The sequence below is a fragment of the Lysobacter sp. A286 genome (genome assembly GCF_054052105.1).
This window is the reverse complement of sequence record NZ_JBSVRJ010000001.1, coordinates 2106143-2163683: the sequence shown is the minus strand read 5'-3', so window position 1 is coordinate 2163683 and position 57541 is coordinate 2106143. Positions and strand designations below refer to the sequence as shown.

General features: G+C 65.9%; 49 protein-coding genes, 1 pseudogene and 1 riboswitch (2 of these 51 cut by a window edge). Of the genes and pseudogenes, 26 read left to right on the top strand and 24 right to left on the bottom strand.

Annotation, left to right across the window (positions count from 1 at the left end; genetic code table 11):
• The 14 genes from ACW7G0_RS10030 to ACW7G0_RS09965 all read left to right on the top strand — a co-directional run.
• Positions 1-504: the 3' portion of a DUF58 domain-containing protein gene (locus ACW7G0_RS10030; RefSeq protein ID WP_456989373.1), read on the top strand. The gene continues 393 nt to the left of window position 1, outside the view; 504 of the gene's 897 nt are visible here — the last part of the coding sequence; its start codon lies beyond the left edge, outside the window; the stop codon is at positions 502-504.
• Positions 504-992: a DUF4381 family protein gene (locus tag ACW7G0_RS10025; protein WP_456989372.1), complete on the top strand. Its 489-nt coding sequence runs from the start codon at positions 504-506 to the stop codon at positions 990-992. The genes ACW7G0_RS10030 and ACW7G0_RS10025 overlap by 1 nt, the downstream gene beginning before the upstream one ends.
• Positions 989-2023 carry a vWA domain-containing protein gene (locus tag ACW7G0_RS10020; protein ID WP_456989513.1) on the top strand — a complete coding sequence of 345 codons (1035 nt, stop codon included), beginning with the start codon at positions 989-991 and terminating at the stop codon, positions 2021-2023. The genes ACW7G0_RS10025 and ACW7G0_RS10020 overlap by 4 nt, the downstream gene beginning before the upstream one ends.
• Positions 2020-3867 (top strand): VWA domain-containing protein, encoded by a 1848-nt coding sequence (locus tag ACW7G0_RS10015; RefSeq protein ID WP_456989371.1) that lies wholly within the window; start codon positions 2020-2022, stop codon positions 3865-3867. Before ACW7G0_RS10020 ends, ACW7G0_RS10015 begins: the two co-directional genes overlap by 4 nt.
• Positions 3864-5546 (top strand): BatD family protein, encoded by a 1683-nt coding sequence (locus ACW7G0_RS10010; RefSeq protein ID WP_456989370.1) that lies wholly within the window; start codon positions 3864-3866, stop codon positions 5544-5546. The genes ACW7G0_RS10015 and ACW7G0_RS10010 overlap by 4 nt, the downstream gene beginning before the upstream one ends.
• A 79-nt stretch (positions 5547-5625) precedes the next feature.
• Complete coding sequence (locus ACW7G0_RS10005; protein WP_456989369.1) at positions 5626-6948, top strand: dicarboxylate/amino acid:cation symporter; 1323 nt, start codon at positions 5626-5628, stop codon at positions 6946-6948.
• Positions 6949-7143: 195 nt separating this feature from the next.
• Positions 7144-9132, top strand: a complete 1989-nt coding sequence (tkt, locus tag ACW7G0_RS10000; RefSeq protein WP_456989368.1) for a transketolase — start codon at positions 7144-7146, stop codon at positions 9130-9132.
• Positions 9133-9418: 286 nt separating this feature from the next.
• Positions 9419-10093: an ABC transporter ATP-binding protein gene (locus tag ACW7G0_RS09995; protein WP_456989367.1), complete on the top strand. Its 675-nt coding sequence runs from the start codon at positions 9419-9421 to the stop codon at positions 10091-10093.
• Positions 10080-11060, top strand: coding sequence for an HlyD family secretion protein (locus tag ACW7G0_RS09990; RefSeq protein WP_456989366.1), 981 nt, complete (start codon positions 10080-10082; stop codon positions 11058-11060). Before ACW7G0_RS09995 ends, ACW7G0_RS09990 begins: the two co-directional genes overlap by 14 nt.
• Complete coding sequence (locus ACW7G0_RS09985; protein ID WP_456989365.1) at positions 11057-12037, top strand: HlyD family secretion protein; 981 nt, start codon at positions 11057-11059, stop codon at positions 12035-12037. Before ACW7G0_RS09990 ends, ACW7G0_RS09985 begins: the two co-directional genes overlap by 4 nt.
• Complete coding sequence (locus ACW7G0_RS09980) at positions 12034-13371, top strand: efflux RND transporter periplasmic adaptor subunit (protein WP_456989364.1); 1338 nt, start codon at positions 12034-12036, stop codon at positions 13369-13371. The genes ACW7G0_RS09985 and ACW7G0_RS09980 overlap by 4 nt, the downstream gene beginning before the upstream one ends.
• Positions 13368-14618: an ABC transporter permease gene (locus tag ACW7G0_RS09975; protein WP_456989363.1), complete on the top strand. Its 1251-nt coding sequence runs from the start codon at positions 13368-13370 to the stop codon at positions 14616-14618. Before ACW7G0_RS09980 ends, ACW7G0_RS09975 begins: the two co-directional genes overlap by 4 nt.
• 129 nt (positions 14619-14747) lie before the next feature.
• Positions 14748-15119 carry a BlaI/MecI/CopY family transcriptional regulator gene (locus tag ACW7G0_RS09970; RefSeq protein ID WP_456989362.1) on the top strand — a complete coding sequence of 124 codons (372 nt, stop codon included), beginning with the start codon at positions 14748-14750 and terminating at the stop codon, positions 15117-15119.
• Positions 15106-16389: a TonB family protein gene (locus tag ACW7G0_RS09965; RefSeq protein ID WP_456989361.1), complete on the top strand. Its 1284-nt coding sequence runs from the start codon at positions 15106-15108 to the stop codon at positions 16387-16389. The genes ACW7G0_RS09970 and ACW7G0_RS09965 overlap by 14 nt, the downstream gene beginning before the upstream one ends.
• Here the strand turns inward: ACW7G0_RS09965 and ACW7G0_RS09960 are convergent.
• Positions 16384-17262 carry an MBL fold metallo-hydrolase gene (locus tag ACW7G0_RS09960; RefSeq protein WP_456989360.1) on the bottom strand — a complete coding sequence of 293 codons (879 nt, stop codon included), beginning with the start codon at positions 17260-17262 and terminating at the stop codon, positions 16384-16386. The two genes, ACW7G0_RS09965 and ACW7G0_RS09960, sit on opposite strands and share 6 nt — an antisense overlap.
• Positions 17263-17481: 219 nt before the next feature.
• Entirely contained in the window at positions 17482-18315 is an 834-nt protein-coding gene (locus ACW7G0_RS09955) for a S1/P1 nuclease (protein ID WP_456989359.1), read from the bottom strand.
• A 189-nt stretch (positions 18316-18504) separates the two neighbouring features.
• Between ACW7G0_RS09955 and gap the strand changes: the two genes are divergently transcribed.
• Complete coding sequence (gene gap / locus ACW7G0_RS09950) at positions 18505-19506, top strand: type I glyceraldehyde-3-phosphate dehydrogenase (RefSeq protein WP_456989358.1); 1002 nt, start codon at positions 18505-18507, stop codon at positions 19504-19506.
• Between the two features lie 156 nt (positions 19507-19662).
• On the opposite strand, the gene fdxA is transcribed toward gap, so the two are convergent.
• Positions 19663-19986, bottom strand: coding sequence for a ferredoxin FdxA (gene fdxA, locus ACW7G0_RS09945; protein WP_456960763.1), 324 nt, complete (start codon positions 19984-19986; stop codon positions 19663-19665).
• A 137-nt stretch (positions 19987-20123) separates the two neighbouring features.
• Between fdxA and azu the strand changes: the two genes are divergently transcribed.
• The gene (gene azu / locus ACW7G0_RS09940) at positions 20124-20582 is read left to right on the top strand and encodes an azurin (RefSeq protein WP_456989357.1); all 459 of its coding nucleotides are present in this window, start codon (positions 20124-20126) and stop codon (positions 20580-20582) included.
• 84 nt (positions 20583-20666) lie between these two features.
• Positions 20667-21071: a group III truncated hemoglobin gene (locus ACW7G0_RS09935; RefSeq protein WP_456960765.1), complete on the top strand. Its 405-nt coding sequence runs from the start codon at positions 20667-20669 to the stop codon at positions 21069-21071.
• Positions 21072-21103: 32 nt separating this feature from the next.
• Here the strand turns inward: ACW7G0_RS09935 and ACW7G0_RS09930 are convergent.
• From ACW7G0_RS09930 to ACW7G0_RS09920, 3 genes and pseudogenes are all read right to left on the bottom strand, one after another.
• Positions 21104-21493: pseudogene (locus tag ACW7G0_RS09930) on the bottom strand (acyl-CoA thioesterase); the annotation flags it as partial.
• Complete coding sequence (locus tag ACW7G0_RS09925) at positions 21480-22490, bottom strand: ribonucleotide-diphosphate reductase subunit beta (protein ID WP_456989356.1); 1011 nt, start codon at positions 22488-22490, stop codon at positions 21480-21482. The gene ACW7G0_RS09925 and the pseudogene ACW7G0_RS09930, both read right to left, overlap by 14 nt.
• Before the next feature lie 38 nt (positions 22491-22528).
• Complete coding sequence (locus tag ACW7G0_RS09920) at positions 22529-24874, bottom strand: ribonucleoside-diphosphate reductase subunit alpha (RefSeq protein ID WP_456989512.1); 2346 nt, start codon at positions 24872-24874, stop codon at positions 22529-22531.
• 380 nt (positions 24875-25254) lie between these two features.
• Positions 25255-25463: riboswitch (cobalamin riboswitch) on the bottom strand.
• Positions 25464-25628: 165 nt separating this feature from the next.
• Between ACW7G0_RS09920 and ACW7G0_RS09915 the strand changes: the two genes are divergently transcribed.
• The 4 genes from ACW7G0_RS09915 to ACW7G0_RS09900 all read left to right on the top strand — a co-directional run bounded on the left by ACW7G0_RS09915 (position 25629) and on the right by ACW7G0_RS09900 (position 30164).
• Positions 25629-26816, top strand: coding sequence for a phosphoglycerate kinase (locus tag ACW7G0_RS09915; protein WP_456989355.1), 1188 nt, complete (start codon positions 25629-25631; stop codon positions 26814-26816).
• Between the two features lie 6 nt (positions 26817-26822).
• On the top strand, positions 26823-27464 hold the full coding sequence (locus ACW7G0_RS09910; RefSeq protein ID WP_456989354.1) for an HAD hydrolase-like protein: 642 nt from the start codon (positions 26823-26825) through the stop codon (positions 27462-27464).
• 137 nt (positions 27465-27601) lie between these two features.
• On the top strand, positions 27602-29068 hold the full coding sequence (pyk, locus tag ACW7G0_RS09905; RefSeq protein ID WP_456989353.1) for a pyruvate kinase: 1467 nt from the start codon (positions 27602-27604) through the stop codon (positions 29066-29068).
• Between the two features lie 88 nt (positions 29069-29156).
• Positions 29157-30164, top strand: a complete 1008-nt coding sequence (locus ACW7G0_RS09900; RefSeq protein ID WP_456960772.1) for a class I fructose-bisphosphate aldolase — start codon at positions 29157-29159, stop codon at positions 30162-30164.
• Positions 30165-30336: 172 nt separating this feature from the next.
• Here the strand turns inward: ACW7G0_RS09900 and cysK are convergent, their stop codons facing one another.
• A complete protein-coding gene (cysK, locus tag ACW7G0_RS09895; RefSeq protein WP_456989352.1) occupies positions 30337-31293 on the bottom strand; it encodes a cysteine synthase A in 957 nt (318 codons plus the stop codon).
• A 218-nt stretch (positions 31294-31511) separates the two neighbouring features.
• Between cysK and ACW7G0_RS09890 the strand changes: the two genes are divergently transcribed.
• The 4 genes from ACW7G0_RS09890 (at position 31512) to ACW7G0_RS09875 (ending at position 38232) form a co-directional block, all read left to right on the top strand.
• Positions 31512-32573, top strand: a complete 1062-nt coding sequence (locus ACW7G0_RS09890; protein ID WP_456989351.1) for an efflux RND transporter periplasmic adaptor subunit — start codon at positions 31512-31514, stop codon at positions 32571-32573.
• Positions 32570-35695: an efflux RND transporter permease subunit gene (locus ACW7G0_RS09885; RefSeq protein ID WP_456989350.1), complete on the top strand. Its 3126-nt coding sequence runs from the start codon at positions 32570-32572 to the stop codon at positions 35693-35695. The genes ACW7G0_RS09890 and ACW7G0_RS09885 overlap by 4 nt, the downstream gene beginning before the upstream one ends.
• 133 nt (positions 35696-35828) lie before the next feature.
• Positions 35829-37340: an alanine/glycine:cation symporter family protein gene (locus ACW7G0_RS09880; RefSeq protein WP_456989349.1), complete on the top strand. Its 1512-nt coding sequence runs from the start codon at positions 35829-35831 to the stop codon at positions 37338-37340.
• On the top strand, positions 37330-38232 hold the full coding sequence (locus tag ACW7G0_RS09875; RefSeq protein ID WP_456989348.1) for a TrmH family RNA methyltransferase: 903 nt from the start codon (positions 37330-37332) through the stop codon (positions 38230-38232). Before ACW7G0_RS09880 ends, ACW7G0_RS09875 begins: the two co-directional genes overlap by 11 nt.
• On the opposite strand, the gene ACW7G0_RS09870 is transcribed toward ACW7G0_RS09875, so the two are convergent.
• The 7 genes from ACW7G0_RS09870 to ACW7G0_RS09840 all read right to left on the bottom strand — a co-directional run bounded on the left by ACW7G0_RS09870 (position 38229) and on the right by ACW7G0_RS09840 (position 48276).
• On the bottom strand, positions 38229-39044 hold the full coding sequence (locus ACW7G0_RS09870; RefSeq protein ID WP_456989347.1) for a sensor histidine kinase: 816 nt from the start codon (positions 39042-39044) through the stop codon (positions 38229-38231). The two genes, ACW7G0_RS09875 and ACW7G0_RS09870, sit on opposite strands and share 4 nt — an antisense overlap.
• Positions 39045-39166: 122 nt before the next feature.
• The gene (locus tag ACW7G0_RS09865) at positions 39167-40327 is read right to left on the bottom strand and encodes a methyl-accepting chemotaxis protein (RefSeq protein WP_456989346.1); all 1161 of its coding nucleotides are present in this window, start codon (positions 40325-40327) and stop codon (positions 39167-39169) included.
• A 120-nt stretch (positions 40328-40447) separates the two neighbouring features.
• A complete protein-coding gene (locus ACW7G0_RS09860; RefSeq protein ID WP_456989345.1) occupies positions 40448-41488 on the bottom strand; it encodes a protein-glutamate methylesterase/protein-glutamine glutaminase in 1041 nt (346 codons plus the stop codon).
• Positions 41488-42027, bottom strand: a complete 540-nt coding sequence (cheD, locus tag ACW7G0_RS09855) for a chemoreceptor glutamine deamidase CheD (protein WP_456989511.1) — start codon at positions 42025-42027, stop codon at positions 41488-41490. Before cheD ends, ACW7G0_RS09860 begins: the two co-directional genes overlap by 1 nt.
• A 101-nt stretch (positions 42028-42128) precedes the next feature.
• Positions 42129-43013, bottom strand: coding sequence for a CheR family methyltransferase (locus ACW7G0_RS09850; RefSeq protein WP_456989344.1), 885 nt, complete (start codon positions 43011-43013; stop codon positions 42129-42131).
• Positions 43006-45354, bottom strand: coding sequence for a methyl-accepting chemotaxis protein (locus ACW7G0_RS09845; protein ID WP_456989343.1), 2349 nt, complete (start codon positions 45352-45354; stop codon positions 43006-43008). The genes ACW7G0_RS09850 and ACW7G0_RS09845 overlap by 8 nt, the downstream gene beginning before the upstream one ends.
• A gap of 237 nt (positions 45355-45591) precedes the next feature.
• Positions 45592-48276 (bottom strand): methyl-accepting chemotaxis protein, encoded by a 2685-nt coding sequence (locus ACW7G0_RS09840; protein ID WP_456989342.1) that lies wholly within the window; start codon positions 48274-48276, stop codon positions 45592-45594.
• Positions 48277-48472: 196 nt separating this feature from the next.
• On the opposite strand from ACW7G0_RS09840, the gene ACW7G0_RS09835 reads away from it, so the two are divergent.
• A complete protein-coding gene (locus ACW7G0_RS09835; RefSeq protein WP_456989341.1) occupies positions 48473-48778 on the top strand; it encodes an energy transducer TonB in 306 nt (101 codons plus the stop codon).
• Between the two features lie 114 nt (positions 48779-48892).
• On the opposite strand, the gene ACW7G0_RS09830 is transcribed toward ACW7G0_RS09835, so the two are convergent.
• From ACW7G0_RS09830 to ACW7G0_RS09785, 10 genes are all read right to left on the bottom strand, one after another.
• Positions 48893-49429: a chemotaxis protein CheW gene (locus tag ACW7G0_RS09830; RefSeq protein ID WP_456960784.1), complete on the bottom strand. Its 537-nt coding sequence runs from the start codon at positions 49427-49429 to the stop codon at positions 48893-48895.
• 54 nt (positions 49430-49483) lie between these two features.
• Positions 49484-51499: a chemotaxis protein CheW gene (locus ACW7G0_RS09825; RefSeq protein ID WP_456989340.1), complete on the bottom strand. Its 2016-nt coding sequence runs from the start codon at positions 51497-51499 to the stop codon at positions 49484-49486.
• 4 nt (positions 51500-51503) lie between these two features.
• Positions 51504-51869 (bottom strand): response regulator, encoded by a 366-nt coding sequence (locus ACW7G0_RS09820; protein WP_456960786.1) that lies wholly within the window; start codon positions 51867-51869, stop codon positions 51504-51506.
• Positions 51866-52183, bottom strand: coding sequence for an STAS domain-containing protein (locus ACW7G0_RS09815; RefSeq protein WP_456989339.1), 318 nt, complete (start codon positions 52181-52183; stop codon positions 51866-51868). Before ACW7G0_RS09815 ends, ACW7G0_RS09820 begins: the two co-directional genes overlap by 4 nt.
• Positions 52184-52256: 73 nt before the next feature.
• The gene (locus tag ACW7G0_RS09810) at positions 52257-52865 is read right to left on the bottom strand and encodes a chemotaxis protein CheW (RefSeq protein WP_456989338.1); all 609 of its coding nucleotides are present in this window, start codon (positions 52863-52865) and stop codon (positions 52257-52259) included.
• Positions 52862-53632 (bottom strand): ParA family protein, encoded by a 771-nt coding sequence (locus tag ACW7G0_RS09805; RefSeq protein ID WP_456989337.1) that lies wholly within the window; start codon positions 53630-53632, stop codon positions 52862-52864. Before ACW7G0_RS09805 ends, ACW7G0_RS09810 begins: the two co-directional genes overlap by 4 nt.
• A 1-nt stretch (position 53633) precedes the next feature.
• Positions 53634-54602, bottom strand: a complete 969-nt coding sequence (motD, locus tag ACW7G0_RS09800; RefSeq protein ID WP_456989336.1) for a flagellar motor protein MotD — start codon at positions 54600-54602, stop codon at positions 53634-53636.
• Position 54603: 1 nt separating this feature from the next.
• Positions 54604-55344 carry a flagellar motor protein gene (locus ACW7G0_RS09795; RefSeq protein WP_456989335.1) on the bottom strand — a complete coding sequence of 247 codons (741 nt, stop codon included), beginning with the start codon at positions 55342-55344 and terminating at the stop codon, positions 54604-54606.
• 27 nt (positions 55345-55371) lie between these two features.
• The gene (locus ACW7G0_RS09790) at positions 55372-57174 is read right to left on the bottom strand and encodes a chemotaxis protein CheA (protein WP_456989334.1); all 1803 of its coding nucleotides are present in this window, start codon (positions 57172-57174) and stop codon (positions 55372-55374) included.
• 4 nt (positions 57175-57178) lie between these two features.
• On the bottom strand, positions 57179-57541 hold the 3' portion of the coding sequence (locus ACW7G0_RS09785; protein WP_456960793.1) for a protein phosphatase CheZ. The gene runs 246 nt beyond the window's last position; 363 of the gene's 609 nt are visible here — the last part of the coding sequence; the start codon falls outside the window, past its right edge; the stop codon is at positions 57179-57181.

The following is a 57541-nucleotide window of genomic DNA, read 5'->3' as shown; positions in this document are numbered from 1 at the left end:
GGCAGCCAGGCCGAACCACCGGTGACGCCGGCCGGCGGCCCTCGCGGCGCCTTGCGGGTATTGGATGCACTGGTGCGGTGGTACGCAGGGCCGCCCGCAGAGGATGCCGGTCTTGGCGTCGCCCTCGACCACGCCCAGCGCTTGCTGCGTCCTGGTTCAAGGCTGCTGGTGCTGGCCGACCCGCACAGCCTGGCCGGTATTGCGGAGCGGCGCTGGTCGGTGTTGTCCCAGCATCATGAGGTCGTGGTGCTGCTGGTGACCGACCCGCTGGAGTTGTCGCCACCGACGGCGACGTTGCCGTTTCGCAGCGGTGATCAACGCATCGAGTTGGACCTGGGTAGCCCCGCCCGGCGGAAGCAATGGCGTGCGGAGTTTGCCGTCCCATTGGAGGCGGCGCTGGCGTCATTGCCGGCGCGCGGGGTCCGTGTGCAGGCCTTGTCCTGTGACGCACCCAGTGAGTCGTGGTTGCCGTTGCTGGGCCAGCCGCGGCCGATGGTGGCGTGATGCAGGACGCGACGCTGGTATTGCGCGACATCCACCAGCCGCCGGCGCCACCCTGGTGGCCACCCGCGCCAGGCTGGTGGTTGCTCGCTGCGCTGGTGCTCGCCCTGGTGGGCGGTTGGGCCTGGTGGGCTCGGCGGCGGCGCAGGCGGCTCGCGGCCATTGCCGCGGTGTTCGACGAGGTAGTGGCTGCAGCCACCACACCAGCCGCGGAAGTGGCAGCGATATCGGAGCTGCTGCGCCGCGCGGCACGCCGGGTGAACCCCGAAGCGGACCGGCTGCAAGGTGACGCATGGCTGGAGCTGCTCGACCGTGATGTAAAAACCAAGGGAAAACGCGGAAAACGGGCGGCTGACAACCGCGGCTTTCACCAAGGTCCAGGTCGTTTGTTGCTGGATGGAGGCTATCGCAAGCAGGTCGACCCGAAAGAAGTAGCAGCGCTGCGCCCACTCGCGCGTGCACGCTTCCTGCAATGGATGGCGAAATCATGATCTCGGCGTGGGACGCGTGGCTGGCGCAGGCATTCGCGGGGTTCGCCTGGCCGTGGTTGTTTCTCGCCGCGCCGTTGCCGCTGCTCGCGCGTTGGCTGCTGCCGGCAAGGCCCAGCCCTTCGCCGGCGCTGAAGGTGCCATTCGGTGACCGGCTTGGCGGTCTGGCCGGTACCGGCGGCGTGCGGGGCAGCTGCGTGCCGTGGTTGTTGTGGCTTGCGTGGCTGCTGTTGTGCGTGGCGGCCGCGCGGCCGCAGCAGTTGGGTGAGGCAATCCTGCCACCGGAGCAGGGCCGGGAGCTGATGTTGGCGCTGGACCTGTCGGGAAGCATGAGTGAGCCGGACATGCAGTTGGGCGGGCGCCAGGTGGATCGGCTGACAGCGGCCAAGGCGGTGCTGTCGGATTTCCTGGACCGTCGCCAGGGTGACCGGGTCGGACTGGTGGTGTTCGGGCGCCGTGCCTACGCGTTGACCCCGTTGACCGGGGACCTGGCCAGCGTGCGTCTGCAACTGGCCGACAGCGTGGTCGGCCTGGCCGGTCAGGAAACCGCGATTGGCGATGCGATCGGCCTGGCGGTGAAACGTTTGCAGGGCCGGCCGGCAGCCGCCACCGCTGATGGCGATGCCGATACTGTCCTGATTGTGTTGACCGATGGCGTCAACACCGCCGGCTTGCTGAAGCCGTTGAAGGCGGCCGAGCTGGCCCGTGACGCCGGCGTGCGGGTACACACCGTTGCGTTTGGCGGTGGCGGCGCGATGTCGCTGTTCGGCTTCCAGTTGCCGATGGCCGGGACCGCCGATGATATTGACGAGGCGACCTTGAAGAAGGTCGCGGAGATTACCGGTGGCCGCTTCTTCCGTGCCCGCGACACTGCTGCGCTGGCCGGAATCTACGCCGAGATCGACCGGCTCGAGCCGGTGGAGCGTCCAGGCCAGGCGGTACGGCCGAAGCTGGAGCGCTACCCATGGCCGCTGGGCGCGGCGTTCGCGCTGGGCTTGCTGGCTTTGCTCTGGCCCGGCAGGAGACGCGCGTGAATATCGACCTCGATGCGCTGCATTTCCTTCGGCCTGACTGGTTATGGCTGCTGTTGGGCCTGCCGCTGCTGGGCTGGTGGTGGCAACGTCGCCGGCAGCGCGCGAGTGTCTGGCGTGAGGCCGTTGACCCGCACCTGCTCCCGCACCTGCTCGCGGATCGGCGCGGCTCGCGCAAACCGCGGGCGCTGCTTGCCGGGTCTGGATACTCGCTGGCCTACCTGCTGTCCGTCCTGGCACTGGCAGGACCGAGTTGGCAGCAGACCGCGCAGCCACTGTGGCAACCGCAGACACCGCTGGTCATCGCACTGGACCTGTCCAGCACCAGCCTGGCCGGCGACCTGCAGCCGTCGCGGCTTGCCCAGGCGCGCGCCAAGCTGGCGGTATTGCTGGACCAGCGCGAGGGCGGACAGGTCGGGCTGGTCGTCTACGCCGGCGATGCTTTCACGGTGGCCCCGTTGACCCGCGACGCGACCAACGTGGGGCTGTTCCTGGGTGCGCTTCAGCCCGATGTGATGCCGGTGGAGGGCCAACGGGGCGACCGCGCGATTGCCTGGTCGGCCCGCCTGCTGGAGCAGGCCGGTTTCCGCAGTGGCCGGATCCTGTTGTTGACCAACCACGCCGACGCCGATGCGTTGGCTGCGGCGCGCGCCGCCAGTTCCCAGGGTTATTCGGTATCGGCCATCGGCTTGGGCACCGCCCAAGGCGCACCCTACAAGACCGCGACAGGCGCCATAACCAGCACACGTCTGGAGGTCGATTCGCTACGGCGGCTCGCGGCAGCGGGCGGGGGACGCTACGTCACCCTCACGCCGGACAACACCGATCTGGAGACGCTCGGAGTGCTGGATCCGACGGATACGGGCATGGATGGCGCTGGCGATCAGTCCGCTGCTGCCGAGCACGGTTTGAGTTGGCAGGATGGGGGCTTCTGGTTGCTGCCGCCGGTGATGCTGCTGGCATTGTTCGCGTTTCGACGTGGCGCCCCGGTTGCCGTGATCGTGCTGTGTTTGTGGCTTCCCGGCCGCACCGCGCAGGCTGCGGAGCTGTGGCAACGCCCCGACCAGGTGTCCCATCAGAAGATGGAACAGGCAGCGCAGGCGTATCGCGAGGGCGATTTCGGCCGCGCCGCAGAACTCTACGCAACCATCGACGGCCCGGAGGCCGATTACAACCGTGGCAACGCATTGGCCAAGGCCGGCGAGTATCCCCAGGCGCTGGAAGCCTACGATGAGGCGATTGCCCGCCAGGCCGCCATGCCGGACGCGGTCGCCAACCGGCAGGCCGTCGAGGCGGCGATGAAGCGTCAACCACCAAAGGGCCCGGGCAAAGGCAAGCAACCTGGGGATCAGGATCAAAAAGGCTCAGGACAGGGTGACTCGGGGCAGGGCGAGCCGAAGAACGCACAGCAGGGTGGTTCGGGACAGGAACCGGAAAACGGGTCCCCATCAGGCTCGCCAGCCGACAATGGCAAGAAGGCCGAGCCGCCCAGCCAACCCGAGGATGGAGAACCGCAAGATCCCTCCAACGATCCCGGTACTCCGCAATCGCCACCGTCGTCCTCCGCGCCGCCAGAGGCCGCCGATGCAAACGCCCAGCAGGCGGCGGACGAGGCCCAACGTGAGCGCATGGAGCAGGCGCTTGGTCAGGCCAGCCAGGAACCGGGCAAGCGTGAGGAATCGGAAGCGTCGACGGCGCCCGCATCGGAGACGGACGTCCAGCGCGAACGCAGGATCGCCAACGAGGCCTGGTTGGGCCGGATCCCTGACGACCCGGGTGGATTGCTGCGTGCGAAATTCCGGATCGAGTACCAGCGTCGCCAACAACAGGGAGGCAGTGAACAATGAAACCGATGTCGCGAGTAATGCTGCAGGCCTTGTTGCTGCTGCTTTCGATGGCCAGCCTGGCGGCCAACGCACAGACCCGGACCTGGCTTGACCGTGACCGCATCGAATTTGGCGAGACAGTCACCCTCAACATTGAGACGGACACTGGCGCCAGCCCTGACTACACGCCGCTGCAGGCCGACTTTCAGATCAGCGGCCGCAGCAGCAGCCGGCAGATGACCTTGACCAATGGTCGCGCCGTGTCCCGGACCTTGTATGCGGTCGCCCTGAAACCCCAACGTGAGGGGGTGCTGACCGTGCCGGCGCTGGATATTGGCGGCCAGCGCACCGACCCGTTGTCATTGGTGGTGATCCCGGCCAGTGCCGTCAGTCCGGCGCGCGCCGGCGATGATGTGTTCCTGGAAAGCGAGCCCGACGACACGACGCCCTACGTGCAGCAAACGGTCGGCTGGGTGGTGCGCTTGTACGCGGCGGTGCCGCTGGTTTCAGGGCAACTGGACCAGGCGGCGCCGGAGGGCGCGACGTTGCAGCAAGTGGGTGATGATGCGCAATACAGCCGCCAGATCGACGGTCGGCGCTACAACGTGATCGAGCGTCGCTACCTTCTGATCCCCGAGCGCAGCGGCAGCCTGAGCGTGCCAAGTGCCAGTTTCGAGGGCCGGGGCGCGGCCGGGTTCTTCGAGGACTTCCTGGGCCGCGGCGGTGGCGCGTTGCACGCACAGGCGCCACCGCGGGTGCTTGAGGTCCAGCCGATTCCCAAGGCCGCGCCACAGCCGTGGTTGCCATTGCACGACATGAAGCTGCGCTACTTGTCGACGCCCCAGCAACTGCATGCCGGCGTGGCGGCGACAGTGACCGTGGAAGCCGTGGTCGACGGTGCCACCACGGCCCAGGTGCCTGAGTTGCAACTGCCCCCGGTAGAGGGTGTGCAGGTATTCGCCGAGCCGGCCCAGACGGACGAACGCTTCGTCGATGGACGCCCACAGGTGACGGTGACACGCCAGTTTTCGCTGGTGCCGTCGAGGGCCGGCGTGGTGACGCTGCCGGGTTTGCAATTGCAGTGGTGGGACGTGGACGAAGGCGCGACCCGCACCGCCAAGTTGCCGCCGCTGGAGTGGACGGTGGCTGCCGCCGCCGGTGGCTTACCGGTGCCGCCGATGGATGCGTCGCTGCCACCGGGGGTGAGCGAGCCCGCGCCAGCCAATGTGATTGCCGGTGCGGATCGCGGCTGGGTGCTGGCTACCGCGCTGTTCGCGCTGCTGTGGTTGGTGACCCTGGTGTGGGGCTTGCACCGGTTGCCTGCGGGCACGACGCCATTGGCGGCGTCGACGCCTGCCCGGACCGATGATTCAAAGCAGGATGGGGCAAAGCAGGATGTCGCAAAGCCGGACGTCGCCGGTTTCAAGCGCGCATTGGCCAGCAGTGATTTTGAAGACATTGCCGACCGCTTGTGTCGACTGGCCCGGTTGCCGGCGGGGAGCATTGACGAGGTGCGGGCACGGCTTGATGAGCCGGCCCAGGTGGATGCGCTGGACGCGATGCAGCGCGCGCGTTGGGGCGGCGGTGACGGGGTTGTCGCACGCCAGATGATGCGTGCGGCATTCGCCCGCGGCCCACGTTGGCGCCCGTCATTGCCGGAGCCCGCCTCGCCATTGCCGCCGTTGTATCCAAAACCGTGAGGGAAGTCCCGCCGGGCCCGGCGTGGAATAGAGGTTCAGGTTTGCTAAGCTCGGCCGCTGTCCAGCAGGAAAACACCCGATGACCGAAGCGAACAGCGGCGCGGACGCCAAGGGCAAAAGCAAGATGCCCTTGCATTGGAAGATGGCAATTGGTTTCGTCGCCGGCCTGTTGCTGGGGATGATCGCGCACTACGTGTCCGGAGCCGACGCCGCCTGGGTGCAGTGGCTGACCAACTACGTGACCCAGCCGGCCGGCCAGTTGTTCCTGCGGTTGATCTTCATGCTGATCATCCCGCTGCTGTTCTCCGCGTTGGTGGTCGGCATCGCCGAGATGGGGGATGTGCGCTCGCTTGGCCGGGTCGGCTGGAAGACGCTGGCCTATACGGTCATCGTGTCCAGCATCGCGGTGGTGATCGGGCTGTTGCTGGTCAACTGGCTGCAACCGGGCGTCGGCGTCGACCGCGTCGCCGCCGAGCAGATGCTCGCCGAAGGCGCCGACCGTGCCCAGGCGATCGTCGCCAGCAGCGCGGGCCAGGCGCAGGGCATGGACATGTTGCTGTCGATCGTGCCCAGCAACGTGATTACCGCGGCGGCTGAAAACTCGATCCTCTCGGTCATGTTCTTCGCGCTGATGGTCGGTATCGGCCTGGTGATGACCAACAGCAAGGCGGCCGATACCCTGCAACGTGGCATCGAGGGGCTGTTCGAGGTGTCGATGACCTTGATCGGCCTGGTCATCAAGCTGGCGCCGTATGCGGTGTTCTGCTTCATGTTCAACCTGGCCGCATTGTTTGGCTGGGACTTGCTGGTGCGCCTTGGCGCGTATGTCGGCGTGGTGGTGCTGGCGCTGTCGATCCACATGTTCGTGGTCTATTCGATCGCGCTGAAGTTCGTCGGCGGCTATTCCCCGGTGAAGTTCTTCAAGAACTCGCAGGAAGCGATTCTGATGGCGTTCTCGACGTCCTCGTCGAACGCCACCTTGCCGACTGCGCTCAAGGTTGCCGAAGTGGATCTGGGGCTGCCGCGCAAGATCTCGCGTTTCGTGCTGACCGTCGGCGCTACCGCCAACCAGAACGGAACCGCGTTGTTCGAAGGTGTGACGGTGCTGTTCCTGGCGCAGTTTTTCGGGGTCGAATTGTCGCTGGCGTCGCAGGTCACGGTGATGTTCGTGTGCATCCTCGGCGGCATCGGTACCGCGGGCGTGCCGGCCGGCTCGTTGCCGGTGATCGCGCTGATCTGCGCCATGGTCGGGGTGCCTCCGGAGGGCATCGGCATCATCCTGGGCGTCGACCGCTTCCTCGACATGTGCCGGACCACGCTCAACGTCACCGGCGACCTGGCCGCCGCCGTGGTGGTGTCGCGTGGTGAGAGCGACCCGGTAGCGCTGACAATGGCGGATTGAGCGGCGCAGGCCGGCGGTAGCGGCGCAAAAGCCGCGCAAGACAGGCGTGGCGCACGGTCGCCGAGTGCGTGAATCCCGGCTTTCCCGCCGCTGCCGATGGCCACGGTTTGGCCGCACGCGCGGACTCGGCGACAATTGGCGCCCGCCTGCCCGGGTATCTCCGCGCCGGCCGAGCCTTCCCTTCTTGGATCCGTCATGCCCACGCCCAGCCGCCGCGACCTTGCCAATGCCATCCGCTTCCTCGCCATCGACGCCGTGCAGGCGGCCAACTCCGGCCACCCCGGCATGCCGATGGGCATGGCCGACATCGCCGAGGTGCTGTGGAACGATTACCTGAGCCACAACCCGGCCAACCCCGGGTGGTTCAACCGCGACCGCTTCATCCTGTCCAACGGCCACGGCTCGATGCTGCAGTACGCGCTGCTGCACCTGTCCGGCTATGACCTGTCGATCGAGGACCTGAAGCAGTTCCGCCAGCTGGACTCGAAGACCCCCGGCCACCCGGAGAACTTCATGACCCCGGGGGTGGAGACCACCACCGGTCCGCTCGGCCAGGGTCTCGCCAACGCGGTGGGCATGGCGCTGGCGGAGAAACTGCTGGCGCAGCGCTTCAACCGTCCCGAGCAAGCGATCGTCGACCACCGCACCTGGGTGTTCATGGGCGATGGCTGCCTGATGGAAGGCATCTCCCACGAGGCGGCGTCGCTGGCCGGTACCTGGGGCTTGAACAAGCTGGTCGCGTTCTGGGATGACAACCACATCAGCATCGACGGCGACACCGCCGGCTGGTTTACCGACGACACCCCGGGACGGTTCGAGGCCTATGGCTGGAACGTGGTCCGCGATGTCGACGGCCACGACGCGGACGCGATCAAGCGCGGCATCGATACGGCGCTGTTGAGCAGCGACAAACCGACCCTGATCTGCTGCCGGACCACGATCGGGCACGGTTCACCGGCCAAGGCCGGCAAGGCGTCCAGCCATGGCGCACCGCTGGGTACCGATGAAATCACCGCCACCCGCGCGGCGCTCGACTGGGAGCACGAAGCGTTCCATATCGCGCCGGAGATCTACGACGGCTGGCGCGTGGGCCAGGTCGGCACGTTCCGCGAGGACCAGTGGAACGAGGCCTTCGACAAATACGCGGTGCGTTTCCCGGCCGAGGCTGACGAGCTGATCCGTCGCTCGCACGCCGAATTGCCGGCTGACTTTGCCGCCGCTGCCGACGCCTATATCGCCAAGCTGCAGGCCGACGGCCCGGTGATCGCCTCGCGCAAGGCCTCGCAGAACGCGATCGAAGCGTTTGCGCCGCACCTGCCGGAGCTGGTTGGCGGTTCGGCCGACCTGGCCGGATCCAACCTGACCCTGTGGAGCGGCAGCAAGTCGGTCACCACCGACGCCCGCGACGCCAACTACATCTATTACGGCGTGCGCGAGTTCGCGATGACCGCGATCAGCAACGGCCTGACCCTGCACGGTGGCTTCATTCCGTATGACGCGACCTTCCTGGTGTTCAGCGACTACGCCCGCAACGCGGTGCGGATGAGCGCACTGATGGGCGCACGCGCGATCCACGTCTACACCCACGACTCGATCGGCCTGGGCGAGGACGGCCCGACCCACCAGCCGATCGAGCACGTCGCCAGCCTGCGATATATCCCCAACAACGACGTCTGGCGTCCCTGCGATGCGGTCGAGTCGGCGGTGTCGTGGAAGGCCGCGATCGAGCGTGCGGACGGTCCGAGCTGCCTGGTGTTCTCGCGCCAGAACCTCGACCACCAGCCGCGCGACGCCACCCAGGTCGCCGCCATCGCGCGCGGCGGTTACGTGCTCAAGGACGGCGGCCCGAACCCGGAGCTGACCCTGATCGCTACCGGCTCGGAAGTCGGCCTGGCGATGAAGGCCGCCGCGCAGCTTGGCGACAACGTGCGCGTGGTGTCGATGCCCTCGACCGACGTGTTTGACCGCCAGGACGCGGCGTATCGCGAATTGGTGCTGCCCAAGGCCTGTCGCAAGCGGGTGGCGATCGAGGCCGGTGTCAGCGACTTCTGGGGCAAGTACGTTGGCCTGGATGGCGCAGTGATCGGCATCGACACCTTCGGCGCCAGTGCGCCGGCGGAAAAGCTGTTCCCGCACTTTGGCTTCACCGTCGAGCATGTGGTCGAGGTGGCGCGCTCGCTTTAAGTCGTAAGCCACCACGGAAATTGCATGCGCGGCCCGCTCGGTAGCGCATGCGTCCGTGCTGCCAACGCGCTCAAGGTGGGGAACTTTCCGGGCGCCGCGGAGCACGAATGCGTCACATAGGTTGTATCGTCGGGCACGGACCGGCGACCGGCAGCGGGTCCAGCAAATGTCGCGAGGTGCCATGACGTGATGCTTGCAATGGGTTGAGCAGGAGTGGGGAGTTGAGCGATTTTCAGGGGGAACGGGGCGGCGCAGTAGCGAGGGATCTGTTGCGGATGCCGCGGGCATGATCGAACTGCAGCAAGTCCGCCGCAGCTACCAGATGAGTCGACAGGTGGTGCATGCGCTCGACGGTGTCGACCTGTGCATTGACGCAGGCGAGTTTGTCGCGGTCACCGGGCCGTCGGGCTCGGGCAAGTCGAGCCTGCTCAATATCCTTGGCTGCCTGGATAAGCCCGACAGTGGCCGCTACATGATCGAGGGTGAGGACGTCGCCAGCTTCGACGACGAGGCCATCAGCGACATCCGCAACCGTCGGGTCGGTTTCGTGTTCCAGAGCTTCCACCTGCTGCCGCGCCTGAGCGTGTTGGAAAACGTGCTGCTGCCGTTGCGCTTCCATCGTGAGCCGCCAGCGTGGGCGCATGAACACGCGCGCGAGTTGCTGGAACGCGTCGGCTTGGGTGAACGCAGCGATCACCGGCCCAACGAGCTATCCGGTGGCCAGATCCAGCGCGCGGCAATCGCGCGGGCCTTGTTGCTCAAACCTGCGCTACTGCTGGCCGATGAACCTACCGGCAACCTCGATTCCAAGAGCGCGGCCGATGTACTCGGCCTGATCGAGGAGGTCCACAAAAGTGGCCAGGCCGTGGTGCTGGTGACTCATGATCACGACGTCGCCGCGCATGCGCCTCGCGGGATTCGTCTGCGCGACGGCAGGATCGAACACGATGGCCCGCATTGACCTGCGCGGCGGCCTGCTCGCCCTGACGCTGACGTGCCTGCTGGCGTCGCCGCTGGTCGGCGCGGTGGTGTTGACCGGTGAGGTGCAGGCGATCGGCGCGCAAACGATCTACGTCCCACAGGCGTATTCCTCCCCGGTCGTGCTGCGTTACTTCGTATCCGAAGGCGAGCGGGTCAAGCAGGGTGAGGTCGTGTTGCGGATCGACATGAGCACTTCAGCCGCGCAGATCATCGAGCTCGACGCCCAGATCGTGCAGGCAAAAGCGCGCATGGCAAACGAGATTGCCGAGTTGCGGGTCAAGGCGGTGGACGCGGAACTGGCACTGGTCGAAGCGCAGGCGGAGCAGGCAACGGCGCAGATCGATGCCGGTATCCCGGCCGGGCTGATCTCAGGTCTGGACTACGATCGTTACCAGGGCGAATTGGTGCGTACCACGCGCGAATCGGCACTCAAGGACAAGGAGTTGGCCGCTGCCGGTGCCGCGATCACGCGACGGCAGACGGACGGAAACCTGGAAATCGACAAGCTCGCGATTCAGCGCGATTTCCATACCGCTAGAGTCGAAACTGCCGAGGTGCGCGCCGAGCGCGACGGTGTGGTCGTCCACGGCTTCGACAACTGGTCTGGCGGTCGCATCGACGAGGGCAGCTCCGTGAGGCCGGGCAGCAAGGCCGGGGAGGTCGTCAGTGGCGGCACAATGAAGGTGAAGGCATGGGCACTGGAACCGGATCGGAACGGGTTGAAGGTGGGACAAACGGTGACACTGGCGTTTGATGCCTTGCCGGGTGATGAAACCGGCGGACGAATCGTTGCCATTGGCGGGGCGCCAGACACGAAGCTGGAGTGGGGCGATGGCCGCTACTTCACGATTGATATCGAGTTGTCCGGCCAAGGTGGGTTGAAGCTACTGCCGGGCATGAGCGTGCGGGTCGATGTCCCGGTATCAGCGGCCGGTATCGCGCCATGAAGCGTCTGTGCGTGATGCTGGTCGCACTGTCCCTGTTGCTATGGGAGTTGCCGGCCGCGGCGGAAGTGCTGTCGATTGATGGTGAAGCCTACGCGCGCAAGTCCGCGGTTTTGATGCCGCCCAGCGTCGCTGGCACATGGATGTTCACCATCACCCGCCTTGCGGCCGATGGCGCGCCGGTCGAGAAAGGTGATGTGGTGCTTTCCTTTGACGGCACCAGCCTGATCCAAAAACGGACGGAAAAGCACAGCAAGCTGGCGGAAAAGCAAAGCGAGCTGGACACGTTGCTGCTGGACCTAGCGGAGCGCGAACGCACTGCGCGCCTGGCCACCGAGGAGGCGCAAGCCAACCTGGAAAAGGCCGAGCGCAAGACCGAGCAGCCGCAAGCGATGATTCCCGGCATTGAGTACCGCAAGCTGGTGGTTGCACGTGAACAGGCGACCCGGCGCATGGCATTGATGAACAAGCGCGAGCGCCTGGCCGCCGAGCAGCGCCGGCAGGAGCGTCGGCTGCTGGAGGCTGAGATCGCAGAACTGGAAAACGAAGTCGCGGACCTGGGTGTGTCCATCGCATCGCTCGACATCAAGGCTTCGCGTGACGGGTTGATGATGCACAAGAGCAGTTGGGGTGGTGACAAGTTCGACGTCGGATCACAGGTTTACCGTGGTCAGTCCGTTGCCGAGATTCCCGATGTCGATAGCCTGGCGGTGCGCGCCGACCTCCCCGAACGGGCGTTGAACCGGGTTGCGGTGGGCATGCCGGTACGGGTGGTGGTCGAAGGCGGCGCCGGTATCGCCGTGGCCGGGAGAATCACCGGGATCGGCCAGGCCGTGCGCAGCAAGTCGCGGGCGCAGCCGGTGCCGGTGGTGGACCTTGAAATCACCCTGGACGCCGCTGTTGGCAAGCTCAAGCCTGGCCAGGTGGTTCGGGTCGGGATCAAGCTGCCCGACCGTGTTGCCGCCGCGGAGGACTCATGATGCCGACCCGGTACGTCCGTTCGATCCGTTCCATTCGCCTAAGGATGCTGTTGGTCGCGCTGACCGCGCTGGCCGGCTGCAACGAGACCAACGTGCCACCGACCACGGAAATGGTCGCCAGCGGCCCGGTGCTGCTTGATGTGATCGGCGAGGGCCCGTTGCAGTCCAGCAAGGCGACCCCGCTGCTGGTGCCGGGACAACGCCGGGCCAGCCGCCAACTGACGTGGATGTTGTCCGAGGGCAGTCCGGTCGAGAAGGGCGAGTTGCTGGCGCGATTCAGCACCGAACGCGGCGAGCTCGACCTGGCCGATGCGATGGTCGATCTCGAACGTAATGACCTGGCACGTGCTGCCAAGCAAAGTGAGCTCACCGCCGGTCAGGGACGGGTCGCCGTCGACCTTTCAAAGGTGGCGGTGGACCTGTCCATCGCCGAGCGCTATGCGGGGGCGGATCTGTCGATGATGTCGCGTAACGAGGTGCTCGACGCGATCCAGGATGTTGACTACCTCGGCGCCAAGCGTGACACCCTGCATTGGAAGCAGGGCCAGTCCAGCGAACGCGGAGCGGCCGAACTGGGGGTGCTTGACGCCCAACGCGCCACGATCACGGTCGAGGCCAAACAGAACCGCGCCGATCTTGCGGCGCTGGAACTGCATGCGCCGCATGCCGGGGTGATGATGCTTACCGCCAACTGGGCCGGCGACAAGGCGGCCGTTGGCAGCGCACTGCGCGCAGGTTCCGAGTTCGGCCGACTGCCGGACATCAGTGCGCTGGAAGTCGAGCTGGCACTGCCGCAGATCCAGGCCCAGGGCGTGGAGGTTGGCAACAAGGTCGTGCTGTCGCCGGTCGGCCAGCCGGCGCAGGTCGTGACCGGCACGCTGGACTGGGTGGCCAGTGCAGCCAAGGTCATGAGTCGCGACAGCCCGGTCAAGTACCTGACCATGAAAGCCAGGGTGCCGGCCGATGCCGCGCGCAAGTACGGTTGGGTGCCAGGCCAGAAGCTGCGTGCGCGGGTGATTCTTTTCGAGGATGACAATGCGCTGAGCGTCGCCAATGTCGCCCTGCACAGCGAGGCCGGAAAGCATTACGTGCAGGTGCGCGAAGGTAATGGATTCCAGCGCCGGGAAGTCGATCTGGGTGTCCGTGGTACCGCGCGATCCCAGGTGCTCGGCGGACTGGAAGCGGGTGATGAGGTATTGCTGGTCGCGGCCGGATCATTGGATGACACGGCGGATGAAAGCGATCCGGCCGCCGACACGACCACATCCGACAAGCCGGCAGTGACGGATGAAACCACCGACGACATGGGTGGCGACGGGGGCGGGAAGGCATGAACCGATGGATGCGCGCGTTGCCGCCGATCTGGCGCGAGGCGGTCGAGGAGTTGTGGCGTCGTCGTTTGCGTACCGGCCTGACCTTGCTCGGGCTGATCTTCGGCGTCGGTGCGATCGTGGCCATGCAGGCGGTGGGCGAGGGCAGCCGCCGAGAGGCGCTGCGGATGGTCGAGAGCCTGGGCCTGCACAACCTGATCGCCGAGTCGGTCAACCAGGACGATGCCACCCGCAAGGAGACGCGCCAGCGCAGCCTTGGCCTGAGTGTGGCCGATGCACAGGCGGCACTGGCGGTGGTGCCGGGCGCGGAGACGTATGCCGCGGAGAAGCCCATCCGCACCCATTCGGTGTTCAGCGACAACGGACGCAGCGATGCCCAGGCCAGTGGTGTCAGCGCCGACTACTTCGCGATGTCATCGTTGGAAGTGGCGAAGGGTCGGGCCTTGAACGCCGATGACGCTGCCCGGTTGGCGGCGGTCGCCGTGCTGGGCAACCAGGCGGCGGCGGACCTGTTTCCCGGACGCCGGGCCCTGGGGCAGTACATCAAGGTCAACCACGCCTGGCTGGAAGTGGTCGGCGTGTTGGCCGACCGCGATCTGGGCGGGGCCAAGTTCGAAGGCATGCAGCTGGGGCTGGAGAGCAACCGCATCTACCTGCCGCTGACCAGTGCCCGGGCACGATTCAAGTTTGATCCGCTGGAGGATGAAGTCGACCGCATCCTGTTGCGGATCGCCGATCCGTCACAGCTGCTGGCCGGGGCGCGGGTGTTCTCGGCGGTACTCGACCAGCGCCACGCCGGCGAGCCCGATTACCGGCTGGTGGTCCCGCAACAACTGTATCGCCAGCACCAGAAGACCCAGCGCATTTTCCAGGTGGTGATGGGGGCGATTGCCGGCGTCAGCTTGTTGGTTGGCGGTATCGGTATCATGAACATCATGCTCGCCAACGTGCTGGAACGGCGTCGCGAGATCGGCCTGCTGCGCGCGCTGGGTGCGCGCCAAAGCGACGTGATCGCCCAGTTCCTGCGCGAGACCAGCGTGATCTGCTTTGCCGGTGCCTTGCTGGGACTGGTGTTTGGCGTGGTGCTGGCGTACGCGATCGCGATGTTCGCGGACTGGCAGGTAGCCTGGGCGCCGGTGCCGATCCTGTTGTCGGTGAGCTTCTGCGCGCTGGTCGGCCTGGGTTTCGGCGTCTATCCCGCCCGCCAGGCCGCGCAACTGGACCCGATCGCCGCGTTGCGCCACGACTGATTCCTGCAACGCCCCGTCCGTCGCGACCGGCGAGGTGTGTTCATCCGTTGCCAAAGGATTGGACTAAATTAGCCGCTTGACATCCACGTTTACACGCGTAATCTGCAAGAAAGATTACGGACGTAAACAATGCAGATCAGCGAAGCCGAATCGATCGTCATGGACGTGCTCTGGCGCCAGCACCCGCGCAGCGCCGAGGCCGTGGTCGCGGCCTTGGCCGACGCGCAGCACTGGCAGGAAGCGACCATCAAGACCCTGCTCAACCGCCTGCTTAACAAGGGCGCGATTGCTGCCGAGAAGGACGGTCGCCGCTATCTGTACACACCGGTGCTCAAACGCGAGGACTGGCTGATCGACGAAAGCGAGAGCTTGCTGGACCGTCTGTTTGGTGGTCGGGTCGCGCCGCTGGTGGCGCACTTCAGCGAGCACCGCAAGCTCAGTCCCAAGGACGTCGCCGAGCTGCGCAAGCTGCTCGAGGAGATCGACGATGGAAGCCCCTGAGATGTTTGGCGCGTTGGTCGAGACCTCGGTCGCGTCGAGCGCGGCGATCGTGCTGGTGATGCTGCTGCGTCACTGGTTACGGGGCCGGTTCGGTACGGCGACCGCCTATGCGGCTTGGTTGCTGGTTCCAGTTGCGGTGCTGGCGGTGTTGTTGCCGTCAGCGGCGGTTGCACCGGCAGCGGGCGCGATGGGACTGGCCTTGGGTGACACGGTGCCGCAGGCGGTAGTTATTGGAATGCTGGCGACGGTCGACACCGCAGCCGTACTGTTGCCGGTCTGGTGGTTGGGCGCGCTGGCGATGGCGTTGCGTTTTTTCCTCCAGCAACGCCGGTTCCGGCGCGCGCTGGGTCCGCTGAGCCCGCGCACCGACGGCCTGCATCAAGCCAACACGACCGATGGCCTGCCTGCCGTGCTGGGTGCGTGGCGACCGCAGATCGTGGTGCCGGCCGATTTCGATCAACGCTACAGCCACGAGCAGCGTGTGCTGATGCAGGCCCATGAAGCCAACCATATCCGTCGGGGCGACCTGTACCTCAATACCGCCGTCGCCGCGCTGCGCTGCGTGTACTGGTTCAACCCTCTGGTGCACATCGCGGCCCGGCATTTCCGTCATGACCAGGAGCTGGCCTGTGACCAGCGCGTGATCGCTCGCCATCCGCAGTCGCGTCGCGCGTACGGCGAGGCAATGCTCAAGACCCAGCTGGCTGCACAGCCCCTGCCGCTGGGATGCCACTGGGGTTATAGCCATCCACTCACGGAGAGAATCGCCATGCTCAAGCAACCCATCCCCACGGTTTCGCGCTGGTTGGCCGGCAGCACCGTCGTCGCCGCCTTGAGTTTGCTGGTCGGCTACAGCGCATGGGCGGCACAGCCGCCAAAGGTCGAGTCAAGTCAGGGAGTCGTCAGCATTGGAGAGATGGCGCGGCCGTCTTATCCGGCCGAAGCGGCCACTCAAGGCATCGGCGGCAAGGTGAATCTGGTGATCAACGTGGACGCGCAAGGGCTTCCGGCAGATATCCAGGTCGAGTCGGCCGAGCCGGCCGGTGTGTTCGATCAGGCCGCGGTGGAAGCAGCGCGCAACTGGCGGTTCGAGCCAAAGATCGAGAACGGCAAGCCGGTAGCGAGCCGCATCCGGGTACCGGTGGAATTTGAGCCGGACCCGCCCGCGCCGCCAGCACCGCCTGCGCCGCCTGCCGCGCCTTCGGCTCATGCGCCGCCGGCGCCTCCCATGCCGCCGGCGCCCCCCGTTGCTCCTGACGAGCGTTCATAAGCCATCTGCTGGTGGCTCCACCTGCAGCGGCATGCACAGGTAACGGCGACCGTCGGCTCCGGCAGGGGGCAGGCGGCCGCCGCGGAGGTTCACCTGCAGCGACGGGTACAGCAGGTTGGGCGCGGGCAGGTCGGCATCGCGCGCGCTGCGCGCGGCACGGAAGGTCTCCAGAGTCGTTTCACCCGCAAGCATGCGGTTGTCGCGGCGGGACTCGCTGACGCTGACGCTGGCGCGGCGCTCGCGCCCGGCCGGTGGATAGTCGTGGCACAGCCACAGCGTGGTTTCATCGGGCAGTGCATAGAGGCGCTGTATGGAGGCGTGCAGCTGCTCGACGCTGCCGCCGGGGAAGTCGCAGCGGGCGGTGCCCAGGTCAGGGGAAAACAGCGTGTCGCCGATGAACACGTTGTCGCCGATCCGGTAGCTCAGTCCATCGGCCGTGTGTCCGGGCGTCGCGATCACCTCGATGTGCAACCGGCCCGCATGGATGACCTGGCCATCGGCCAGCAGTTGATCGAACGCGTGGACGACGGCGTCGTCGTCGGTGGCGAGTCGGAAGATCGCGGCGAAATGCGCCTGCACCGAGCGGATCCCGGTGCCGATCGCCACCGTCGCCGACGTTCGCGCCCGCAGGAAGGCGGCCGCACTCAGGTGGTCGGCGTGGGCGTGGGTTTCCAGGATCCGATGCACTTGCAGGCCGTGCGCCGCGATGTGCTCGAGCAGGGCGCCGGCACTGTCGGTGGCAATCCGGCCGGAGCGGTGGTCGTAGTCGAGCACCGGGTCAATCACCACCGCCTCGGAACCTCGGCTGACGACGTAGCTCCAGGTGCCGGTCGGGTCATGGAAGAAGGGCTGGATGAGCAGGTCGGTGGTCATCAGGTTGCTCCCGACTACGGAGGGTTCGCAGCACAACGTGAGGTTGTGCAGGGTATTGATGATGCGTCCGGCAGCGCTATCGGCAAGTGAACAATGGATGTCCTGCATCGCAGTTGCCAGCGTGGTGTTGGTCCTGCTCTCGAGATACGGCCACGTTCGGACGTCACGAGTTGCGCATGCCCGCAGCCGGATCCGTTTTCCCGTTGCGGCGCGCGGTGACTACGGCTCGCCGAACGCCTGGTTCAACACCGCAGCAAGGTTGGCGCCGCCCAGGCGCAATTGCGTTTCAGCCACCGGCCGCCACGCCTGTACGTAGTCGCCGTTGATCTTGGCGCGCGGCGGATAGAAGCCTGGCTGGCGCACGATCGAACAGGAGTGCCTGGCCCATTCGGGGGCACTGTCCGCGATCAATACCGGGTGTCCCGAGGATTGGGATGTCGCCCGCTCCGGCAACTCCCGCAGACGTTCCAGATAACGCGCGGTGTTAAGCCCCCGGGTATTGAGCAGCCCACTGTCCCAAAGCCGATGCAGATTGCTGCCCTTGCCGTACAGGTTGATCTGGAACTTGTTGCCGCCCAGGTCGCGGGCGTAGCCGGCGTGCGCGGGCTGGTGGACATCGCCGACGAAGTGGACGACGAATTTCAGTGCTTGTCGCCGGGCCTCCAGTGGCTTGTCACGATCGGCCAGGATCGCGGTCTGGACCCGGATGGCCTCGATCACGCAGTCGCCGCCGGGGCAATCACGCGCCGCGTCGTAATGGCAGTCGTTCTCGGCAAGGTTGACGTAATGCCAGCGCGCGCTGCGCTTGCCCAGGTCGGGGTCGCGCTCGCGCAACTCGTCGGCCCAACTGGCGATGCCGGCCAGGTCCTGCCCCGGGTCGTCGGCCAGCAGGCGCTCGACCTCGCTGCGCGCCTGCGGCGTCAACGCGTCGTTGGCCAGTGACGCGACCAGTTGGTGGCCGCGTGGACCCCAGGCCGAAACGTCGAATGAGGCGAGCAAGGCGCAGGTGGCCAACGCCAAAGTCAGGGAAATACCGCATACGGATCGATTCATGCCGACAAGGGTAGCGGAGCAGGATCGCTGCCGTCTTGCACGACATGCGGTGACGCGCCCCGGCCACGTCGTTCACGTCGAGGTGTCGGGTGGCAGGGCGGATGGCGCGATGGCTCAAGCCTGTCGTGGCCGGGAATAGGCTAAAATGAGGGGCTTTTTCCCTTACACATGCCCGTCAGGAGCCCTGCAATGGCGATCAAGGTTGGTATCAACGGTTTTGGCCGTATCGGACGCAACGTCCTGCGTTCGGCGATTGAGAATTTCGGCAATGACATCGAAGTGGTTGCCATCAACGACCTGCTGGAGCCGGACTACCTGGCCTACATGCTGCAATACGACTCCGTCCACGGTCGTTTCGACGGTGACGTCAAGGTCGATGGCGAGCACATCGTCGTCAATGGCAAGAAGATCCGCCTGACCCAGGAGCGCGATCCGGCCAACCTGAAGTGGGACGAGGTCGATGTCGATGTGGTCATTGAATCCACCGGCCTGTTCCTGACCAAGGAAGCCGCGCAGAAGCACCTCGACGCCGGCGCCAAGAAGGTGATCCTGTCGGCACCGTCCAAGGACGACACGCCGATGTTCGTCTTTGGCGTCAACGACAAGAAGTACGCCGGCGAGGCGATCATCTCGAATGCCAGTTGCACCACCAACTGCCTGGCCCCGGTGGCCAAGGTGCTCAACGACAAGTGGGGCATCAAGCGTGGCCTGATGACCACCGTGCACGCCGCCACCGCGAGCCAGAAGGTCGTCGACGGTCCGAGCAACAAGGATTGGCGCGGCGGTCGCGGCATCCTGGAGAACATCATTCCCTCATCCACCGGCGCGGCCAAGGCCGTCGGCGTGGTGATTCCGGAGCTCAACAAGAAGCTGACCGGTATGAGCTTCCGCGTGCCGACCTCGGACGTGTCGGTGGTCGACCTGACCGTCGAGCTGGACAAGCCGGCCACCTACGCGGAGATCTGCGCGGAGATGAAGGCGCAGTCCGAAGGTCCGCTGAAGGGCATCCTGGGCTACACCACCGACAAGGTTGTGGCGACCGACTTCCGTGGCGACACCCGCACCTCGATCTTCGACGCCGATGCCGGCATCGCGATGGACGACACCTTCGTCAAACTGGTCGCCTGGTACGACAACGAGTGGGGCTACTCCAACAAGTGCCTGGAGATGGTCAAGGTCGTGGCGAAATAATCGCCATTGCCGCACACGAAAAGCCGGGCTTCATCGCCCGGTTTTTTGTTGGGTTTCATAAAGGCAGGTAGGAACAACTGCCGTCATCCCCGCGAAGGCGGGGATCCATGGACTTGATTGGCAACGTCCTTCAAAAGTGAATTGATCAGGGCTTCTTCAGCGCTTCAACAACGGCAGTTTGTCCGGCACTCCGTCCCATTTCTCCGCGTCTTCCAGCGCCGGGATCTTGCGGTCGATCACCGGCCACAGCGGTGCCAGTTCGGCGTTGATCGCCAGGAACTTCTCCTGCCCGGCGGGGACATCGTCTTCCGGGTAGATCGCGCCCACCGGGCATTCGTCCACGCACAAGGTGCAGTCGATGCACTCGTCGGGATCGATCACCAGGAAATTGGGGCCTTCGTGGAAACAGTCGACCGGACACACCTCGACGCAATCGGTGTGTTTGCAGTTGATGCAATTTTCGGTAACGACGTGGGTCATGGACGCTCCACCTTAACGGTTTCCGGCATTGCCATTGTCTCGCGGTTGGATTCATCGCGGCCCTGACATGGATCAAGGCGGGCTTGCCAGGGCGCCGGGACAATGGCGCCAACACCCCACTACATGGAGTCAGAAAAATGATCCGCAAGTTGACAGCTGTTGCAGTACTCGGTCTTGCCGGCACCTTCGCCCTGCCCGCGACGGCGGCCGATTGCGCGGCTACGGTCGAAAGCACCGACGCGATGCAGTTCACCACCAAGAGCCTGCAGGTGCCGGCAACCTGCAAGGAGTTCAAGGTTACCCTGAAGCACACCGGGCAGCTGCCCAAGACGGTGATGGGACACAACTTCGTGCTCGGTGAGACCGCCGACGTCAACGGCATCAACGCCGACGGCATGAAGGCCGGCGCGGATGCCAACTACGTCAAGGCCGGCGATACCCGCGTGATCGCCGCGAGCAAGCTGATCGGCGGTGGCGAATCGACCGCCGTCACCATCCCGGTCGCGAAACTGAAGGCGGGCGAGGACTACACCTACTTCTGCTCGTTCCCCGGCCATGCGGCGCTGATGAAGGGCAGCTTGACTCTGGCCAAGTAAGCCTCCATCTGGAGAAGGGCGGCCATCGTGGTCGCCCTTCTTTCGTTTTCGCGGCCCGTCGTCGCGAGCTCCTGCCGGTATCCCATGACACGCGATTCCACCGAACTCACCGAACAGCAACTGGCGGCCCTGGTCGACCGGTTCTACGACAAGATCCAGGTCCATCCCACTCTGGGCCCGGTATTCAACGCCGCCGTGGATGATTGGCCGGAGCACAAGCGCCTGCTGACCTCGTTCTGGTCGTCGGTCGCGCTGGGTGCAGGAACCTATCGCGGCAACCCGATGGCCAAGCACCGCGGCCACTCGATCCATGCCGAACACTTCGAGGACTGGCTGGCGCTGTGGCGCGAGACCGCCGACGAAGTACTCGATCCCGAGCACGCCCAGCAAGTCCACGACTACGCGCAGCGCATCGGCCGCAGCCTGCGTTACGGTCTGGGCCTGAACGACGGCGGTCGCTCGCTCGGTCTGCCCATCGTAGGCGGCTGAAGCCGACTGCGATCCCCACTGCCTGCCGTATCCGACACCGGCATCGGGGATACCGGCGTCGGCCGGCCACGGTCGTCCAGCGCGACCATCGTGAACCGGCCACGCGTGGCCAGCAGCGCTTCGCCCGAATGCAGGTTCTCGCTGTGCATTTCCACTTCCACCTGCAACGAAGTGCGCCCGGTCGCGACTACCCACGCGACCACTTGCACCAGCGCGCCCTGGTTGACCGCGGTATGGAAGTCGACCTGCTCCGAGCGGGCAGTGACCACGGTGCAGCGCGCGTAGCGTGAGGCAGCAATGAATGCAGCCTTGTCCATCCACGCCAGCGCCTGGCCGCCAAACAGCGTGCCCAGGTGGTTGGTGTGGTCGGGGAACACAATCTCGGTCATGCGCGCCTCGGTGACGGGCTCAGAACGCGGCATCGAAGGCGACCTCGCCCTGCACGCCGACCTGGTAGGCGGACACCCGGCGCTCGAAGAAGTTGGTCACTTCCTGCACGTCCTGCAGGTCCATGAAGCCGAACGGATTGCTTGCGCTGAAATGCTTTGGCATGCCGAGCTGGCCGAGCCGCTGGTCGGCGCAATATTCCAGGTACTGGCGCATGTCCTTCAGCGACAGGCCGACAACGCCACCAGAAAGCGTGTCGGCGGCGAACAGCATTTCGCATTCCACGGCCTCGGTCAGCATCTGGATGACATCGCGCTGCATCGACTCGTCAAACAGCTCCGGCTCCTCCTCGCGCGCGGTGCGGATCACCTCGAAGGCGAACGCCATGTGGCAGCTTTCGTCGCGGAACACCCAGTTGGTGCCCGAGGCCAATCCATGCAGCAGCCCGCGCGAGCGCAGGTAATACACGTAGGCAAAGGCGCCGAAAAAGAACAGGCCTTCGATGCAGGCGGCGAAGCAGATCAGGTTGAGCAGGAACTGGCGACGCTGTTCGCGGGTCTCGATGCGCTTCAGGTCCTGGATCGAATCGATCCACTTGAAGCAGAACGCCGCCTTGGCGCGGATCGACGGGATGTTCTCGACCGCCGCGAACGCCTCGGTGCGCGCCTTGTCATCGGGCAGGTAGGTGTCCAGCAGGGTCAGGTAGAACTGCACATGCAGCGCCTCCTCGTACAGCTGCCGCGACAGGTACATGCGGGCTTCGGGCGCGTTGATGTGTTGGTAGAGGTTCAATACCAGGTTGTTGGCGACGATCGAGTCGCCGGTGGCGAAGAACGCGACCAGTCGCTCGACCAGGTGGCGCTCGGCCGGGCCGAGCTTGCCGCGCAGGTCGTTGACGTCGAGCGAGAAGTCGACCTCCTCGACCGTCCAGGTGTTGCGGATCGCATCGCGGTACATCTCGTAGAAACGCGGGTAGCGCATCGGGCGCAGGGTGAGGTCGAAGCCGGGGTCGAGCAGGCGTGGGGCGGTCATGAGATTCCTTAAATGTGAGGGAGTGAATGCGCGGCGCGTTACTGACAGGCCTCGCAACTTTCCGGATTTTCCAGCGAGCAGGCGATCGCCTCGCTGCCGGGTACCGGCGCGCTGACGGTCGATTTGGCGATCCGCGTCGCCGGCCGCGAGCGCAGGTAGTAGGTGGTCTTCAAGCCCTGCTTCCACGCGTACATGTACATCGATGACAACGCGCCGATGTTCGGGTTCTCCATGAACAGGTTCAACGACTGGCTCTGGTCGATGAAGGCACCGCGGTCGGCGGCCATGTCGATCAGCGAACGCATCGGCAGTTCCCAGACGGTGCGGTAGATCTCGCGCAGGGATTCGGGAATCGCGGTGATGCCCTGGATCGAGCCGTCGGCCATCTTCACCGCGTCGCGCAGTTCCGGGGTCCACAGCCCGAGCGTCTTGAGTTCCTCGACCAGGTACTTGTTGACCACCAGAAAGTCGCCCGACAGCGTCTCGCGTTTGAACAGGTTGGACACCTGCGGCTCGATGCATTCGTAGCAGCCGGCGATCGAGGCGATGGTGGCGGTCGGGGCGATCGCGATCAGCAGCGAGTTGCGCAGACCGTGCTCGCGGATGCGCTCGCGCAGTGCGTCCCAGCGCGCCGGGTCAGACGGCGCCACGCCCCAAGCCTCGAACTGCAATTCGCCCTGCGAGGCGCGGGTGTCGCCGAACGCCGGATGCTTGCCTTGCTCGACGGCCAGCTCGCAGGAGGCGGCCAGCGCATGGAAGTAGATATCCTCGGCAATCCGCTTGGACAGCTCGCGCGCCGGCTCGGAATCGAACGGCAGGCGTAGCTTGAAGAACACATCCTGCAGACCCATCGCCCCCAGTCCGACCGGCCGCCATTTCAGGTTCGCGTGGCGTGCGGTGTCGATCGGATAGAAGTTCAGGTCGATCACGCGGTCGAGCTGGCGCACCGCCAGACGCACGGTCTCGGCAAGTTTGCCGAAATCGAAGCGCGCCTCACCGCTACCGGGCGGCCCACCCTCGACGTGGTGGGCGAGGTTGATCGAGCCCAGGTTGCAGACCGCGGTCTCGTTCTGCGAGGTGACCTCCAGGATCTCGGTGCACAGGTTCGACAGATGCACCACGTTGCCCTCGCGCAGGGTCTGGTTGCAGGCGCGGTTGGACTTGTCCTTGAAGTTCATCCAGCCGTTGCCTGTCTGTGCGAGGGTGCGGATCATCCGGCCGTACAGCTCGCGCGCCTTGACTTGGCGGGTCGCCAGACCGGCGGCTTCGGCGGCGTGATACGCGCGGTCGAATGCCTCACTGAACAGGTCGGTCAATGACGGCGCGCCGCTCTTTGCCAGCGCCGCCGGATCGAACAGCGACCACATCGCATCGGCTTCCACCCGGCGCATGAACTCGTCGGGGATCCAGTTGGCGAGGTTGAGGTTGTGGGTGCGGCGGGCGTCCTCGCCGGTGTTGTCGCGCAGCTCCAGGAACTCCTCGACGTCGGCATGCCACGGCTCCAGGTACACGCAGGCCGCGCCCTTGCGCTTGCCGCCCTGGTTGACCGCTGCAACCGAGGCGTCCAGCGTCTTCAGCCACGGCACGATGCCGTTGCTCAGGCCGTTGGTGGAGCGGATCAGCGAGCCGCGCGAGCGCACGCGACTGTAGGACAGGCCGATGCCGCCGCTGAACTTGCTCAGCTTGGCGACGTCCATGTAGCGCTGGTAGATCGCTTCCAACGAGTCTTCGGGCGAGTCGAGCAGGAAGCAGCTCGACAGCTGCTCGTGGGTGGTGCCGGCGTTGAACAGCGTCGGAGAGCTGGGCAGGTAGTCCAGCTGGGCCATGCGCCGGTACAGCGCGAGTGCGTCGGCCACATCTTCGCTCAGGGCGCAGGCGATGCGCAGGAAGAACTGCTGCGGGGTCTCGATCACCGTGCGCGCGGTCGGGTGGCGCAACAGGTAGCGGTCGTACACCGTGCGCAGGCCGAAGTAGTCGAAGCGGGTATTGAGTGTGTTGTCGATCGCGTCGTTGAGCTTTCGCGCGTTGGCCTGCACGAAGCCCAGCAGGCGGTCGTTGATCAGGCCCAGGTCGAAGCCGCGCTGCACCGATTGCGAGAACGCGTTGATGTCGATGGACGCGACTTCCTTCTCGATCACCCCGGCCAGCAGGCGCGCGGCGAGGCGGCCGTATTCGGGCTCCTCGGCGGTCAGCAGGGCGGCGGTGCGGATCGACAGTTCGTCCAGCTCGGACGTGGTCGCGCCGTCGTACAGGCCGGAGATCGTGCGGGTGGCCACGCGCATCGGGTCGATCGCGTACAGGTCGTCGCTGCAGCGGGTGATCGCACGCACGATCTTGTTGAGGTCGACCGGTTCGTGGCTGCCGTTGCGCTTGGTTACGCGCATGCTGAGTGCGGTGGCCGGCGGAGTCAGGGTGAAGCCCGGTTCGGCGGCTCCTTTCGGGGGTATAGCCGTGTCGGCTGCGGTAATCGGGTCGAGGTCGGCCGTGGCTGGTTCGAGGGTGGTCATGGATGGGCTCCGGTGCATGGCGCACGGGTCGTCGGCCTTCCCTCGAAGGACGACGCACGGAGGCTTGGGCGCACCGCCGGCACGCGCAAAGCGCGCTGTCGACGGCACGGCCACGCCCCCGCGGGCGGTGGAATTTTCGGGTCGGAAAAGGAAGGTGTCGCCGGGCATCGGAGGACGCCCTGCCACCTGCCCGAGGCAGGGTGCTGCGACACCGACCGTCTTCCCCCGAAGACTCCCTGGCCGGTCACCGCGCGGTGTGCATCACGCGGTTGTCGGCAGGTCTTCGGGCTCTGGACGTGGGCAGGCAGTGCCTGTCTTTCCTACTGGCCGTCGCTTCCCAGGGCGTGTTGCCCCAGTGCCAAGACGGCTTTCGTTTCCATTTACCGCTGCGGGGCAGCGCCGGATTCACACCGGCTTCCCTTTTCAGCCGATCGCGAGGATCGGCACCGACGGGCACAACATATCGTGTTTTAATTTTTAGTCAACACAATATGTGGGAAATGCCCGGTGTCGCAGAATGGCTGCGTCCTCGTCAACCACGCAAGGTTTGCCCGGCTTGTCCACGAACGGGACAATGGCCAGTCCCGCCTGGTGAAGGTCCAGGCTCACCCGCATGACTACGGAAGCACCCATGACCATTCTCCGCATGACCGACCTCGACCTTTCCGGCAAACGCGTATTGATCCGCGAAGACCTGAACGTGCCGATCGAGCATGTCGCCGGCCAGCCGGCCCGCATCACTTCCGGGCAGCGCATCACGGCGGCGCTGCCGACCCTGCGACTGGCACTGGAAAAGGGCGCGGCGGTGGTGGTGATGTCGCACCTCGGGCGGCCGACCGAAGGCGCGTGGAGCGAAGCCGATTCGCTGGCGCCGGTCGCCAGTCGGCTGTCCGAGCTGCTCGGCGTCGAGGTGCCGCTGGTCAAGGACTGGGTCGACGGTGTCGATGTCGCGCCCGGCCAGTTGGTGTTGCTGGAGAACTGCCGCATGAACGTCGGCGAGAAGGCCGATGACGAGGCCTTGTCGAAGCGATATGCCGCGCTCTGCGATGTGTTCGTGATGGACGCGTTCGGGACCTCGCACCGCGCGCAGGCGTCCACCCACGGCGTCATCCGGCACGCGCCGGTCGCGGCTGGCGGCCCGCTGCTGATGGCCGAGTTGGACGCGTTGGGCAAGGCGCTCGACCAGCCCGCGCGGCCGTTGCTGGTGATCGTTGCCGGCTCCAAGGTCAGCACCAAACTTGAATTGCTGTCCTCGCTGGTCGGCAAGGTCGACCAGCTGATCGTCGGCGGCGGCATCGCCAACACCTTTATCGCTGCGATGGGCCATGGCGTGGGCAAGTCGCTGGTGGAGATGGATCTGGTCGACACCGCGAAGCAGATCATGACTGATGCGAAAGCTCGCGGCGCCGATATCCCGGTGCCGACCGACGTGGTCGTCGCACCGGCATTCGCAGCCGACGCGCCGGCGACGGTGAAGGCGGTCGATGCGGTCGGCGCCGACGACATGATCCTGGACATCGGCCCGGAAACTGCGGCGCGTTATGCGGCAATGATCAAGAGTGCCGGCACGGTGGTCTGGAACGGCCCGGTCGGTGTGTTCGAGCTCGATGCGTTCGGCAAGGGCACCGAGGTGCTGGCGCGTGCGATTGCCGACAGCGACGCGTTCTCGATTGCCGGTGGTGGCGACACCCTGGCTGCGGTCGACAAGTACGGCATCGCCGACCGGGTCAGCTACATCTCCACCGGCGGCGGCGCGTTCCTGGAGTTCCTGGAAGGCAAGGAACTGCCGGCGGTGACGGCACTCAAGGCACGCGGGTGAGCACCGATGAAACCCACCCTGTTTTTCGATATGGACGGCACGCTGATCGACTCGGCGGTCGGCATCACCCGCTGCGTGGCGCACGCGTTGACGCAGATGGACGTTGCGGTGCCGCCGCAGTCGGAGCTACGACGCTGGATCGGGCCGTCGCTGCGTACCAGCTTCGGCCCGCTGTTCGATGATCCCGCCGATGTCGAGCGTGCGGTGGAGCATTACCGCGAGCGTTTCGAGACCCACGGCTGGGCCGAGCACGACCTCTATGACGGGATTGGCGAGGTCATCGAGTCGCTGCATGCCGACGGCCATCGGCTCGCGGTGGTTACCGCGAAGAACGAGCCGCATGCGCGCAAGATCGTCGACCACCTGCCGTTCGGCCATCGTTTCGACGATGTGATCGGCGCCACCATCGACGGCAGCCGCAGCGACAAGCCCGAGCTGATCGCCGAGGCATTGCAGCGGCTGCAGCTGATTCCGTCACAATGCTGGATGATCGGCGACCGCCACATGGATATCGACGGTGCGCGCCATCACGGCATGCGCAACATCGGCGTGTTGTGGGGGTTTGGCGGGGAGGCGGAGTTGCGTGCCGCCGGTGCCCAGGTGCTGGCCGCCGCACCGGCGCAGTTGCCGGGTCTGCTGGCGGGTTGATCCACCTGCGAATCGCGGGTTCTCGGGTTGCCTGCCGGGCCATCCGAGGGGCGGGCCGGCAGTGGTTTGTATCGGGCAGGACGGACGTGAAGACGTGCTAGCGTGATCTGATCGATCCCTTGCATGGAAGTTTGCCGATGGCCGCGCTGCTGCGACGCACCAAGATCCTTGCCACCCTTGGCCCGGCGACCGACGCGCCTGGCGTGCTGGAGGCGATCATCGCCGCCGGTGTCGATGTGGTGCGGTTGAATTTTTCCCACGGCGACCCGGCATCGCATGTCGCACGGGCCGAGGCGGTGCGCGCGGCCGGGCACAAGGTCGGCCGCGAGATTGGCATCCTGGCCGACCTGCCGGGGCCGAAGATCCGCATCGACCGCTTCGCCGAGGGCAAGGTGCGCCTCAGTGCCGGGGACCGCTTCGATCTGCTGGCCAGCGCCGATGCGGCGCCGGGCACGCAGTCCGAAGTCGGCGTCAGCTATCTCGGTTTGCCCGGCGATGTCGCTGCGGGCGACGTACTGCTGCTCGACGACGGCATGATGCAGCTGCGGGTGGAGGCGGTGGACGGCCAGCGCATCATCACCCGTGTGCTCAACGACGGTGACCTGTCGGATCGCAAGGGGCTGAACAAGCAGGGCGGCGGGCTGTCGCTGGGCGCGCTGACCGAGCACGACGAAGAACTGATCAAGGTCGCCGCGCAGCTTGGCGCCGACTTCATCGCGGTGTCGTTCTGCCGCACCGCCGCCGACATGCACGACGCCCGCCGGATCGCGCGCGCCGCGGGCAGCGACGCCGCGCTGGTGTCGAAGATCGAGCGTGCCGAGGCGATCGAGAACCTGGGCGAGATCATCGACGCCAGCGACGTGGTGATGGTGGCCCGCGGCGACCTCGGCGTGGAGATTGGCGATGCGGAGCTGCCCGGCCTGCAGAAGAAAATCATCCGTGAATCGTTGGCCCGCAACCGGGTGGTCATCACCGCCACCCAGATGCTGCAGTCGATGGTCGAAAGCCCGATTCCGACCCGGGCCGAGGTGCTCGATGTCGCCAACGCAGTGATCGACGGCACCGACGCGGTGATGCTGTCGGCCGAGTCTGCCGCCGGGCGCTACCCGGTCAAGTCGGTCGAGGCGCTGGTGCGGATCTGCCTGGGCGCGGAACGCCAGTTCGACCACGACACCGATTTCGAGGCCGCGCCTCGCAACCTGCAGCGCGCCGACCAGGCGATCGCGATGGCGGCGATGTTCGTGTCCGAGCACATCGGCGTGCGTGCCATCGTGGCAATGACCGAGTCGGGCGGCACCGCGCGCTTCCTGTCCCGGTTTCGTGCGCCGGTGCCGATCTTCGGCCTGTCCCGCCATCCCGGTACACGTCGAAAGATGGCGCTGATGCGCAGTGTCATCCCGCTCAGCTTCGACAGCCGAGGGCTGGACACCCAGGACGCCGTCCGCAGCGCCATCAGCCAACTGTTCGCCGCCGACCAACTGGCCATGGGCGAACGGGTGATCTTCACCAGCGGCGACCACATGGAGCACCGTGGCGCGACCAACACCCTGCGCCTGCTGCAAGTCGGAGAAGGTGGCAAGGCGGAAGGTCCGGACGAGCTGTGATGAACGGTAAGCCACTGTTTCGCAATGGCCTTTGCCCGAGCTGCCAGCTATACTAGAAGGCTATTCAGCCACCTTTCGCAGGAAATCCATGAGCATCGAACAGCTTGCCGAAACCGCCAAGGCGATGGTTGCCCCGGGCAAGGGCATCATCGCGATCGACGAGTCCACCGGCACCATCAAGAAGCGTTTCGATGGCGTGGGCATCGAGTGCACCGAGGAAAACCGGCGTGCTTACCGCGAGATGCTGCTGAGCACGCCGAACCTCGGTGAGCACATTTCCGGCGCGATCCTGTTTGATGAGACCATCCGCCAGTCGACCAAGGGCGGCGTGCCGTTCACCAAGCTGATGGCCGACAACGGCATCATCCCCGGCATCAAGGTCGACAAGGGGACTCACGCCCTGGCCGGTTTCCCGGGCGACGTGGTGACCGAAGGGCTGGACGGCCTGCGTGCGCGCCTTGAGGAGTACTACAAGCTGGGCGCGCGTTTCGCCAAGTGGCGCGCGGTGATCAACATCAGTGAAGACGGCCCGTCGGGTACCTGCATCGAGGCCAACTCGCATGCCTTGGCGCGTTACGCCGCGCTATGCCAGGAGCAGGGCCTGGTGCCGATGGTCGAGCCGGAAGTGATCATGGACGGCAACCACGACATCGACACCTGCTTCGAGGTTTCCGAGATCACCTTGCGTTCGTTGTTCGGCTCGCTGTACGAGCACAACGTGATGCTGGAAGGCACCATCCTGAAGGCGTCGATGGTGCTGCCGGGCTCGAAGAGCGGCGAGAAGGCATCGGTAGAGGAAGTCGCCGCGGCCACCTTGCAGTGCCTGAAGTCGACCGTGCCGGCGATCCTGCCGGGCATCGTGTTCCTTTCCGGCGGGCAGTCCGACCAGGACGCCACCGCGCACTTGAACGCCATGAACCTGGCCGGCCCGAACCCGTGGCCGCTGTCGTTCTCCTACGGCCGCGCGATGCAGGCCGCGGCGCTGGAAATCTGGTCCAAGGATCTGGTTGGCAACATCGGCAAGGCGCAGGAGATGGTGTTCGCCCGTGCCCGCGACAACGGCCTGGCCGCGCGAGGCGAGTGGAAGCTGGCTTGACCGGATTCATCTTCGCCCGGTCGATATTGGGTTAACGCAGAACGCCGGCTCCATGCCGGCGTTTTGCGTTGCGTTGCATTGCGTTGGTTGTATCGCGATTTGGCATTCGGCGTATTACGGCCTGCGGCCTAATGCACCGGAACCCAAAGGCGCAATCACCGCACCGGAGCCCTCACGGCAATCCGGCCAGCCAGTCGTCGTCGGAGCCTTCGTTGACGTCTTCCAGCAGGAAGGTGCTGAGATAGCGCTCGCCGGTATCGGGCAGCATCGCCAGGATCACCGCGCCTTCGTCGGCGGTCCCTGCCACTTCCAGCGCGGCGGCGACGGTGGCGCCCGCGGAGACGCCGACGAAGATGCCTTCCTCGCGAGCCAATCGGCGGGCGATGTCGCGCGCCACTACGTCATCGACCGGGACCAGGGTGTCCACCACCTCGGCGTTCAGCACCTCGGGCACGAAATCAGGTGTCCAGCCCTGGATCTTGTGCGGCTGCCAGGGTTGGCCGGCGAGCATCGAGGCAACGGCGGGTTCGGCCCCGACGATACGGACGTCGGGACGGGCGACCTTGAGCACCTCGCCAACGCCGGTCAATGTGCCACCGGTGCCCCATCCTGAAACGAAGCAGTCGAGTCGACGGCCGGCGAAATCCTGCAGGATCTCCGCTGCGGTGGTTTGGCGGTGGTAGGCGGGATTGGCCGGATTGGCGAACTGATCGGCGAGGAACCAGCCGTGCTCGGTCGCCAGCTCCTGCGCTTTGCGGACCATGCCGGTGCCGCGCTCGGCGGCGGTGGTCAGGATCACCTTGGCGCCGTAGGCGCGCATCAACTTTCGGCGCTCGATCGAGAAGGTCTCGGTCATCACTGCGACAAACTTGTACCCGCGCGCCGCGCAGACCATCGCCAGTGCCACCCCGGTGTTGCCCGAGGTGGCCTCCACCACGGTATCGCCGGGCTTGATCAGTCCGCGCGATTCGGCGTCCAGGATGATTCCCAGCGCCAGCCGGTCCTTGACTGAACCGCCGGGGTTGAAGGACTCCACCTTGGCGTACAGCGTGACACCGGCGGGGGCGATGCGGTGCAGGCGCACCACGGGGGTGCGGCCGATAGTCTCGAGAATGCTGTCGTAGATCATGGGATGGGCTCGTTTCCGGGGGCGAGGGCAAGAATGTCACGGCCCGGCGGTAGTGTCGGTAGCTGCAGCAAAACACAGGGTTCCATGTCACGCCGTGACGGTCCCGGTTGTGGGTCGGCCAACCTATGGCCCACGCGGACGCTACATGGCTCCGGCTAGACTCACCGGAATTGTGGTTGCAACCCCCCATCCGTTTTTCCGAGCGACCTGGATACAGCATGCGAATCCCCACCCGACCACGCGCAGCCTGCGCGATTTTGATTGCCTTGGCGCTGACGGCCTGTAGCCAGGAGTCAGCCCAGGCGGTGTCGGCAGACGCAACCCCGGTAACGACACAAGCGATCCAGCTGCAGCCCTGGAACGACACCCTGCGGGCGTTGGGAACGGTCAAGGCGCGTGAATCGGTGATCATTACCGCGAAGGTCAGCGAGACGGTGGAGGAAGTCCATTTCGACAGTGGCGATCAGGTCAAGGCCGGGGCGCCGCTGGTGACCTTGAGCGGTCGACAGCAACGGGCTGCGCTGAACGAGGCACAAGCCAGCGCCAACGAAGCCGGCCGCCTGTACGACCGCTTGGCCGGGCTGGACAAGCAACAGCTGATCGCCCGTTCGGCGCTGGACACCCAGCGGGCGACTCGCGATGCCGCCAATGCGCGGGTGGCGCAAATCCAGGCGCAGCTGTCGGACCGCGTGATCCGGGCGCCATTCGCGGGCACCCTGGGCCTGCGTCAGGTCAGTCCGGGCACGCTGGTCACGCCGGGTACCCCGATCGCGACCCTTGACGATACTGAACGGGTCTATGTCGACTTCCCGGTGCCGGAGACCGCACTGGCCCATCTGGCGGTCGGCCAGGACCTGACCGCCGATAGCGCGTCGTGGCCGGCACAGGCGTTCACCGGGACTGTCAGCATCGTGGATTCGCGGATTGATCCGGTGACCCGGTCGGTGGTGGTGCGTGGCGAGTTTGCCAATGACCAGCGCAAGTTGATTCCGGGCATGCTGATGGAGGTCACCTTGATCCGGCCCGAACGCCAAGCGTTGCTGGTGCCGGAGATTGCCATCGTGCAGGTCGGCAACAGCTCATTTGTTTACCGCGTTCGCGCTGACGACACGGTGGAGCGCGCTGACGTGGTGATCGGCAGCCGTGGCAAGGGCATGGCGGAAGTCGTCAATGGCCTGGATCGCGGTGACAGGATCGTCATCGATGGCACCGGCAAGCTGCGTGACGGGTCGGCGATCACCGTCGAGCCTGCCGCAGACAAGGTGGCATCGGGCGCATGAACCTTTCCGAGCTGTGCATCCGCCGGCCGGTGTTTGCCACCGTGATGAGCCTGCTGTTGATGGTGCTGGGGATCATGGCGTTCTCGCGGCTGACCCTGCGCGAGCTGCCTGCGATCGATCCACCGATAGTCTCGGTTGATGTCAATTACCCGGGCGCTTCGGCGGCCGTGGTCGAGACCCGGGTTACCCAGGTGCTCGAGGACGCGTTGTCGGGCATCGAGGGCGTGGAGATGATCCAGTCCCGCAGCGTCAACGGACGCTCGGCGGTGACCCTGGAGTTCACCCTGGAGCGTGACATCGAGGCGGCGGCGAACGACGTGCGCGACGCCATCAGTGGTATCGCGGACCGGCTGCCCGACGAAGCCGATGCACCCGAGGTGGAGAAGGCCGATAGCGATTCGGACACGGTCATCTGGCTCAACATGAGCGCGACCGGCATGGATACGCTGCAGCTGTCGGATTACGCCGACCGCTACATCGCCGACCGCCTGTCCAGCCTCGACGGCGTGGCCCAGGTCCGGATCGGCGGACGTCAGCGTTATGCGATGCGGATCTGGGTGGACAGTGCCGCGATGGCCGCGCGCGGGGTCACCGCGCGCGACGTTGAAACGGCGCTGCGGGCCGAGAACGTGGAGCTTCCGGCCGGCCGGATCGAGTCCGAGAATCGCGACTTCACCCTGCGTGTGGCCCGGCAGTACGAGGACCCCGCCGACTTCGCCCAGATCCCGATCAAGCAAGGTGAAGGCGGCTACGTGGTGCGCATTGGTGATGTCGCCAAGGTCGAGCTCGCCTCGGCCGAGCGCCGCGCCTATTACAAGAGCAACGGCCAGCCGAACATTGGCCTGGGCATCGTCAAGACCTCCACGGCCAACGCGCTGGACGTCACCCGCGCGGCCAAGGCCGAGGCGGTGGAGATCCAGAAGACGTTGCCGGAAGGGATGAACATTTTTGTCGCCTACGACGACACCGTCTTCATCGATGAGTCGATCAAGCGCGTGTACTGGACGCTGATAGAGGCCATGGCACTCGTACTGCTGGTGATCTGGCTGTTCCTGGGCAGTTTCCGCGCGGCGCTGATCCCGGCGGTGACCGTGCCGGTGTGCCTGGTGGCGGCCTTCATTCCGTTGTACCTGTTTGGCTACTCGATCAACTTGTTGACCCTGCTCGCGCTGGTGTTGTCGATCGGACTGGTGGTGGACGACGCGATCGTGGTGCTGGAAAACATCCAGCGGCGCGCCGACCTTGGTGAGCCAAAACTCGTCGCCGCAGTGCGTGGCACGCAGCAGGTCAGGTTCGCGGTGATCGCCACCACCACCGTGCTGGTGGCGGTATTCCTGCCGGTCGGTTTCATGGAGGGCAATATCGGGCGACTGTTTCGCGAGTTGTCGGTCGCATTGGCCGGCGCGGTGGCGCTGTCGGCATTTGTCGCATTGACCCTGACGCCGATGATGTCGTCGCTGCTGGTGCGTCCCCATGACCAGGAGAAATCCAACCGGCTGCACCGCTGGATCAACCGCAAGCTGGTCCAGGTGAGCGGCGGCTACCAAGGCTGGCTGGGACGTCACCTCGGCAAGCGCTGGCTGGTGGCGGTACTGATGGCCGGTGCGCTGGTGCTGAGTTACGGCTTGATCCAGGTGGTGCCTTCGGAACTGGCTCCGGCCGAGGATCGCGGGTCCTTCTTCGTCTCCATCACCGGCCCGGAAGGTGCGGGTTTCGACTACACGGTCAAGCAGATCGAGCAGGTCGAGGAAATCATGGCCGCCCATACCGGCGAAGACAAAGCGATCCGTCGCTACAACACCCGGGCACCGGGTGGCTGGGGTGCCACCGAGGAAATGCATACCGGCAACGTGATCGTGTTCCTGCAGGACTGGAACCAACGCGAGCTGAGCACGGCTGAAGTCGCCGAATCGTTGCGGGCCGACCTGGACCAGCTGACCGGCGTGCGCGCGCAACCACGCGTAGGTGGCGGTCTGGTGGGCAGCCGTGGGCAACCGATCCAGATCGTGCTGGGTGGCCCGGAGTATGTCGAGATCGCCAAATGGCGCGACATCATGATGGAGCGCATGGAGGCCAACCCGGGGTTGTTCTCGGTGGACTCGGACTACAAGGAAACCCGGCCCCAGATGCGGGTGCAGATCGACCGCCAACGTGCCGCCGACCTGGGCGTGAGTGTTACCGATATCGGTCATGCGCTGGAGACCATGATGGGCAGTCGCCGGGTCACGACCTTCGTCCAGGACGGTGAGGAGTACGACGTGATCGTGCAGGCCGGGCGTGAAGGCCGGGCTTCACCGGCGGACCTGTCGGCGATCCAGGTGCGCGGGACCAGCGGCGAGCTGGTACCGCTGTCCAATCTGGTCACGCTGAGCGAGTTGGCCGAGGCGGGCAGCCTCAACCGCTTCAACCGCATGCGCGCGATCACCATTACCGCTGGCCTGGCGCCGGGTTACACGATGGGCGAGGCGCTGGAATTCCTGCAAGGCGTGGTCAGCACCGAGTTGCCCGAGTACGCGCAGGTTGACTGGAAGGGTGAGTCCCGCGAGTACCAGAAGGCGGGCAGCGCGGTGGTGCTCACTTTTGCATTGGCGCTGCTGGTGGTCTACCTGGTGTTGGCGGCGCAATTCGAGAGCTTCATCCATCCGTTCGTGATCATGTTGACGGTCCCGTTGGCGGTGCTCGGGGCACTGGTCGGCCTGGCTGCGACCGGGGGCACACTCAACCTGTTCAGCCAGATCGGCATCGTGATGCTGATCGGGCTGGCGGCGAAGAACGGCATCCTGATCGTGGAGTTCGCCAACCAGTTGCGTGACGAGGGTCGCAGCATCCAGCAGGCGATCATCGAGTCGGCCGGAGTGCGGCTGCGACCGATCCTGATGACCTCGATTTCTACCGCGGTGGGTGCGCTGCCATTGGTGCTGGCCGGTGGACCCGGCTCGGCCAGTCGGGCCACCATCGGCGTGGTGATCATCTTCGGCGTATCGCTGTCGACGTTGTTGTCACTGTTCGTGGTGCCGGCGTTCTATGTATTGCTGGCGAAGTACACCCGTTCCCCGCACGCGGTATCACGTGAGCTGGAGCGGCTGGAAGCGGAGACTCCGGAAGTCGGTGGCCACGCCTGAGTGACACCCCCGGCAACCCCGCGTCATGTCCGCCCGTGACTGCCGGGGTTTTTCGCCAGGATGAATTCCGGTTAAGGTGCCACTCTTGTCGTCGGCGGGTTCCGGCGCACTCACGGCCAAGGGATACCGACACGTGGAAGACTTCGTCAACGCACTCAACGCCATCCTGTGGAGCAAGGCGCTGATCGCCCTGTGCCTGGGTGCCGGCCTGTATTTCTCGTTCCGCACCCGCTTCATGCAAATCCGCGGCTTTCCGGAAATGATCCGGCTGATGTTGAACAACAAGAGCTCTGTCGCCGGCGTGTCGTCGTTCCAGGCTTTGGCCATGTCGTTGTCGGGCCGGGTCGGCATCGGCAACATCGCCGGCGTCGCCACCGCGATTGCCTTCGGCGGCCCGGGTGCGGTGTTCTGGATGTGGGTGATGGCGTTCCTGGGTGCGTCGACCGCGTATGTCGAATCCACCCTTGCGCAGATCTACAAAGAGAAAGACAGCGAGGGCAAGTACCGCGGCGGCCCGGCTTATTACATCGAAAAAGCGATGGGACAGAAGTGGTACGCATGGTTGTTTGCTGCGGTCACCATCATTGCGACCGGCTTCCTGCTGCCGGGTGTGCAGGCCAACGGAATCGCCGAGAGCATGACCACCGCCTGGGACATCCCGCCGGAGGTCACCGCCGCGTTCGTAGTGGTGGCGCTGGGCTTCATCATCTTCGGCGGCGTCAAGCGGATCGCGCGCTTTGCCGAGGTCGTGGTGCCGTTCATGGCGTTGGCGTACATCCTGGTCGCGCTGGTGATCATGTTCCTCAACGCCGAACAGATCGGCCCGATGTTCGCGTTGATCTTCAAGAGCGCGTTCGGCATGCAGGCCGGATTCGGCGCCATGATCGGGCTGGCGATCGAGTGGGGGGTCAAGCGCGGCATCTATTCCAACGAGGCCGGCCAGGGCACCGGCCCCCACGCCGCCGCCGCCGCCGAGGTCACCCATCCGGCGCAGCAGGGTTACGTGCAGGCATTTTCGGTGTACGTGGATACCTTGCTGGTTTGCTCCGCGACCGCATTCATGATCCTGTCCACCGGCATGTACAACGTGGTTGGCAAGAGCGGCGCGATGCTGGTGGAGGGCCTGCCCGGGGTGGTGGCGGGACCTGCGTTCGCGCAGAACGCGGTGGAAGTGATCCTGCCCGGCTACGGCGCCGGCTTCGTCGCACTGGCGTTGCTGTTCTTCGCCTTCACCACCATCGTTGCCTACTACTACATGGCCGAGACCAACATCGCCTACATCAACCGCAAGGTGCATCGTCCGTGGCTGATCTTCCTGCTGCGGATCGTGTTGCTGGCGGCGGTCACCTTCGGCGCGGTACGCAGTTCGGGTATGGCCTGGACGCTGGGTGATATCGGCGTGGGGCTGATGGCATGGCTCAACCTGGTCGCGATCCTGATCCTGCAGAAACCCGCGCTGGCCGCATTGCGCGACTACGAGGCGCAGAAGAAACTCGGCGTCGCAGAACACAGCTTCGACCCGCGGGCCCTGGGAATCCGCAACGCACGGTTCTGGGAGCGTCGCATCGATGGTCTGGAAGTCGTGGAGACCGACGAGCGTGATGGCGATCCACGCCAGGCGCCGGAGCGTCCAGATGAGCGTTGATCCCTGGGCGCGCGGTGCGGCGCGTGGTAGCCGACGTGGTGCGCCATCAGGGGTCCAGTCGTCCGAATCACCGCGGCGAGTCGACGCGCCGGCAGCGGCCGATGCGGATGCCGCGGCGTCCGGCAAGCCTGTCTTTGACAAGCACGCGTCCGACAAGCAAGGCCGCGAGTTGCGCCTGTATGGCCTGAATGCGGTCCGTGCCGCGTTCCAGCGGCGTCCCGAGGCGATCCGCAAGGTGTACCTGGCCCAGTCGCGTATCCCGGTGCTGCAGCCGTTGCTGAAGTGGTGCTCCGCCAACCGCATCGGCTATCGGGTGGTGGAAGAGGACGACCTGCGCAAGCTGGCTGCCAGCTCCCACCACGAAGGCGTGATCGCTGACGTCCTGCGTGCCGAGCCGGAGCCACTGGCTGACTGGCTGGCCAGGCTGGCCGCCGGTCCGCAGTGCGCGATCTGGCTCGATGGCGTCGGCAATCCGCACAACCTGGGCGCGATCCTGCGCTCGTGCGCGCACTTCGGCGCGGAAGCGGTGCTGTTTCCCGAGGATTCGTCATTGGCGTTGTCGGGCGCGGCCGCCCGGGTCGCCGAAGGCGGTGCCGAATCGGTATCGATGGTGCGTTTGCCGGGTAGTACCGATGCGCTCACCCAGCTGCGTGAGGCAGGCTTCACCGTTGCCGCGACCGTCGTCGACGGCGGTGACGACCTGTTTGCCACCGCGCTGCCGCAGCGCCTGGTGTATGTCCTCGGTGCGGAGAGCGCCGGGATGGATCGCCCGTTCGCCAGCACCTGTGACCTGCGCCTGTCGATTCCCGGCAGCGGTGCGGTGGAAAGCCTCAACGTCGCGGCCGCCACTGCCGTGTTGCTGGCGGCGTGGCGGCGTTTGCAGGGCAGTTAAATCGCGGTCGACCGGTGCATGGGAAAGCGTGCGGATAGGCGGGTGCCGAGTCCGGCCTGGGTGTCGATCTGCAACGTGCCATCCAGTTGTTGCGCCCGTTCACGCATCGTGATCATTCCCAGTCCGCGAGTTCGCGCGCGATCGAAGCCGCAGCCGTTATCATGGATGGTGAGCAACAGCGAATGACCGTCGCATACCAGCGTCAGGCTTACCGCACTGGCGCCTGAGTGCCGCAAGGCATTGGTCAGCGCTTCCTGTGCGACCCGGAAGCAGGCGACCTCCACCGCTGGATCCGGGCGCCGAGGCAATGGCTCCAGCGCCAGCTCCAGTCGTGGACCGCCGGGGCGAATCAACGCGCTGGCCTGCCAGCGCAACGCCGACTCCAGCCCCAGCGCGTCCAGTTGTGGGGGGCGCAACAGCAACGAGATGTTCCGCAACTTGATCACGGTTGAATCGGCGATGTTGCCGATTTCGGCAATGGTTGCGGCGCGCTGCGAACTGTCTTCATCTTCCAGCGCCATCACGCTCAGCTTGATGGCGGTGATGTCCTGGCCAATATCATCGTGCAGCTCGCGCGACAACGTGCTGCGCTCGTCTTCTTGCAAGGTGATGATGCGTCGGGCCAGCGCCCGCAGTTCCTCGCGCTGTTGCCTCAGGCGAGCTTCGATCGAGTGACGCCCGCTCGAGGTCGGGAGCCAGCCGCGCTGGATGGCCAGGACGGCCAGGCTGGCGCCGAACAACGCACTGGCGAAACCCAGGGGCAATTCCCGGGTGAGGCCTGCACCGAACTCGAGTCGGGCCAGGATCGCCATCACGACGACGGCGCCGGTAACGCATGAAAGCCTCGTCCCCGAACGCCAGTGTCGACGAACGGAGTACGGGAGCCTGCCGGAAGAAGCGTCGGGGGTCTCAGTCATGCAACCCAGTGTGTCACCTAGAACAGTTCCACGCTGCCAGCATCCATGGTTTGCTGCATCACCGGCTTGTGCGGCGGGCGTTCCCACTCGCCGCGCATCTGTCCGACGCGTTGCATGAGCTGTTTGAGTGCGAGTTGGACATCGTTGTCGTTGTGGCTGCGATGCAGCAGTCCTTGCAGGTTGGCAGCCTCGCCGTTGATTTGGTTCAATCGTTCCAGATGGGCCGTAGCCGCCGTCAAGGCCTGGGTGGCGATGTCCTCGAACTGCAAGGACCGCACCGCTTCGGCAACCGAGCTGTCGATGGCCTGGCCGCATTCGGCGATCTCGCGCATGCCATTGCCCAGTCCGCGGTTCATGCCGTCCACGCGCTCCAGCATGCCGGCGGCCTCGGCACGAGCGCCGCGTGAGCGATCCAGATCCCGGGAGGCCATCTGGCTGACGGTGTCACGGACCTTGGCGATGGCATCCTTGGAGCTGTGGGCCAGCTTGCGGATCTGCTCGTTGAACGTCGTGGAGCGCTCGGACAGATTGCGTACCTCGTCGGCGACCACGGCAAAGCCGCGTCCGGCCTCGCCTGCGCGAGCGGCTTCGATGGCCGCATTGAGCGCGAGCAAATTGGTCTGGTCAGCGATTGACTTGACGTCTTCAAGCAACGCGAAGATGCCGTCCAGATGCTCGGCCATGGCGTCGATGTGGGTCACGGTGTTGCCGCTCTGGCCGCTGACTTCTTCCAATGCCTCGACCAGTTGCTCCATCTTCTGGCTGGCCTGCAGGGCGAACTGGTGCACGTCCATGCCGCCCTCATCGCCGGTGCGGTCGATGATGCGGGTGACGATCTCACTTTGCTGGCGGGATTTCCGGTTGACGGCCTCGAAGCTGCCGCCCAGCTTGCCGACCGACTCGCGGATCAGCTCGCGGGTGCGTTCGATCTCCGTGTGTGAGCCACTCACCTCGGCACTGATGAATTTTCGCAGGTCCTCCAACAGGCGGGTCTGTTCGCGGACCACTGCTGGCGGGGTGCGCTCGCGCCGGGACCAGGCAAACACCAGCCAAGCGGCCGCAACGGCCACGGTGGCGCCCAGGCGTGCCGCGCTTGGCCAGTCAAGCAGTTGTGCGCACAACAGAAGAATTGTGAGTGCCAGCGGTGCGGCCAGACGGATAACTACACGGGAGTCCATTGCTGCTCTCTTTGCGGGGGGCGGTCACTACGGATAACGGCGGTAACGCGCCAAGCTTTAACGAGCAGTGAGCGCATTCCCGCATCGTGCGGGGGATCTCATCAGGCCGGTAAATCGCGGTCAGCGAGCTTCGCCCCGGGCCAGCAGGCGGATCGCGACTTCGTTCAGCGGGGCGACCTGCTTTGCCGCGCCCAGGGCGACGGCGGCGCCCGGCATGCCCCACACGACGCTACTGGGCTGGTCCTGGGCGAGCGTATAGGCGCCGGCATCGCGCAAAGCCAGCAATCCGCGTGCGCCATCGCTGCCCATGCCGGTCAGCAAGGCGGCGCCGGCACCGGAGCCGACATGCCGCGCAACCGATTCAAACAACACATCGACGCTGGGGCGATGCCCGTTCACCTGCTCGTCGTCGCTGGTGCCGCAGTGCCAAGTGGTGCCGCGTCGGTGGACACGCAGGTGCCGCCCGCCCGGGGCGATATAGGCATGGCCGCGCAGCAGCGGCTGGCTCGGCCCGGCATGCAGCACGGTCATCGCGCTGTGCTGGTTGAGGCGCTCCGCAAACGCCGCGCTGAAGGCCGCCGGGATGTGCTGTGCGATTACGACCGGCGGCGTGTCAGCCGGCAAGGCGGACAGCACGTCGAGAATCGCATTGGTGCCCCCGGTGGATGCACCGATGGCGATCACGTGCAGGTTCGGATGTCGGTAGGCGGCGGCCGGAACGGGTTGGGTTGGCACGCTCACGCGATGGCCGGTGCGCGTCTTTGCGGCCTGGCGGACCTTCGCTCGCAGCTCTTCGCCATAAGCCGACAGACCACCCACGACATCGGTTTGCGGCTTGGCGATACAGTCCACCGCGCCGGCGGCAAGCGCATCCAGGGTCACCGCCGCGCCTTTCGCGGTCAGCGTGGACACCATCACCACCGGCATCGGCCGCAGCCGCATCAGGTTGCCCAGGAAGGCCAGCCCGTCCATGCGCGGCATCTCGACGTCCAGGGTGAGCACATCGGGAGACAGGCGCTTGATCTTGGTGCGGGCGATGAACGGGTCGGCGGCCGTGCCGACCACCTCGATGAGGGGGTCGACCGACAGCAGGTCGCTCATCAGCCGGCGCATCAATGCGGAGTCGTCGATCACCAGCACCCGGACACGCTGCCCATCCATCAGAACAATTCGACGCTGCCGGCGACCGGCGCGCGGTTGAGATCGCCGTAGTAGGCGCGCTCGGCGCGGACGATGTCGTCGTCGCGTGTCGACGGCAGGCGACGCACCAGGGTGCGGCCGGTCTGCACGAAGAAACACACCTTGCGCGGCTGGGTATCGCCCAGATCCTGCGCGACCACCGGGATGCGTTCGGCCACCAGGTACTGCAGCACGAAGCGTGCGTTGCGGGTGCCGATGGGGTCGTTGTGGAATCCACTCAGCACGTTGCCGCCGCCAAATACCTTGGCCAGCAGCCGCGACCGGCTGGCGCCGCGTTTGAGCAGGTCGTTGATCACCAACTCCATCGCGTGCGCGCCATAGCGGGCGCTCATGTCGCCATCGGCAAGGTCGTTGCGGGTGTTGCCCGCCGCGCCGGGCAGCATGAAGTGGTTCATGCCGCCGACGCCGATCAGCGGGTCGTACAGGCAGGCCGCCACGCAGGATCCCAGCAGCGTGACCAGTGCCAGCGGCTCGCTGCTGACCCGGTACTCGGCCGGCATCAACCGCACCGCGTGGGTCTGCAGGGCCTTGTCGTAATAGTGGCCGGGCTCGGTGACCAGGCCCGCATCGGCGACGGCGGTATTGCCGGGGTGGCGGCTTCTCATGGCGAGGGTGCCGTTCCGGTGGCCCGGTAGGTGGTGCGTCCGCACGGGGTGACCACGTCCAGTGCGTGGGTGAAGCTCTCGGAGTGGCCGGCGAACAGCACTCCGCCGGGAGCCAGCAACGGCGCGATGCGCGCCAGAACCTGATACTGGGTGGGCTTGTCGAAATAGATCATCACGTTGCGGCAGAACACCGCCGAGAACCCACCGCGCAGCCGGTAGCTTTCATCCAGCAGATTGAGCGGACGGAAGCTCACCAGCGACTGCAGCTCCGGGCGTACCCGGCACAGGCCTGCGTTGGGTCCGCTGCCGGCCTGGAAATAGGCCTGCCGCCGTTGCGGCGACAGCGCGTCGATGCGGTCGATCGGATACCGCCCCAGCGCGGCGGCCTCCAGCACGTTGGTATCGATATCGGTGGCCAGGATGCGCACCGGAGGGGCGAGGGTGGCGAACGCCTCGCAGGCGGCGATGGCGATGGAGTAGGGTTCTTCGCCGGTGGATGCGGCGCAGCACCAGATCGTCAGAGGCGCACGCCGGTCGGTGCGCGCCGCATGGGCGGCCAGCAGGTGCTCGGACAGCATGTCGAAGTGGTGGGATTCGCGAAAGAACGACGTCAGGTTGGTCGTCAACGCGTTGGTGAAGTGCTCCCACTCCTCGCTGCCGTCGCGCTCCAGTGCGTCCAGGTATTCGTCGAAGCGTTGCATGCCGCATGCACGCACGCGTCGGGCCAGGCGGCTGTACACCATGTCGCGCTTGTGCGGACTGAGGTTGATTCCCGCGCGGACGTGGATCAACCGGGCGACGCGGCGGAAGTCGCGCTCGTCAAAGACGAACTCCCGCGTCGTCGCCGGGTCACGGGGTGCGGCCGCAACAGCCTCATGCATGTCGGGGTATCCGTCTGGTAGTTGGACCCGCCACAGCTCGCAGGGCGCCCAATGGGCGCTGCGTCGCGGCCTTCGAGTATTCGGGGCGAGGCACGTTGGCCGTTGCGCCAGTGCTTTCACTGCCAAGACGGAATGCCGCCGCAGTCTGCACCAGATGGCTGGACTGCTGCTCCAGGCTGCGCGCCGCGGCGGCGGCTCCCTCGACCAGTGCGGCATTCTGCTGGGTGCCCTCGTCGACCTGCATGATCATCTGGTTGATCAGGTCGATCCCGGTGGACTGCTCCTGCGATGCCAGGCTGATGTCGGCGACCAGTCCGGCCACCTGTTTCACGCTGCTGACGATGTCCTGCATAGTGCGGCCGGCTTGCTCGACCAGTTGGCTGCCGATGCCGACCTGTTCCACCGAATCGTCGATCAGGGTCTTGATCTCCCTGGCGGCCGTGGCGGAACGCTGCGCGAGCGAGCGCACCTCGGAGGCGACCACGGCAAAACCGCGCCCCTGCTCGCCGGCTCGAGCGGCTTCGACCGCGGCATTGAGCGCCAGGATGTTGGTCTGGAACGCGATGCCGTCGATCACGCCGATGATGTCGACGATCTTGCGCGAGGACTCGCTGATCCCGCTCATGGTGTGGACTACGCGGCCGACGACTTCGCCGCCCTGGCTGGCCACTTCCGCCGCGCTGATGGTCAACTGATTGGCCTGGCGGGCGTTGTCGGCGTTCTGGTGGACGGTGGACGTCAACTCCTCCATCGAAGAGGAGGTCTCCTCCAGCGAGGTGGCCTGTTGTTCGGTGCGTTGGGACAGCTCCCGGTTGCCGACGGCGATCTGCGACGCGGCGGCATCGATGGCCTGGGCACCGGACTGGATCGCACCGACGGTCGCGGCGATCTGGTCGACGGTGCGGTTGGTGCTGCCCTTCATGTCACCGAACACGCCACGCAGGTCGGCATCGATGCGCTGGCTCAGGTCGCCCTGCGCCAACGCATGCAGCACCGATTGCATCGCATCCAGGCTGGTGCTGGTCGAAGCCAGCAACCGGTCGATGCTTTCGGCCAGCAGAAGCAGGAAGTCCTGCTTGTCGTCGGTGCGGATACGGCGGCTGAAGTCCCCATCGGCGGCGGCCTGCAGCACCTCGGTGACTTCCGCTTGCATGGCCAGTTCGACGGTGCGGTCGCGCCATTCACTGACCACGCCGATCTGGGTGCCGATGGCATCGCGTACCGGTGTGACGATGACATCCATCGTGTAGTCGCCAAGCTGGAGTCGGCGGGTCGACGCCTGCTGAAGCTGCAACAGTTGCGTGTGCGACTGGCCGGGATCCTGCAGCAGTGGCGTGATGTCGCTGCCGATCAGGTGCTGCGCATCGAAGTCGGGCAGGGTGCGGCGGATTCCATTGGCAGCATTGCTCATCAATGTCTGGATGGCGCTGTTGGCATACACGATCACCAGTTCCCGGTTGGCAACGAGGATGTTGGTGTTGGCAAAATCCAACGCATTCCGGATACGGGTGTTGGCTTCGTTGCCGCGTTGCTGCTCCTGGACCTCGAAGCCGAGCCGGATCTGCATCGACTTGACGGCCTGCATCACCCGGCCGATCTCGTCATTGCGCGCGATCGGGATCACATCGGTGTAATCGCCCGAACTGATGTGGCGGAAATGCCCGATGGTCTGATCCAGCCGGTCGACGACATCGCGCGACAACCACCACGCACTGTAGATCCCGAACAGGCCGGCCAGCGCAGCGACGGCATACAGAAAGCCGACATTGGTGCCGCCGGTTGCCAGCCAGACCAGTGCCATGGCGAAGGCACCGGCGCCGACGGCGGCCAGCATCAGGCGCTGGCGCAACGACAGCCGCCAAAGCGGATTGAGATCGCGCAGCCAGTCGCGTTTGCCGATCGAGCCGACATGGATGCGCAATCCGTTCGCGCGGCCGTTGCGGAATGCCGCGTAGTCGCGCTCGGCGGTGGCGATGGCGGCACGGCTCGCCTTGCGTCGAACCGACATATAGCCGGTGAGCTGCCCACGTTCGTATACCTGGGTGACATGCGCCTGCACCCAGTAGAAGTCGCCGTTCTTGCAGCGGTTCTTGATCACGCCGACCCATGGGCGACCGGCCTGGAGCGTTTGCCAGAAGTTGGCGAACACCGCCGACGGCATCTCCGGGTGGCGCACGATGTTGTGCGCCTGACCGATCAGCTCGGCCTCGTTGAAACCACTGACCTGAATGAAGTCCCGGTTGACCGACAGGATCCGGCCCTTGCTGTCCGTGTAGGAAACCAGCGTGGCGTCGTTGTCGAGTTCAATTTCGACATCGGTAACGGGAAGGTTGTTGCGCATGGAGCTCTCTCGGGATGCAAGCGTTTGCGTTCAGCGACCAGGCGCCGGAAGGATCCGAGGCGGATCCCATGACCCGGATAACGGCGGGTGGGGGCTTGTCTTGAGTATCCGGGCGCGCGCCGACAGCCCCGGTCGCATGCGGATCGCACTGTCCATAGGAAAAAACAGCCGTGATCCGGGGGATCAACGGCTGTCTTTCGTGTGCGAATTCTGGCGTGCCTGTGATTCCAGGCGTGATCAGAACTCCTGCCAGTGCTGGTCGTTGCCGGCGGCGGCCTTCGGGCTGGCCCGCACCGGGCGGGGATGTCCGGATGCGGCGGGCTGGTTGGTGGGCTTGTTGACCGGAGTATTGGCGGCGGTACCGGTCAGCCTGCTGACGCGGTCGATGGCCCCCGCGTGCGTGCGGGTCTGCGTCTGGCCGGAGTCGGCTTCCAGCCGGAACGCGGCGACCGTCTGCACCAGGTGGCCGGACTGCTGCTCCAGCGAGCGGGCGGCGGCGGTGGCTTCCTCGACCAACGCGGCGTTCTGTTGGGTGCCTTCATCCATATGGGTGATGACGTGGCTGACCTGCTCGATGCCGCTGCTCTGCTCCTGCGAGGCGGCGGAGATGTCGGCAATGATGTCGGTCACCCGCTTCACGCTGGTCACGATCTCGCCCATGGTCTTGCCGGCCTGGCCCACCAGGGCGCTGCCGTTTTCGACCTTGTGCACCGAATCGTCGATCAGGGTCTTGATTTCCTTGGCTGCGGCGGCGGAACGCTGGGCCAGCGAGCGCACCTCGGAGGCGACCACCGCAAAGCCGCGGCCCTGCTCGCCGGCGCGCGCGGCTTCCACCGCGGCGTTGAGCGCGAGGATGTTGGTCTGGAACGCGATGCCGTCGATGACGCTGATGATCTCGACGATCTTGCGCGAGGACTCGTTGATGCCGGTCATGGTCTCCACGACCCGGCCGACGACTTCGCCACCGACTTCGGCGACTTCGGCCGCGCCGATCGCGAGCTGGTTGGCCTGGCGGGCGTTGTCCGCGTTCTGGCGCACGGTGGAGGTGAGTTCCTCCATCGAGGAGGCGGTTTCCTCCAGCGAGGCGGCCTGCTGCTCGGTACGGCGCGACAGATCGTCGTTGCCGGCGGCGATTTCGCTGGCGGCGGCGCTGATCGCGTCGCTGCCCTGGCGGATCTGGCCGACGATTTCAGACAGATGTCGCACGGTGTCGTTGGCGTCACTCGCCAAGCGACCAAACTGGCCCGGCATGTTGGTGTCCGCGTGCTGGGTGAGGTCACCCTGGGCCATCGAGGTCAGCAGGTCACCGACCTCGTTGAGGCCGCGGTCGGCGCTGGCCATCAGCTCGTTGAGGCCCAGGATCATGTCGCGGTAAACGAACTCGAACTGCTCGGCGTCGCCACGCTGGCTGAAGTCGCCGGCGACGGCCGCGTCCACCAGCTTCTTGATCTCGGCGGTGACCGACTGGGTGTTGAGCTTGACTGCATCCACCGCCGCGGTGACTTCGGCCTTGGTGCCGGGGTAGCGCTCGATGTCACCCGACAGGTCGCCGTGTGCGTAGGCACCGACCATCTCGATGGTCTTGCGGGTCAGGTCGATGTGCGAGGCGACCAGTGTGTTGATCTCTTCGGCCATCTCGCCGAATGCGCCCGGGAACGCCGCCGCGTCCAGTCGCTCGTCGATGTTGCCGGCCTGGTGGGCCTCATAGACGTCGCGCTGCGCGCCGGCGAACGTGCGCAGGCTGGTGACCGCGCGCTCCAGGCTGCGGGCGATGTCGCGCAGCTCGTCCTGGCTGTCGACGCGGACACTCTGCGGGAATTCGCCGGCGGCGATGGATTCGGTGGCCTGCTGGATCTTGAGCAATGAGTCACGCGTGCTGCGGCTGAACCCCAGGAACAGGTAGCCCGCGATCAGCAGCATCAGCACCACCACCATCCAGGTGAGGTTGGCCGAGGTCGTCATGCGTGAGATCTGGGCGGCGGCGGCGGCATCCAGCGAGTTGATCGATCCGATCATCGCGGCGGCCATCGCCAACTGGGTGGCATGCTCGCGTGCGGCCAGGGTTTCCACTGGCAGCACGGGGGTGTCGGCATCCAGGATGTGGGTGGCGATGGCATCGTTCTGCTTGCCCATCGCCTCCAGCGCGGCCTCGATGGGTTTGCCGGCGGTGGCGACCAGCGATGGCATACGCTGCTCGGCATTGGACAGCTCCAGCTCGATCCGGCTGCGCAGGAAGTCCTGCATGGTGCGCGACACGGCCAGGCCGGTGCGGTCGTCTACCCAGATCGCCCCTTCGCCCAGTACCCGCAATCCGACCACGCCCTGTTGCGAGGTGTATTCGGCCAATGTCGGCAGCCACTCGCTGGCGGCACGGCCCATGTACAGCACGGTGGGTTCCTGGGAATGCGACAAGCCGGTGCGTTCCGCCACCAGGCCCATCAATGAGCGCACCTGCTGGATCGTGGATTCGGTCGCGTCGGCTCCGGCGTCGCCGTTGCTGACGCTGGTCCATCCTTCTTGTGCCTGCTTGAAGGCAGTGCGCACCTCCGCATCCTTCAAGGACTGGCCCGCCCAACGTGCGGCGGCCTGCAGTTCGGTGGCCGCAGTCGAAGCGGCGCCAGCAATCTGCTGCGCGGGCACGTCCTGCTTGGCCGAGACCCGGGTGCTCATCTGTCGATGGGATTGCATGGCCAGCATCGAGCTCTGCAGGTGCGACAGCCCTTCAACCGCCGTGCGTTGCTGCTTCACCGCCTTGATGTCGGCGTTGGTGCGTACCACCAGGATGCCGGCCAGCAGGCCGCAGGTCAGCATGAATGCGGCACCGATGACCAATGCCTTGTGGCCGAAGCGCAAGCGCGCCATGAGCTGCATGGCTGGGGCCAGGGCGCGATCCAGCAAGGAGGGGGTGTGGCGATTGGACATCGGAGACCTCGGGGAGTGAATCGTTTTGATCGACCCCCGGGACAACGGCTGGCTGAACGAAAACTTTAGCGATCACTGGCAAATCCGCGTGGAGCTAAAGAAACCTCCGTGCTGGCCGATGTGTGGAAGTACAGCGGGAGCATGTGTTCCCGTCCCCACACGATCCAATACGTTCCCACACTCAGGAGTCTCCCCCATGCCCCGTTACCAGGTCCTTGTCACTGCCGCGCTGGCACTGGCGTTCGCCCTCCCGGCCCAAGCCGCTCTCAGCCCGATCAAGCGTGTGGAGCCGACCTATCCCGCCGAGGCGGCTCGCAACCGTACTGAAGGGTTTGTCGAAGTGGAGTTCACCGTGGGTGCCGACGGCAGCGTGGAGAGCGTCTCGGTCGTCAACGCGCGTCCGTCGCGCACGTTCGAGTCGGCCGCGGTGAGCGCGGTGAAGCAGTGGACGTTCGAACCGGGTGGTGGTCGTGGCAAGGTGCGCCTGGACTTCACCCTCTGAAGGCCATCGCCTTATGCCCGTGCGCTTCGGCGCCCGCACAAAAAACGCGCCGAATCCGGCGCGTTTTTATTTTGTGGGATCCTGCAGTGAAACCGGCAGCTGACCGAAGATTGGCTACTGCAGTGCTGCAGCCTCGGCCACCAGGCCCATCTCGGTGCTGGTCATCAGGCGCTCGATATCCAGCAGGATCAGCATGCGCTCGTCGAGCGTGCCGATGCCGGTCAGGAACTGGCGGTCGATGGTCACGCCCAATTCGGGAACCGGGCGGATCTGGTCGCCGCCCAGGCGGATGACGTCCGAGACACTGTCCACCACGATACCGACGATGCGATCGGAGACATTGAGCACGATCATCACCGTCACCGCGGTGTAGTCGGCATTGGCGAGGCGGAACTTCAGGCGCATGTCGATCACCGGCACGATCGTGCCGCGCAGGTTGACCACGCCCTTGATGTAGTCGGGCGCGTCGGGCAGGCGGGTCACGGCGTCGTAGCCGCGGATCTCCTGCACCTTGAGGATGTCCACCCCGTACTCTTCCTCGCCCAGGGCGAAGGTGAGGAACTCGCTGTTGTCGGTGTCGGCATCCAGCCCCGGTTGGGTGTACGTGGCGCGCGGGGCAAGCAGGGTGCGGTTGGGCGTGGAGTCGGTCATGGGGTGTGTCCTTGGTGCAATCCGCGGCGGCGGCAATGAATGGGGCGGGTAGGGTCAGGCGGCGACGGGCAACGGAGTGCCGGTCCCGATGCCGGCGGCGTCGATGATCAGCGCGACGCGACCGTCGCCGAGGATGGTCGCGCCGGAGATGCCCGGGATCCGGCGGTAGTTGGCTTCCAGGTTCTTCACCACCACCTGCTGCTGGCCGAGCAGTTCGTCCACTTCCAGTGCCAGGCGGCGGCCCCCGCTTTCCACGACCACCGCGATCGGTGAGGCGGCCGCATCGGCCGGTGGCAGCCGGTATTGCTGGCGCAGGTTGACCAGCGGTAGGTAGTCGTCGCGCACATGCAGCACACGGGTGTCGCCGGCGATCGTGCGCACCTCGTGCGGTTGCGGCTGCAACGACTCGACCACCATGTTGAGCGGCAGGATGAACACCTCGTCGCCGACCGCGACCGACATGCCGTCCAGGATCGCGAGCGTCAGTGGCAGCCGGATCGACACGGTGGTGCCGACGAGCTTTTCGCTGCGGATCTCAACCTGGCCGCCCAGTGCCAGGATGTTGCTCTTGACCACGTCCATGCCGACGCCGCGCCCGGACAGGTCCGACAACGCATCGGCGGTGGAGAATCCGGGGTGGAACACCAGGTCCCAGACCTGTGCATCGGTCGGGTTTTCCGGCAGCGGCAGGTTGCGTTCGGCCGCCTTGCGCACGATGCGGTCGCGGTCCATGCCGCGGCCGTCGTCGCTGACCTCGATTAGGATGTGGCCACCCTGGTGGGCAGCGTTCATGGTTATGGTGCCGGTCTCGTCCTTGTTCGCGGCGCGGCGCTCGTCGGCGGACTCCAGACCGTGATCGATCGCGTTGCGCATCAGGTGCACCAGCGGGTCGACGATCTTCTCGATCATGCCCTTGTCCAGCTCGGTGGCCTCGCCGAAGGTGCGCAGGCGGACCTTCTTGTCGAGCCGGGAGGCCAGGTCGCGGACCATGCGAGGGAAGCGGCTGAAGGCAAATTCCACCGGCAGCATGCGCACGCTCATCACCGCTTCCTGCAGGTCGCGGGTGTTGCGGTCGAGCTGGCCGAGCCCGGTCAGCAGGGTTTCGTTGGCCACCGGGTCCAGGTTTTCGGAACGCTGGTGCAGCATCGCCTGGGTGATGACCAGTTCGCCGACCAGGTTGATCAACGCATCGACCTTCGCCACGGCGACGCGAATGGAGGTGTCGGCGTCCGCATTGGCGGCGCGGGCGGTACCCGGCGTGCGGGAGGCGGCAGTGGATTCGTCGTCGGACGGCACGGCGGCAAGGGCGGGTGCCGGCATCCGCAGCGACGACGTCGCGGCGACGGCCTCGATCGACAGCTCGCACTGGTCTTCGACCCACGCGAACGCTTCGTCGATGGCGGCGCGCGGCACGTTGCCCGGCAGCATCAGGTCCCAGGCCAGGTGCGCCTCGAACGGGTCGAGTACGTCGAACGCCGGCAGGCGGTCATCCAGGCAGGTCGCGGTCAACTCGCCGTGGCTGCCCAGCTCGCGCAGGATCCGCAGCGGGTCGTTGCCGGTCATGAACAACGAGGTTTCCGGGCGGAATCCGATGCGCCAGTGTTCGGGGTCGCCCATGTCGCCGGCCTTTCCCACCGCGGCAATGGCCGGCGCAGCGCCCGCCTCGCTTGCCAGCAGTCGGTCCAGTCCGGAGCGCGCGCGACTCATGGCCTGCTGGTCGACCTGTCCGCCGTGTTCGGCCACCGCGAGCAATCCTCGCAGTACATCCACCGCGTCCAGCAATGCATCGATGGCGACGTGGTCGAGATAGCGGTGGCCAGAGCGGGTGTCATCCAGCAACGTTTCCAGCAGGTGGGTCAGGTCGGTGACGTCACCGAAGCCGAACGTGGCCGCACCCCCTTTGATCGAGTGCGCGGCGCGGAAGATGACGTTGATGGTGTCACCGTCGGCGACGCCGGGCTCCAGATCCGGTTCCATCTGGGTTTCCAGGCGCAACAAACCCGCTTCCATGGCTTGCAGCCCTTCACGGCTTTCCTCAAAGAACGCGGCGTGGAATTGGGTGATGTCCATGGTGTCAGGCGAGAACCTTGCGAACCGTGGCGAGCAACTGCTCGGGATCGAACGGTTTGACCAGCCAGCCGGTGGCGCCGGCGGCGCGGCCTTCCTGCTTCTTGTCGCCACCCGACTCGGTGGTCAGCATCAACAGCGGGGTGAACTTGTAGCCGGGCAACTGGCGCAGCTGGCGGATCAATTCGATCCCATCCATGCGCGGCATGTTGACGTCGGTCACCACGGCGTCGAAGTGGGTGGTCCTGGCGATATCCAGTGCAGCCTGTCCGTCTTCCGCCTCGTGCACGGTGTAGCCGCCCGACGACAGGGCAAAGGCGACCATCTGCCGCATGGAAGTGGAATCATCGACGATCAGCAGCTTGGCGCTCATGCGGGATCTCCATTGTTTTCAAGGTCGCCAGCCGTTCCAACCGGTGCGCCGAGCCCCAGCACGCCGGTAAGCGCGAGCACGTTCGCCGCGTCCATCAGGGCAGGCGAGGCCAGGGTGATGGTGGTGCCGTGACCGGCGTTCGCGCGGTCGCGGATGAAGGCATGCAACAGCTGCAGGCCGGCGGTATGCACCCGCTCTACCCGGTCGCCAGTCAATGCCAGCATGCCGGCACGGTTGAGGAGCGGCGCGAGCGTCGCCCGTAACGCTTCGACGTGCTCGATACCCAAGTCGGGTTGTAACGATATTTCATTCATGGAATGGGCGGCCGTTGCAGTAAATGGCTGCAGTCAATGGCGTTAACGGCGCAGTGCGCGGGAACTTGAAGATTCATTCAAACAATGCGTTGGCATCCAGCAGAACCGTTGGGGCGCGGCCGACCCGGGCGACACCGAGTACCCCGCCAGGGTCGTTGCCCGGTAGCGGCGGCTCGATATGCTCGCGCGCCAGCGTCACCACGTCCTCCACCGCCGAGACCAGCACGCCGATCAGCTCGTCGTCGCGCTCGACCACGATGATGCGGACGTTCTCGTCGGTGGTGACTTCGCCGGTACCCAGCCAGCGGGCGAGATCGAAGACCGGCACGATGCGTCCACGCAGGTTCATGACGCCCAACATCGCGCGGGAGGTGCCGCGCATGGCCGTGATGGTGGCCATGCGCACCACTTCCTGCACCCGCAGCAGTTCAAACGCGTAGTGGTCGCTGCCCAGGGTCGCGCGCAGCCAGCGATGCCCGGCCGTGGTCGCCCGCAATGGCGGCGCTACCGTGTCCGGTTGATGAGCCGGTGCTGGCGCCGGGCGGGCCGGAAGTCGTGCCGACTCCACTTCTGGCGCGGGGGCAAGTTGGAGGACGGGCACTGGTGCAGGCACGAGCCTGGTGGCCGCCTGGAGCGGTGCCAGCAGCTCGTCCAGGTAGCTGTCCACCATCTGTGAGCTCATGCGGCCTCCTGTTGCTGCGGTATTGCATCCAGCAACCAGTTCAGTGCCGAGCGGTACGCTTGCGCACCGCGGCCGCTGGGTGGCGTGGCCGCCGTCAACGCCATGGCATCGCGCAGACGGGTATCCATTGGCACCGCCTTCGGCCAGACCAGCGCCTCGTAGCTGTCATGCAGTTGTTCCAGGATGCGTACCCCGGCGCGGGTACGCCGGTCATACAAAGTGGGCAGGATGTGCCGTGGCAACGGGCGTCGACGCGACCGCTGGACCATGTCCGCGGTGCGCAGCATGTCGGTCAGTCCGTGAAGCGCCAGCGGGTCGGTCTGCGTGGGCACCACCAACCGGTCGGCGGCGGCCAGTGCGTTGACCATCAGCAGCCCAAGCGTCGGTGGGCAGTCGAGCAGGACATGGTCATAGCCACCACGCGTGGCATGCAGCGCGCGCGCCAATGACAGGCCCAGGCCGGGCTGGGTGGCTCCACGGCGTTCCAGGGTCGCCAGTGCAGGCTGTGCCGCCACCAGCTGCAAGCCGTCGATCGGGGTACTACGGGCAAGGGTGGACAGCTCCACGCTCCGGCTGGAGAAAATGTCGTGGGTTCCCGGCGGCGTCGGGTCCGATGGCACCCCGAAAGCACGTGTCAGTGACGCATGCGGGTCCAGGTCGATCAGCAGTACCCGGTTGCCCTTTTCGGCAAGTCCACGTGCCAGGCACAGCGACGTGGTGGTCTTGCCCACCCCGCCTTTTTGATTGGCAATGGCCCAGGTCTGCATGTCAGCCGGCTCCGGAGTTCGGGTTGGGGCGCGCGACCGTCGCCATCGTGGAATCAGGTGTTGCGCCGGCGGCTACTGCCGGCGGCAAGGGGGCTGTGATGGCATCCGGCCCCTGCGGCGAGGCCAGGATGACCAGCAGCACGCGACGGTTGGCGTTACGGCCCTCGCCCGTGGTGTTGTCGGCTATTGGCTGGTATTGGCCGTAGCCAACCATGGCCAGTCGTGTCGCCTCCACCCCGGCATCGATCATCTCGTGCACCACGCTGCCGGCGCGCGCGGCCGACAATTCCCAGTTGGAAGGGAAGCGCGCGGTGGCGATCGGCACGTCGTCGGTGTATCCCTCCACCCGCACCGCGTTGGGTTCATCGCGCAAGACGTGGGCCAGCTTGCGGATGGTTTCCACCGCCAGCGGACTGGGTGTGGCGATGCCACTGGCGAACAGGATGTCACTCTGGATCTCCACCTCCAGGAACATCGGCCCGCGCCGCACGGTGACCAACTTTTCGCGCACCAGTTCCGACAGGGCGTCCTGGATACGCTGGCCGAGCAAGTGCAGGTCAGTCTGACGCCGGTTTTCGACCTCGATCGTTGCCGCTGCGGCGGCCGCGGCCTGCCGGCTGCGCGACTGCTGGCCGAAGGTTGGCATGTCCAGCACTTGCAGCATCCGCGGCGAGTTGATCGGGGTCGCGGCGGCCGGGCCGGCCTTGGAGGCAGCGGTCTGGATCGACGGACGGTCGAAGGAGGAGCCGCGCAACTGGGTCTCGCCAAGCTGGATCGGGCTGATGGTTCGCGGTGCGCCGCCGAAGGCGGAGGACAAGGAGTCCGCCAGTACCCGGTACTTGCCTTCATTAAGCGAGGAGATCGCGTACATCACCACGAAAAATGCCAACAGCAGCGTCAACAAGTCGGCGTACGGGATTGCCCATGCCTCGTGGTTCTGATGTTCCTCATGCTGGTGTCGGCGTGCCATCTCAGTGTACGAAGCCGTTCAGCCGGATCTCGATGTTGCGCGGATTCTCGCCCTGAGCGATGGCGATCAGGCCTTCGATGATCATCTCGCGTTCTTCGGTCTGCTGGTTGATCAGGCCCTTGAGCTTGCTGGCGGCCGGCAGCAACGCCAGGTTGGCGGTGCCGATGCCATAGATGGTGGCAGTGAACGCGGCCGCGATGCCGGCCCCCAGCTTGCTGGGATCGGCCAGGTTCTTCATCACCGCGATCAGGCCCATTACCGCACCGATGATTCCCAGGGTGGGTGCGTAGACGCCCATGCCCTCGAACACCTTTGCCGCCGCCAGGTCACGGCTGGACTGTCCGTACAGCTCGATCTCCAGCATCTGCCGGATCGTCTCGGGCTCCAGTCCGTCAACGACCATTTGCAGGCCCTTGCGGACGAACAGGTCCTCTTGCGCGGCGATCTCGGGTTCAAGCCCGAGCAGGCCCTGGCGGCGCGCGACCGTGCTCCATTCGACGATCCGGCTGATCATTGCGGGGCGGTCATGTGCTGGCGGCAGGAACACCCAGCGCACGATCTTCATCGCGCGCATGAAGGTGTCCATCGGTGTCTGCAACAGGATCGCGGCCAGGGTGCCGACGATCACCACCACGAATGCTGCCGGCGACCACAGTCCCGACAGGCCCGCGCCCTTGAGCAGGCTGCCGCCGACGAGGGCGAACAACGCAAGTACGGTGCCGATGACGCTGAGTCTGTCCATACTGTCCGTTAACGGTGCTGGCCGGGATTACTTGAGTCGCGACGTGCCACGCACGCCGGTTCGATACAGCGCGTCCACGTCCAGGATCAGTGCCATCCGGCCGTCGCCAATCAGGCTGGCGCCGGCATAGCCCGATAACCCGCGCAAGGTGCGCGGCAAGGCCTTGATCACTACTTCCTCGCGACCGCGCACGCGGTCTACCGACAGGCAGAATCGCTGCTCGCCGGCTTGCAACACGACCACGGTGCTGCCCGCGGTCGCCTCGGGTTCGATACCCAGCCAGCCGCGCAGGCTCAACAGCGGCACCGGTTGTTCGCGCAGGTCGAGCACCTCCTGGCCATCGATCGACATGGGCGCCCCGGGCAGCTGCGCAAGCACCTCCATTACCCGGACCAGGGGCAAGGCATAGACGTCGTTGTCGACCTCGACCAGCAAGGTCGGAAGAATCGCCAGGGTCAGCGGCACCTGGATTACGAAGCGCGAGCCGTGCCCCGGTTCCGACTGGATCTGGACCCGGCCGGACAACTCGTGGATGCGTGATTGCACCACGTCCATGCCTACCCCGCGCCCGGACAGGTCACTGACCTCGGCGCGGGTGGAGAAGCCCGGCAGGAAAAGCAGTTGCAGGCACTCGTCCGGCGACAGCCTGGTTGCGGCGTCGGCATCGACCAGGCTCTTGCGCACGGCAATGTCGCGGATCCGGTCCGGGTCGATTCCGGCGCCGTCATCGCGGACCTCGATGACCACGTGGTCGCCTTCCTGCTGTGCGGACAAGCGTACGTGGCCTTGCTCGGGCTTGCCTGAGTTGCGGCGCGCCTCGGGTGACTCGATGCCATGGTCGATCGCATTGCGCACCAGGTGCACCAGCGGATCGGCCAGCGCCTCGACCAGATTGCGGTCCAGCTCGGTCTCCGCGCCAACGACTTCCAACTCGACATTCTTCTGCAGTTGTCGCGCGACATCGCGGGCGAGCTTGGGAAAGCGGGCGAACACGCGGCCGACCGGCTGCATTCGCGCCATCATCACCGCTGACTGCAGGCGCGAGGTCGCGCCGTCCAGCGCGCCGACCGCGCGATCGAGTTCCTCGTCATGCAGTCGCGGACGCAAGGTCTTCAGGCGGTTGCGCGCCAGTACCAGCTCCCCGACCAGGTTGACCATGGTGTCGAGGCGGCGCACGTCGACACGCACCGTCGGCTCGTCCTGGTGTGCCGGGGCGGCAGGCTTGCGCGGCTTTGGCAGGCTGGGCGCCGCCGGTTGAGCTGGTGGTGGCGCGGGCACGGCTGCAGGGATGGCCGCAGGCGGCTCCGGCGTCGCTGCAGGCGACACCACGCCGGGTGTGCCGCCGCTGCCGTGCAGGCTGTCGAGCAATGCCTCGAAGTCGAGCTCATCCAAGTCGTCGCCGCCGGGGGCGGCTGGCGATTTGATGTCGTGGTTTGCCGGAATTCCGATTATGGCCGCATCGACCCGCAGGCTGTCGATCAATGCTTGGGGTGCGGGCGTCATCGGCTCGCCAGCGGAGACGCAATCGAGCATGTCGACCAGCAGGTCCAGGGCCTGCTGGGAGCCGTCGAAGGCAGCGGCATCCAGCACCGCATCGCCGGTACGTGCCAGGTTCAGTCGATCTTCCACCGCGTGGCAGATCGTCACCATGGCCGGGAAATCCAGGAACCCGGCGCCACCCTTGATGGTGTGGAAACCGCGGAACACCGAGTTCAGGCATTCACGATCGGCGGGCGCGTGCTCCAGTGCGACCATCTGCTCGCCAAGCTGATCGAGGATCTCGCGCGCCTCGACCAGAAAGTCGGCGCAGATGTCGGACGCGGTGTCCATGCCGCTATAGCCCCAGGGACGACAGCAGTGTGTTGGCGTCGTCCTGGCTGACCGGCTCCGGATCCAGGCCGGCGATCGCGGGGCCGTGGCCACGGTTGGAAGCTTGCGGGGCAATGCCGGACTCCTCCTGGCCGACCACCTCACCCAGCCCGACGTGCACGGCGCGTACCAGCGAGACCACGCGCAGGATGATTTGCCCGGTAAGGTCCTGGTAGCCCTGGGCGGCGGTCAGCTCCGACAGTCGCGAGCGGATGCCGAGCATGGCATCGCGTTGCGTATCGTCCAGCGGCGTGGGCAGCTGGCGCAGGAGCGCGCTGCACTCATCGACCAGGTCCAGTGACCGCATGCTGGCGCGTTCGGTCAGGGT

Coding starts and splice junctions, on each gene's coding strand:
- ACW7G0_RS10025 (WP_456989372.1), top strand. CDS start 504: ATGCAGGACGCGACGCTGGTATTGCGCGACATCCACCAGCCGCCGGCG.
- ACW7G0_RS10020 (WP_456989513.1), top strand. CDS start 989: ATGATCTCGGCGTGGGACGCGTGGCTGGCGCAGGCATTCGCGGGGTTC.
- ACW7G0_RS10010 (WP_456989370.1), top strand. CDS start 3,864: ATGAAACCGATGTCGCGAGTAATGCTGCAGGCCTTGTTGCTGCTGCTT.
- ACW7G0_RS10005 (WP_456989369.1), top strand. CDS start 5,626: ATGACCGAAGCGAACAGCGGCGCGGACGCCAAGGGCAAAAGCAAGATG.
- tkt (WP_456989368.1), top strand. CDS start 7,144: ATGCCCACGCCCAGCCGCCGCGACCTTGCCAATGCCATCCGCTTCCTC.
- ACW7G0_RS09995 (WP_456989367.1), top strand. CDS start 9,419: ATGATCGAACTGCAGCAAGTCCGCCGCAGCTACCAGATGAGTCGACAG.
- ACW7G0_RS09990 (WP_456989366.1), top strand. CDS start 10,080: ATGGCCCGCATTGACCTGCGCGGCGGCCTGCTCGCCCTGACGCTGACG.
- ACW7G0_RS09985 (WP_456989365.1), top strand. CDS start 11,057: ATGAAGCGTCTGTGCGTGATGCTGGTCGCACTGTCCCTGTTGCTATGG.
- ACW7G0_RS09980 (WP_456989364.1), top strand. CDS start 12,034: ATGATGCCGACCCGGTACGTCCGTTCGATCCGTTCCATTCGCCTAAGG.
- ACW7G0_RS09975 (WP_456989363.1), top strand. CDS start 13,368: ATGAACCGATGGATGCGCGCGTTGCCGCCGATCTGGCGCGAGGCGGTC.
- ACW7G0_RS09970 (WP_456989362.1), top strand. CDS start 14,748: ATGCAGATCAGCGAAGCCGAATCGATCGTCATGGACGTGCTCTGGCGC.
- ACW7G0_RS09965 (WP_456989361.1), top strand. CDS start 15,106: ATGGAAGCCCCTGAGATGTTTGGCGCGTTGGTCGAGACCTCGGTCGCG.
- ACW7G0_RS09960 (WP_456989360.1), bottom strand. CDS start 17,262: ATGACCACCGACCTGCTCATCCAGCCCTTCTTCCATGACCCGACCGGC.
- ACW7G0_RS09955 (WP_456989359.1), bottom strand. CDS start 18,315: ATGAATCGATCCGTATGCGGTATTTCCCTGACTTTGGCGTTGGCCACC.
- gap (WP_456989358.1), top strand. CDS start 18,505: ATGGCGATCAAGGTTGGTATCAACGGTTTTGGCCGTATCGGACGCAAC.
- fdxA (WP_456960763.1), bottom strand. CDS start 19,986: ATGACCCACGTCGTTACCGAAAATTGCATCAACTGCAAACACACCGAT.
- azu (WP_456989357.1), top strand. CDS start 20,124: ATGATCCGCAAGTTGACAGCTGTTGCAGTACTCGGTCTTGCCGGCACC.
- ACW7G0_RS09935 (WP_456960765.1), top strand. CDS start 20,667: ATGACACGCGATTCCACCGAACTCACCGAACAGCAACTGGCGGCCCTG.
- ACW7G0_RS09925 (WP_456989356.1), bottom strand. CDS start 22,490: ATGACCGCCCCACGCCTGCTCGACCCCGGCTTCGACCTCACCCTGCGC.
- ACW7G0_RS09920 (WP_456989512.1), bottom strand. CDS start 24,874: ATGCGCGTAACCAAGCGCAACGGCAGCCACGAACCGGTCGACCTCAAC.
- ACW7G0_RS09915 (WP_456989355.1), top strand. CDS start 25,629: ATGACCATTCTCCGCATGACCGACCTCGACCTTTCCGGCAAACGCGTA.
- ACW7G0_RS09910 (WP_456989354.1), top strand. CDS start 26,823: ATGAAACCCACCCTGTTTTTCGATATGGACGGCACGCTGATCGACTCG.
- pyk (WP_456989353.1), top strand. CDS start 27,602: ATGGCCGCGCTGCTGCGACGCACCAAGATCCTTGCCACCCTTGGCCCG.
- ACW7G0_RS09900 (WP_456960772.1), top strand. CDS start 29,157: ATGAGCATCGAACAGCTTGCCGAAACCGCCAAGGCGATGGTTGCCCCG.
- cysK (WP_456989352.1), bottom strand. CDS start 31,293: ATGATCTACGACAGCATTCTCGAGACTATCGGCCGCACCCCCGTGGTG.
- ACW7G0_RS09890 (WP_456989351.1), top strand. CDS start 31,512: ATGCGAATCCCCACCCGACCACGCGCAGCCTGCGCGATTTTGATTGCC.
- ACW7G0_RS09885 (WP_456989350.1), top strand. CDS start 32,570: ATGAACCTTTCCGAGCTGTGCATCCGCCGGCCGGTGTTTGCCACCGTG.
- ACW7G0_RS09875 (WP_456989348.1), top strand. CDS start 37,330: ATGAGCGTTGATCCCTGGGCGCGCGGTGCGGCGCGTGGTAGCCGACGT.
- ACW7G0_RS09870 (WP_456989347.1), bottom strand. CDS start 39,044: ATGGCGATCCTGGCCCGACTCGAGTTCGGTGCAGGCCTCACCCGGGAA.
- ACW7G0_RS09865 (WP_456989346.1), bottom strand. CDS start 40,327: ATGGACTCCCGTGTAGTTATCCGTCTGGCCGCACCGCTGGCACTCACA.
- ACW7G0_RS09860 (WP_456989345.1), bottom strand. CDS start 41,488: ATGGATGGGCAGCGTGTCCGGGTGCTGGTGATCGACGACTCCGCATTG.
- cheD (WP_456989511.1), bottom strand. CDS start 42,027: ATGCCGGCCGAGTACCGGGTCAGCAGCGAGCCGCTGGCACTGGTCACG.
- ACW7G0_RS09850 (WP_456989344.1), bottom strand. CDS start 43,013: ATGCATGAGGCTGTTGCGGCCGCACCCCGTGACCCGGCGACGACGCGG.
- ACW7G0_RS09845 (WP_456989343.1), bottom strand. CDS start 45,354: ATGCGCAACAACCTTCCCGTTACCGATGTCGAAATTGAACTCGACAAC.
- ACW7G0_RS09840 (WP_456989342.1), bottom strand. CDS start 48,276: ATGTCCAATCGCCACACCCCCTCCTTGCTGGATCGCGCCCTGGCCCCA.
- ACW7G0_RS09835 (WP_456989341.1), top strand. CDS start 48,473: ATGCCCCGTTACCAGGTCCTTGTCACTGCCGCGCTGGCACTGGCGTTC.
- ACW7G0_RS09830 (WP_456960784.1), bottom strand. CDS start 49,429: ATGACCGACTCCACGCCCAACCGCACCCTGCTTGCCCCGCGCGCCACG.
- ACW7G0_RS09825 (WP_456989340.1), bottom strand. CDS start 51,499: ATGGACATCACCCAATTCCACGCCGCGTTCTTTGAGGAAAGCCGTGAA.
- ACW7G0_RS09820 (WP_456960786.1), bottom strand. CDS start 51,869: ATGAGCGCCAAGCTGCTGATCGTCGATGATTCCACTTCCATGCGGCAG.
- ACW7G0_RS09815 (WP_456989339.1), bottom strand. CDS start 52,183: ATGAATGAAATATCGTTACAACCCGACTTGGGTATCGAGCACGTCGAA.
- ACW7G0_RS09810 (WP_456989338.1), bottom strand. CDS start 52,865: ATGAGCTCACAGATGGTGGACAGCTACCTGGACGAGCTGCTGGCACCG.
- ACW7G0_RS09805 (WP_456989337.1), bottom strand. CDS start 53,632: ATGCAGACCTGGGCCATTGCCAATCAAAAAGGCGGGGTGGGCAAGACC.
- motD (WP_456989336.1), bottom strand. CDS start 54,602: ATGGCACGCCGACACCAGCATGAGGAACATCAGAACCACGAGGCATGG.
- ACW7G0_RS09795 (WP_456989335.1), bottom strand. CDS start 55,344: ATGGACAGACTCAGCGTCATCGGCACCGTACTTGCGTTGTTCGCCCTC.
- ACW7G0_RS09790 (WP_456989334.1), bottom strand. CDS start 57,174: ATGGACACCGCGTCCGACATCTGCGCCGACTTTCTGGTCGAGGCGCGC.